The organism is Paractinoplanes ferrugineus (assembly GCF_016862195.1).
In the GTDB taxonomy this organism is placed as follows: Bacteria; Actinomycetota; Actinomycetes; order Mycobacteriales; family Micromonosporaceae; genus Actinoplanes; species Actinoplanes ferrugineus.
This window is the reverse complement of the sequence record NZ_BOMM01000023.1, coordinates 1-54,055: the sequence shown is the minus strand read 5'-3', so window position 1 is coordinate 54,055 and position 54,055 is coordinate 1. Positions and strand designations below refer to the sequence as shown.

Below are 54,055 nucleotides of genomic sequence, written 5' to 3'. Positions count from 1 at the left end.
GGGCGCGGCCAACCGGCCGCGCCCGCCTCGAGAAATCGCTGTGCGGTCAGGAACCGTCGCCGTTGACGCCGTCGGCTGGTTCGGCCGGGTCGTCGGCGGGCTTGGCGGCGGACTTGCCGGCTGGTTTGGCAGCGGGCTTGCCGGCGGTCTCGGCGTTCACCGGGGCGGCCGAGACGGTCGGCTTGTCCTCGGCCGGGTTGGGCGGGGCCGCGTCGGTCTCGCCCAACTGGTCCTCGGCCACCGCGCCGTGCCCGAGCAGGGTGGTCAGCGCGGCGCCGGCCATGCGGCGGAAGGTGCGGCCCTTGCGGCGGCGGTCGAGCACCGCCACTTCGAGCTGCTTGGCGTCGAGCTGGCGGGTCTGGCCGTTCTCACCGCCGACGCTGCCCAATGCCTTCGCGGCGAGGGCGAGCGCGGTCGGCAGGTCGGCCGCCATGTCGTGCTCCTCACGGAGGACGTTGGAGATCGCCTCGGCCTGGCCGCCCATCGCCATGAAACCGGGCTCGTCCATGACCGAGCCGTCGTAGGTGATGCGGTAGAGCTCGTCGGCCTCCGGGGTGGCACCGACCTGCGCGATGCAGATCTCCACCTCGTACGGCTTCTGCGTCTCCGAGAAGATCGCACCGAGGGTCTGGGTGAACGCGTTGGCGAGGCCGCGGCCGGTGACGTCGCGCCGGTCGTAGCTGTAGCCGTTGAGGTCGGCCATCCGTACGCCGGCTCGGCGCAGGTTCTCGAACTCGTTGTAGCGTCCGACCGCGGCGAAACCGATCTTGTCGTAGATCTCGCTGATCTTGCGCAGGGTGGTGATGTTCTCGGCGACCATCAGGATGCCGCCCTCGTAGGACAGCACCACGGCGGAGCGGCCGCGGGCGATGCCCTTGCGGGCGTATTCCGAGCGGTCGCGCTGGACCTGCTCGGGTGATGCGTAGAACTGCATGGCCACGGGTGGCTACTCCCTCTCTCCCCAGTTGAGCAAGCTTGGTGGAAGCGGGACTCAGCCGCCCGGGTTTTCCATCCGGCCCGCGACGACCGCCTCGGCCACCGCCGCGACCTCTTCCTCGCCGAGCCGGTGGGTGCCCTGCGCGGTGGCCGTCATGACCACCGGGTAGATCTTGCGGGTCACGTCGGGCCCGCCGGTCGCGGTGTCGTCGTCGGCCGCGTCGTAGAGCGCCTCGACAGCCAGCCGGATCGCGTCCTCGGTGCTGACCCCGGCCCGGTACTTCTTCTTCAGCGCGGACTTGGCGAACAGCGAGCCGGAGCCGATCGAGTCATATCCGGTCTCCTCGTAGAGGCCGCCGGCGACGTCGAAGCTGAAGATGCGACCGGCCTTGGCCGGGTCGGTCGGCGACAGGTCGTAACCGGCGAACAGCGGAACCACCGCGAGGCCCTGCATGGCCGCGCCGAGGTTGCCGCGCACCATGCCGGCCAGCCGGTTCGCCTTGCCGTCGAGGGACAGCATGATGCCCTCGATCTTCTCGTAGTGCTCCAGCTCGACCTGGAACAGCCGCATCAGCTCGATGCCGATGCCGGCCGTGCCGGCGATGCCGATGAGCGAGTAGGAGTCGGCCGGGTGCACCTTCTCGATGTCCCGGCTGGCGATGAGGTTGCCCATGGTGGCCCGGCGGTCGCCCGCCATGACCACGCCTTCCGCGGTCGCGATCGCCACGATCGTGGTGCCGTGCGGCGCCATGTCCCCCGCCAGTCCCGGCGGGAGCGGACGCCGCCCGGGCAGCATCTCGGGCGCCGCATAGGTCAGGAACTGCGTGAAGGAGGACGTCCCCGCGTTGGTGAAGACATCCGGCAGTCGACCGGACGGATCGAAGTCCTTTGCCACGTGGTTCCTTTCAGCTACGTGAACGGCGCCGCCGGCCCCGCCGACGCCGGTGCAGTTGAAGCACAATATCCCGCGCGTGGGCCCGGTGGGACGAGCTAGATCGACGTGTTGATGGTCTCTATCGACCATTCCATGCGGAAAAGGCCGCGCGGGCTCGGACGACCCGTTGAAGAGCCATCCGAGCCCGCCGAATTCGGCTAAGGGCGAAACCGATTCCCGATCTCAGAGATCGGACAAAAGGTCTTACTCGCCGCCCTTCTGGACGTAGCCTCGCACGAATTCCTCGGCGTTCTCCTCCAGGACGGAGTCGATCTCGTCCAGCAGGTCGTCGACGTCCTCGGTGATCTCCGCGTGCCGCTCCGCTACCTCGGGGTTGGCCTCGACGGTGACGTCCTCGATCTCCTCACCACTCCGGCCCTTGCCGGACTGGGACTGACCACCTGTGTCTCGGGTTGCCATGGGATGTCCCCCTTCTAAGCCACCCGAAGTCGCATAACCCCGGGCACCCGAAGTCGCACAACATCGGGTACGCCAAACTTACCGCGCGGCTGTGACAAAACGCCGCCCCGGAGTGAGCGATTCTCACCGCGAGGTGATGACCTCGAGCAGGTCCTTCGCGCTCTCGCACTTGTCGAACAGGGCCCCGACGTGCTTCTTCGTGCCTCGTTCAGGCTCCATCATCGGCACCCGCACGAGCGACTCCCGGCCCACGTCGAAGATGACCGAGTCCCAGCTGGCGGCGACCACTTCGGACGCGTACTGCGCCAGGCAGCGGCCCCGGAAGTAGGCCCGGGTGTCCTCGGGCGGCTCGTACATCGCCGTCCGGGTGGCCTCGTCGTCCAGGATCGTCTTCATCGAGCCACGGGCCACCAGGCGGTGGTAGAGGCCCTTCTCCGGGCGCACGTCGGCGTACTGCAGGTCGACCAGCTGGAGCTTCGGCGACGACCAGCCCAGGCTCTCCCGCTCCCGGTAGCCCTCGAGCAGCCGCAGCTTGGCCACCCAGTCGAGGGTGTCGGACAGGATCATCGGGTCACGGCCGAGCTTGTCGAGCACGTCCTCCCAGCGGGCGAGCACGTCTACGGTCTGCTCGTCGGCGTCGTCGCCCTGCCGCTCCTCGACGAACGCCCGGGCCCGCTCGTAGTAGGCCCACTGCAGGTCGAGGGCGGTGAGCCGGCGGCCGTCCCGCAGCCGGATCAGGTGCTTGAGGGTCGGGTCGTGGCTCACCGACTTGAGTTCGCTCACCGGGTCGGCGATGCCCAGGTCGCCGGTGAACACCTTCTCCTCGATCATGGCCAGGACCAGCGAGGTCGTGCCCATCTTGAGGTAGCTGGCGATCTCCGACAGGTTCGCGTCGCCGATGATGACGTGCAGCCGGCGGTATTTGTCGGCGTCGGCGTGCGGCTCGTCGCGGGTGTTGATGATCGGCCGCTTGAGGGTCGTCTCGAGACCGACCTCGACCTCGAAGAAGTCGGCACGCGACGAGATCTGGAAACCGGCTCCCGAGCCGTCCTGTCCGATGCCGACCCGGCCGACGCCGGTGAACACCTGCCGGGTCACGAAGAACGGCGTGAGATGGGCGACGATGTCGGCGAACGGGGTCTGCCGGCGCATCAGGTAGTTCTCGTGCGACCCGTACGACGCGCCCTTGTTGTCGGTGTTGTTCTTGTAGAGCTGGATACGGTGGGTGCCGGGGATCGTGGCGGCGCGGCGGGAGGCCTCGGCCATGACCCGTTCGCCGGCCTTGTCCCACTTGACGACGTCGAGCGGGTTGGTGCACTCCGGAGTGCTGTATTCCGGGTGTGCGTGGTCCACGTAGAGCCGGGCGCCGTTGGTCAGTATCACGTTGGCCAGGCCCAGGTCCTCGTCGGCGAGGGCGTCGGCCGGGTCGTAGGCGGCGCCGGAGTAGGTGAACCCCCGGGCGTCCCGCAGCGGCGACTCCTCCTCGTAGTCCCAGCGTGCGCGGCCCCCGCGGTTGAGCTCGGGCCGTGCCCCGTAGGCGTTCACCACCTGCGAGGACGTCACCATCGGATTGGCACCGGGCTGACCCGGAACCGAAATGCCGTACTCGACCTCGGTCCCCATAATCCTGCGAACACTCATGCGACCACCCCGCCCGCCACGCTGCTGCTCATGTATCGAGCCTAGACGCTCTGACGGCGGTTCTCGCCCTGCCCCGTCGCGGTAACGGCACGCTGCGTGGCGAGCAGGCTCGCCAGCGGCGGGCGCGGCGAGAGCCGGGCGGTCAGCTTCCGGCCGAGTGCCTGGCCCGGCCGTTCCACCATGCGGTACGCGAGATGGGCCACCCCAAGAGCGACGATCACGTACGTGAACCCGACCGCGACCCTGAACACGCCGGCCGCGTTCCCGATATCCGGGATGACACGCGGCACCATCGACAGCACGATCGCATGCAGCAGGTAGAGCGAGTAACTGATCCTTCCGAGCCAGGTCAACACGCCAGGAATGGTTCGGTTTCGTATCGTGTACGCAAAAAGGAACGTAACCGCGACCGCGCCGACGTTGGCCGACCAGAGCGCCAGGGCCGCGCCGGAGCGCAGGTTTGTCCAATGCGCACCGATTACGCCGAGCGTGACCGTGGTCAGGGCGAAGATCGCCCTGAGGCGCTCGAGCTCGCCGTGCTGCCACCGGTAGATCACCGTGCCGGCGAACATGACGGCCAGCAGCAGCAGACCCTGCCAGCTCGCGATCACGGTGCTGTTCCGGGTGGCGTGCCCGTTGAGCGCGGGCAGCAGCAGGAAGGCGATCCCGGCGAGGCCGGCGAGCAGAACGAACCGCTCCTTGAGGTACGCGACGACGCTGATCCCGATCACGACGACCAGGATCGCGGCCGTGCACCGGCGCTCGGCGAAGGTCGCCCCGAACAGGTCGTCGGGCAGTCGCCGGCCGGCCACGAAGGCCACCAGCGCGAGTCCGGCCGCCCACCGGTCGCTGTGCCGGTGCAGCCGCCAGGCGAACAGACCGGAGACGACCAGGTAGAACGTCATCTCGTAGGAGAGGGTCCAGAAGACCCGTACGGCGCCGCGCTCGCCCAGCAGGTCCGGCAGCATCGTGACGTGCCCGAGGACGGCGGTGACCGTCTCCTGCCGGATCGACGCCTGCCAGGACATCAAGCCCACCGTGCAGAGGATCGCGACGACGGCGATGGCGAACAGGTAGGCCGGGTAGATGCGGCACAGCCGGCCGATCCAGAAGCGGCGCAGGCTGCCGTGCTTCTCCAGCGACATCGGGATGACATAGCCGGAGACCAGGAAGAACAGCAGTACGCCGTATTTTCCCAGGTCGATGTGGCGCATGACCGCCAGGTGCCGCTCGCTGCCGAGCACGAGCGGGCTGAGGTGGAAGCACATGACGATCAGCGCGGCGAAGCCACGGAGCGCGTCCAGCCAGGCGAGGCGTACCGGATTAGGGGCGGTCATGCCCGGTGCAACGAGAACGCGGGCGGCGGGGTGCTCCCCGCCGCCCGCGATCTATGCGTGCCTAGAGGTACTGACCGGTGTTCGAAGCCGTCTCGATCGAGCGGCCGGCCTCGGCGCCCTTGCCCCCGGAGACGAGCGTGCGGATGTAGACGATCCGCTCGCCCTTCTTGCCGGAGATGCGGGCCCAGTCGTCCGGGTTGGTCGTGTTGGGCAGGTCCTCGTTCTCGCGGAACTCGTCGACGCAGGAGTCGAGCAGGTGCTGCAGGCGCAGCCCCTTCTTGCCGGAGGTGAGGAACTCCTTGATCGCCATCTTCTTGCCGCGGTCCACGATGTTCTGGATCATCGCGCCGGAGTTGAAGTCCTTGAAGTACAGGACCTCCTTGTCACCGTTGGCGTAGGTGACCTCCAGGAAGCGGTTCTCCTCGCTCTCGGTGTACATCCGGAGCACGACGGCCTCGATCATCGCCGCCACCGTGACATCGCGGTCGTTGCCGTGTTCGGCGAGGTCTTCCGAGCTGAGCGGCAGGCCGGCCAGGATGTACTTGGCGAAGATGTCCTTCGCCGCCTCGGCGTCCGGACGCTCGATCTTGATCTTCACGTCGAGACGACCGGGACGCAGGATCGCCGGGTCGATCATGTCTTCCCGGTTGGACGCGCCGATCACGATCACGTTTTCCAGGCCCTCGACGCCGTCGATCTCGCTGAGGAGCTGGGGAACGATCGTGTTCTCCACGTCGGAGGAGACGCCGGAGCCACGGGTGCGGAAGATCGAGTCCATCTCGTCGAAGAACACGATCACCGGGGTGCCCTCGCCGGCCTTCTCCCGGGCCCGCTGGAAGACCAGGCGGATGTGCCGCTCGGTCTCGCCCACGTACTTGTTCAGCAGCTCCGGGCCCTTGATGTTGAGGAAGTAGCTGGTGTGCTTCTCCTCGCCACGCCGCTCGGCGATCTTCTTGGCCAGTGAGTTGGCCACCGCCTTGGCGATCAGGGTCTTGCCACAGCCGGGCGGGCCGTAGAGCAGGATGCCCTTCGGCGGGCGCAGCTGGTGCTCCCGGAACAGGTCGGCGTGCAGGAACGGCAGCTCCACCGCGTCGCGGATCTGCTCGATCTGGGAGTGCAGGCCGCCGATGTCGGTGTAGTCGACGTCGGGGACCTCCTCCAGGACGAGCTCCTCGACCTCGCTCTTGGGAATCCGCTCGTAGGCGTACGCCGAGCGGGGCTCGATCATGAGCGAGTCACCCGCACGGAGCTTGGCGATGTCGAGCGAGTCGGCGAGGAACACGATGCGTTCCTCGTCGGAGTGCGACACCACCAGAGCCCGGTCGCCACGCTCGCCGTTCGGCCCGGCCAGGACCTCCCGGAGCAGGACGACCTCGCCGCTGCGCTCGAACCCGAACGCGTCGACGACGTTCAGCGCGTCGTTGAGCAGGACTTCCTGCCCACGCTGGAGCTCCTCGACCTCGAGCGACGGCGACACCGCCACCCGCAGCTTGCGGCCGCCGGTGAACACGTCGACCGTGCCGTCCTCGTGCGCCGTCAAGAAAACGCCGTAGCCGCTGGGCGGCTGGGCGAGCCGGTCGATCTCTTCCTTGAGAGTGACTATCTGGGTCCGGGCTTCCTTGAGGGTCGCCACGAGCCGGTCGTTGTTCTCGGTCAGTCGGGCCAGCTGCGCCTGCGTTGCCGCGAGCCGTTCCTCGAGCTGCCGGACGTGTCGTGGGCTTTCGGTCAACTTCCGCCGAACAAGGGCGAGTTCCTCTTGCAGGAACGCGACCTGGCTGGAGAGATCGTTGGCCTCTTTCTCCCAACGTGCGGCGCGTGAATCCGCCTCGTCGCTACGTGCCACGTCCCACCTCCCCGGGGGCTCGAACGTCTTGCGATAACACTAGCCGCTGTAGCCGGGATTTCGACCCATGCAACACCCTCGTCACCGAGTCTTGATCCATTCGGTCAGTGGTTGCCGGTTGGTTGTCGGACCCTTCCGGTACCGTCGGCCGGGATCATTTTCGGCGGGTTGCGGTTGCCGGCGCGGACCGGTAACCGGCCGGCGCCGGTCCCAGTCGATCAAGTGCGCGGCCCGGGCGACCGGCTCCGCACGCCCGGCGGCCCGGGGTCGCCCAGGTCCACATCGATGGCCGTCCCTGCGTCCGGCAACAGGCCGGTGAGCTGCGACGACTCCCCGGGCAGCCGGGCTGTCGCCCCGAGCGCCCCAGCCCGGCGGCGACCGACCCGGCGACCGCGGGCCCGGCCGACCGGGGCCACGTCGTCAAGTCGGTCACCGACATCCGAGCGGGCAGTGCCGAGGCCGGCTGGAACCGGCCGCGGGCCACGCCGTGGCGGTCTTCGATTCGTCGCCAGGCCCCCACCGGACGCGGAAAATGTCACATCCCCGAAACGTGTGTCACAGAGTCGGGCGTCCCACCAAGGAGGCCACCACGCGGGAGAACTCCTCGAGCCGGGCGATTTGCCCCGGGCCGCCGTCGTCGAGCGTCTTGCCGAAGCGCAGCGCGTCGTGCCGCAACGCCGAGCGACCCTCGCCGCCCTCATCCATGCCGGGGGGCGGAACGGCGTCGTCGATCGAGCTCAGCAGCAGGTAGACGTCGATGCTGTCGACCCGGGCCTGGCCCGTCGAGGTGCGGGTGAGCCGCCGCCGGCAGCCCACCTCGGTCACCGTCGAGAGCGGCACCACCCGCAGCGACGAGGTCATCGAGCCGACCGGGCCGTCGCCCGGCGCCACGTCCTCACCGTGCCACAGCACCAGGCGGCTGCCGTCACAGATGACGACCTCCTGCCAGACGCCGTTGACCTCGTTGACGAAGCGCTCGAGGGTGAAGCACAGCACCGAGGCACCGCGCAGCACCCCGAACAACGCGTCCAGAGCGACCTCGGGGTCCCGCAGATAGGCCCGGGCCGCCGAATCAAGATCTTGATAAGGCGACCAGTCCGGGAAGACCGCCGGCATCTCGTTACTGCCTCCGAACGGCGGAGAACTCATCGCTCCCACCCCATCCTCCCCCGAATGCGCAGCGCCCGTGGTCCAGGCCGACTTGGAAGCTACCCGACTTCGGCGGCCGGAGTCACATCGCTCGGGCGAGGAGCCTCGTCGATCGGCTCCGTCCCGGCCGCCGTCTCCGCGGCCAGGGCGGCCTGGGCCGCGCGGCGCAGCGCGTACGCCTCGGCGCCCTTGCTCGGTTTGCGCCGCCGCGGCGGGGCCGTGACACCGGGGGCGAGCTTGCGCGCCGAGACCAGGAAGGCCGTGTGCGCCACCATGCGGTGGTCGGGCCGCACCGCCAGGCCCTCGGCGTGCCAGTCGCGCACGAGCGACTCCCAGGCCCGCGGCTCGGTCCAGCCGCCCCGCTCGCGCAGCGCCTCCACCAGCTCGGACAGCTGCGGGGTGGTGGCCACGTAGCCGATGAACACGCCGCCCGGCACCAGGGCGCGCTCGACCATGTCGAGAGCCTCCCAGGGGGTCAGCATGTCGAGGATGATGCGGTCGAAGCCGGTGTCGGTGTTGTCGGCGACGTCGCCGTTGTGCAGGTGCCAGGCCGGGTGCGGGCCGCCGAAGAACGCCTCCACGTTCTTGCGGGCGATCGCCGCGAAGTCGTCGCGCAACTCGAACGAGTGCAACTCGCCGGTGCTGCCGACGGCCCGCAGCAGCGAGCAGCTCAGCGCGCCCGAGCCGGCGCCGGCCTCGAGGACCTTCGCGCCCGGGAAGATGTCGCCCATCGCGACGATCTGCGCGGCGTCCTTCGGGTAGATCACCTGCGCGCCGCGCGGCATGCTCAGCACGTAGTCGCTGAGCAGCGGGCGCAGGGCGAGGTACTGGGTGCCGTTGGCCGAGCTGAGCACGCTGCCCTCGGGCAGGCCGATGATGCCGTCGTGGTCGAGGGCGCCCCGGTGCGTATGGAACGACTTGCCCGGTTCGAGCACGATGGTGTGCATCCGCCCCTTGGGGTCGGTGAGCTGGACGCGATCACCCACTCGGAACGGCCCGGTGTGCGCGGGCAGCGAGTCGTCGACGACGGGGGCAGGCGAACTGGTCACAACGCTTCTTTCTGGTCATCGTGCGGGTTTTCGCGGGCGGCGCGGCTCCAGCACGTTGGCGACGTCACCGACGCGGAGCACACCGACCACTTCCTCGCCCGCGGTCACCACGTACTGCCCGGCCGGTCGGGCCTGAAGCGCACGCACCACCTGTTCGCCGCTGAGCCCGAGCGGCAGCGCGGGCACGGCGTCGCGGGAGCGGGACACGGAGTCCACGGCCACCCACGGGCGCCGGTCGACCGGAACCCGCTCGGCGGCGACCGGGTCGACCAGTGCGGTGAGATTACCGGCCGAGTCGGTGACGCCCAGCACCACGTTCGGTCTCAGGTCCTCGGAGCGGCGCCGCTGGGCCTCGCCGAGCGGGGTGCCGGCCGGGACGGTGAGCAGCGGGCGGGCCAGCGCGGCCAGGTCGACCAGGGGGAAACGGCGGGTCATCCGGGCCAGCCGGATCGACTGGCCGGCGCCCTGCCACAGGGTGAAGACCACCAGCAGCACGAAGGCCAGGCCGAACAGGGTGACGAGCTCGAGCCGGTAGAGCCAGATCACGATCACCACGCAGAGGAACGCGATGCCCCGGCCCGACCAGGCGGCCACCTCGGTGGCCCGGTTGCGGTCCTTGATCAGCGCCCACAGGCCGGCCCGCAGCGCCCGCCCACCGTCCAGCGGCAGCCCCGGCAACACGTTGAAGACGGCCACCAGCAGGTTACTGGCGGCCAGCTGGAACGCGACCTGGCCGGACAGCGTGCGGTCGGGCAGCGCCATCGAGACGGCGGTGGCGATGCCGCCGAGCAGCAGCGACACGGCCGGGCCGGCCAGGCTCACCAGGGCGTCGATCCTGGGGGTGGGCGCGTCGCGGTCCATCTCGGTCCAGCCGCCCAGAAGTTCGAGCGTGATGCCGCGTACCCCGATCTGGTATCTCCGCGCGGTCAGCGCGTGCCCCAGCTCGTGCAGCAGCACCGAGCCGAGCAGGCAGACCACGAAGCCGAGGCCGACCAGGTAGCCCAACGGAGCGGGCAGATCGAGCTCGGAGCGCACCCAGTTCCCGTAGACCACGGTGACCAGCGCGGCCAGCAGGAGCATCGACCCGTTCATGTAGACCGGGATGCGCAGCACATGGCCGACCGGCCGGCCCGGTCGCGTCCGCTGCGGCGTATTCGGCTGCTCCACGCGCTAGATGCTACGGAGGCGCCGCATTTTCGTCGTACCCCTGCCCTAGCCTCTCTGACATGACGGCACAGACGGTCTCCCCAGTCCCGCCCGGCGACTCCCCCGCGGGTCCCTCGCTGTCACCGTCGCGGGCGGCCGATTTCAAGACCTGCCCCCTGCTGTTCCGGTTCCGCACCATCGACAAACTGCCCGAGCGGCCATCGGCCGACCAGGCCCGCGGCACCCTGGTCCACGCGGTCCTGGAGCGCTTGTTCGACCTGCCGGCCTCGTCGCGTACGCCGTCGGCCGCCGCCGCCCTGGTCGAGCCGGCCTGGGCCGAACTGCTCGCCGCCGAGCCCGCCCTCAACGAGATCTTCACCGCCCCCGTTCCGCGCCGACCGGTCACCGATCAGGCCGCCCTGATCGCCGAGGCCGACGCGGTCGGCCCCGCCCCCGACGAGGCGTCCCGCCTGGCCGCGTTCCTGGCCGGCGCGACCGACCTGCTCCAGGGCTATTTCGCCGTGGAGGACCCGCAGCGCCTCGAGCCGGCCGAGCGCGAGGCGCTGGTGTCGACACTCGTCGACGACGAGTTGCTGATCCGCGGCTACATCGACCGCCTCGACGTGTCCCCCGCCGGCGACCTGCGCGTGGTGGATTACAAGACCGGCGGCGCCCCGCGTGAGGCGTTCGAGGGCCGGGCCCTCTTCCAGCTGAAGTTCTACGCCCTGGTCCTCTGGCGCACCCGCGGCGTGGTCCCCCGGGTCCTGCGCCTGCTCTACCTCAAGGACGCCGAGGTCTGCGACTACAGCCCCGACGCCGAGGAACTGGAGCGTTTCGAGCGCACCCTGGTCGCCCTCTCCCAGGCCATCGAACTGGCCAAACGCACCCAGGACTTCCGCCCCAAGCCGAGCCGCCTGTGCGGTTGGTGCAACCACCAGGCCCACTGCCCCGAGTTCGGCGGCACCCCACCACCCTTCCCCACCGGCGAGGTGGTCCGCGTCGACCTGACCCCGGCCGACGACGATCGCCTAGGGTGACGCCTGACCCGGGCCGGCGAGAGGCGAGCGGGCGCGAGCGGAGGGCGGTTCCAGCCGCGTGGACCAGAGCGGGCCCAGGCCCCTGCGGGTAGTGCTGGCCGACCCGGCCCCCATGCAGCGTTCGGGCCTGCGCCTGGTGTTGACCGCGGCCACCGCCGGCGGCGCCGGGGCCGACGGAGCCGGGGCCGATGCACCAGGGGCCGGCCGAGCGGGGGCCGGCGGGGCCGAGGTGGCGGAGATCTTGGTCGTGGGTGAGACCGGGGACGGCGCCGAGGCGGTCGAGCTGGCCCGGCGGCTGCTGCCCGACGTGCTGATCACCGAGATCGCGCTGCCGCGCCTCGACGGACACACGGTGGCGCGCGCGGTGGCCGACGCCGGGCTGCCGGTGCGGGTGCTGGTCCTCACCGCCCGCGACAGCGACGAGGAGGTCCTGGCCGCCATCGCCGCCGGCGCCGGTGGTTTCCTGCGCAAGGACGCCCCGGCCGCCGAGGTGATCGCCGCCGTGCGAGCCGTGGCGGCCGGTGGCGCGGTGATCACCCCGATGGTGCTCGCACGCATCCTGGCCCGGGTGGCCGAGGCCCTGCCCGCCCCCGAGACGACGGTGACGCCGAAGCTCGACGCGCTCACCGACCGTGAACGCGAGGTGCTGGTGCACCTCGCCCGCGGCCACTCGAACGCCGAGATCGCGCTGGCTTTCCAGGTGAGCGAGACGACGATCAAGACCCATGTCGGCCACGTACTCGGCAAGCTGCGCCTGCGCGACCGCACCCAGGCGGTCGTGCTCGCCTACGAGACCGGCCTCGTCAAGCCGGGCCGCTGAAGCGCACGCCGCGGCGCCCGGCGCCGCCGTCGTGGCGGCGATCGAGGCGGTCCCGCTCAGCGGGCCGGTCGCAACAGCCGCTGACTGATCAGCAGCTGGGTGAGATATGCGGGGTCCACCCCGACGAGCGAGCGGCGCAGGTGGACACCGTCGGTCGGGGGCAGCTCCAGCTCGGCCGGCACCGCCAGCACGACCGCCCCGGAGGCGAGCGCGCTGGCCACGCCGGTCGGCGAGTCCTCGATCGCGACGCAGTCCTCGATCGGCACGCCGATCAGTTTGGCCGCGGTGCGGTAGGGCTCCGGGTCGGGCTTGGGCATGGTGACCTCGTCGCCGCAGACCACGACGTCGAAGTTCTCCCGGCCGAGCGTGTCGAGGGCGGCCTCGACCAGGGTGCGGCCGGTCGAGGTGACCAGAGCGGTGGGCAGGCCCGCCAGCTTGACCGCGCGCAACAGCTCGGCCGCCCCCGGACGCCACACCAGGCCCTCACGGAACAGGTTGAACACCCGCGACGTGAGCCACTCGACGTCGGGTGCCTCGGGCCGGTCGGGCTGCCCCAGATCCTCCCGGAAGATCCGCATGCTCGACTTCATGCTGCCGCCGACCATCGCGGAGCGGGCCTTCGGCGAGAGCTCGCCACCGGCCCAGGCGGCCAGATCGTGGAGCGCGATCGTCCAGACTTTCTCGCTGTCGACCAGCGTGCCGTCCATGTCGAAGAGCACCGCGGCCGGTTGTTGTGAGTTCATCGCCGCCAATTGTTCCCGCCCGGACGGGTCCCCGGGCGGTCGTGTGACACAAGTGGCAGAGTTGACGATCGTGCACCCCCCGGAGACCGCTTTCGGCGAGGAGATCGAGATCCCCGCCGCCGTACGCACGATTGCCGCCGGCCGCCCGTTGACCCCGGTGTGGCGAAATGTCGTCGGTGGCCTGACCTACCGGATCGGCAGCGAGTACTTCGTGAAGTTCGCGCCCGCGTCGACCGATCTGCCGCTGGCGCAGGAGGCGGAACGGCTCCGGTGGGCGGCCCGCTATGTCCGAGTCCCCGAAGTGGTGGCGAGCGGCTCCGACGAAACCGGCGTCTGGCTGCAGACCAGGGCGATCAACGGGTGGTCGGCCGTCGACGGGCGCTGGCGCCCGGATCCCGCGACGGCGGTGACGGCCATCGCCGAAGGCCTCCGCGAGCTGCACACCCGCGTACCGGTCGAGGAATGCCCTTTTGATTGGAGCGTCGAACGCCGCTTGGCGAAGAGCCCGCGCGACCTCGGCGACGCCCACCCGCAGCACCGCGACCTGGACATCGACGTGGCGTGGGAGCGCGCCACCAGCCCGCCGCCGATCGACCGGCTGGTCGTCTGCCACGGCGACGCCTGCGCCCCGAACACGCTGCTCGGCGAGGACGGGCGCTACCTCGCCCACGTCGACCTGGCCGCCCTGGGGGTGGCCGACCGGTGGGCCGACCTGGCGATCGGATCATGGAGCCTGAGCTGGAACTTCGGTGCCGGGTGGGAGGACCTGTTCTTCCGCGCCTACGGCATCGACCCCGATCCGGAACGCATCGCCTACTACCGTCTGTTGTGGGACCTGGGCTCATGACCGTCGAAGACGTGACCCCCGAGACAACACGCCCCGTGACGAAGTCGCTTCTCGGGCAGCGCTGGGCGGACCTGGCCTTCCTGCACTGGGCGGCCGACCCGGCCCGCCTCGCGCCGCTGCTGCCGGCGGGCGTCGAACCCGACCTGTTCGAGGGCCGGGCGTACGTCGGCCTGATCGCGTTCCGGATGGTCGGCATCGGCTTCCTGAACGGGCCCGCGGTGCCCTATCTCGGCACGTTCTGCGAGACCAACGTGCGCCTCTACAGCGTCGACGCCAACGGCCACCGGGCTGTCGTCTTCCTCTCCCTGGAGGCCGAACGCCTGGTCCCGGTGCTGACCGCCAGGCTGGCCCTGGGCCTGCCCTACATGTGGGCGAAGATGCGCCTCCAACGCGGGGGGAACGAGCTGACCTACACCTCGAGGCGACGCTGGCCCGGCCCGCGCGGGGCGAGCAGCGAGCTCACCGTGCGTACCGGCGAAGCGATCACCGAACCCACCGCACTCGAACACTTCCTCACCGCCCGCTGGGGCCTGCACACCCGCGCCTGGGGCCGGACGATCCACCTGCCCAACGAGCACCCCCGCTGGCCCCTGCACCGTGCCGAACTGCTCCACCTCGACGACGAGCTGATCTCCGCCGGCGGGCTGCCGGCCCCCGAGGGGCCGCCGGCCAGCGTGCTCTACTCCCCCGGGGTGCCGGTCCGATTCGGAAAACCCCTGTAGCGGGCGGCGGCCACGACTCAGAGGATCAGCCCGCCGGTGGCCCGGATGTTCTGGCCGGTGATCCAGCCGCCGTCCGCGGAGACCAGGAACGCCACCACCGCCGCGATGTCGTCGGGTGTGCCCAGCCGCCGCAGGGCCGTCATCGCCACGCCCTGGGCCAGCCCGTCGGCCTCGTTGTGGGCACGCAGCATGTCGGTGTCGGTGGCCCCCGGGGAAACCGTGTTGACGGTGATCGCGCGCGGGCCGAGCTCCTTGGACGCCACCACGGTCACCTGCTCCAAGGCGGCCTTGGACGAACAGTAGAGGGACAATCCAGGCGCCCCGAGCACCGTGTTGAGCGTCGAGATGTTGATGATCCGGCCGCCGTCGCGCAGCAGCGGGACGGCCGCCTTGATGGCCAGCAGCGGGAACCGCAGATTGATCGTGAACACCCGGTCGATCTGGTCGGCGGTCAGCTCGGCGATCGGGATCCGGGGGCCGACCCCGACGTTGTTGACCAGGATGTCGAAGCCGTCCGCGACCTGCTCGAAGATCATCTCGAGGCTCGCCAGGTCGGCCTGGTCGGCTCGCACCGCCACCGTCCCGGGCGGCACCTCCGCCGGCTCCCGGTGCGCGTAGGTGAACACCACACGCGCCCCCGCCGCGACGAGCCGCCGCACGACGGCCCGCCCGATCCCCCGCGATCCGCCCGTGACGACGGCCGTCTTCCCGCTCAGCGTCATGCCGGGACACGCTAGGCGCCGGTCGTCCCCGGGTCTTGAACGATTGCGCGCAGCTCCCCCGGCGTGATCCCGGCCATCGCCCGCATCTCGCGGGTGAAATGGGCCTGATCGGCATAGCCACCCACGGCCGCGACCTCGGCGAACCCCAGGCCACGCTGCACCAGGGCGAGCGCCCGCTGGAACCGCGCGATCCGCCCCACCACCCCCGGCGACAGCCCGAACGCCGCCCGGAACTCCCGCTCCAGCCCCCGCCGCCCGACACCGAGCCGCGCCGCGAGATCCCCGACGCGGAGCCGCCCGCCCCCTCGTTGCAGGTAACCCCACGCCACCATGACAAGCTCGCCCTCCCGCCCACGCGGGACTCCGGCTGGGGCGTGCGGTTCTCCGGTCGGGGCGTGCGGGTCGCGGGCTGGGGCGTGCCGGCCTAGTCGATGGGTCAGCAGGGTGTCGAGCAGGCGGAACCGGGCCGGCCAGTCGGGTGCCTCGGCCAGGCGTTCCGGCAGTTCGGCCGCCGCTCGCCGGCCCACCAGGTCCTCGAGCAGCAGCGATCGGGCGGTCAGCTCGCGCATCGGGACGCCCAGCAACGCGGCCACGCCGGCCGGTGTCAGGCCGATCGACACGCCGCAGCCCCACGTCGTCTCGCCGTCGGTGCCGGACGACGCTCGCGGACCGGTGACCACCGCCTTCGCCGAGGCGAGGTCGACGACCAGGGCGGCCAGGCTGATAGGCAGCAGCCGGTGCGCGATCGCCCGGCCGTCCGCGGACCGGAAGCTGCCGTAGCCGATGGTGTGCCCGCGCAGCACGGGCGGCGCCATCCGCGCCACCGTCTCGCACCGGGCCGCCTGGGCGCGCGTCGGCATCGAATGAACCATCGCCGCCGATGAGTGGACCACGCCGCCAGCCTGATCGGCAGTCGACCATCGGGTCAACCGTCTAGACCTTGGTCGGTAGCCGCCGGTGGAGCTCAGCGAGTAGAACTGACGGACCGGGAGACATCAACCCCACGTCCACCAGATATGTCACCTCGCCCCCTCGCTTGCGCATCCGGGGCGGGCGGCCCGGGCCGTCACCCACCGTTGCGAAGTCCGGGGCGATGGGCGTGACCACCAGTTCGGTGAACGGGCCCCAGTGGCGCAGCGTCACCGAGCCGACGCCCGCCCACGGCAGGTGCACCGGCTTGCGGCCGGTCGCCGCGAAGTCCAGGCCATGCATCGAGCTGTGCAGCCAGCCCAGCCGTTTCCACGCCATCAGCAGGATGCCGGCCGCCAGCACGACCGGCACGATCAGCGCTATCTCCACGTAGACGACCAGGTCATCGCCGGAAAGGGAGTCGCCTACGGCCAGCCGCACGAGGACATGCAGACCGAGGCTCACCACCCAGACGGCCGCGATCACCCAGAGCATCGTCACGTAGACCATCGCTCTGGGCTGGAAGAACGTCACGGTGTCGTCGGCCGGTCCGAGGACTTGGTCGATGTGCGCCACGGTTGCATTATGCGGGTTTATAAGACACTTTGTCGGTCTCACCGGGATTATGGCGTCATGACCGCGACGGCGATCGCCACGGCGCGACGGCTCACCGGTGCGGACGACTTGCTGTTCCGGGAGACGTCCGAGCTGTTCGACGAGTACCGGCAGTACTACGGCGCCAACCCCGCCCCGGCGGCGGTCGCCGAGTGGATGCACGAGCAGATCATGTCCGAGCGCGCGCGGATCTACGTGGCGGGGACGGGAATCGAGGCTCAGGGCATCTGCTCGATCGCGGTGGTGCCGGCGGCGCTCACCCTGCGCACCGCCTGGCTGGTGCGCGACCTGTACGTCACGCCGGAGGCACGTGCTCAGGGCGTCGCGCGTGCCCTGCTCGAGCTGGTGGCCCACGATGCGCGTCGAAACGGCGCGCATCGCGTGTCACTGCAGACCGAGACCGCCAACACGCGGGCGATCGAGCTGTACGCGCGCAACGGTTACAGCGTGCTCACCGATGTGGCGCTCATGGAACACCCGCTGTGACCTCGTCGTCGACCATCGCGAGCTGGGCCGGGACGGTGGCCATCCGACGGGCGTAGGCGCGGGTGGCGGTCCACAGCTTGTAGATCAGCAGCAGCTCGAAAACGATCATCAGTGCGGCCGAGATGATTGTCATGCCGAGGATCCGGTCCAGCACCGGGCCGAGGATGAACACGAACATCATGAACTCGATGCCGCTGAACACGTGCGGCCGGATCCGCTGCCGGACAAGCGCGTTGCGGACCCGGACGAACAGCCCGAACTTGGCCCGGAATTCGACGTCCTCCGCCGGTGCGGCCTCGTCGACAAGACGCGGGGACGACGACGCCGGCAGGACCGGCGACACCGGCGGGGCGGGCTGCAGGGCCTCCAGATTCGCCCGCATGTCCGTCTTGATCTTGCCCATTTCCAGGGCGTTCAAGTAGCGGAACATGTCGAGGAAGAGCACCAGGCCGGCCAGCCACACGTACACGAAATCGTGTGTGCGCTCGTACTGGCCGCCGAACATGGCAACCGCGCAGGCCGCGACCCGCAGCCGGTCGAAGACGTAGTCGAGCCACACCCCGAACACCGAGCCGGTCCCGTTCAGGCGGGCGATCTTGCCGTCCATGCAGTCGAGCACGAAGCTCAGGTGGAACAGCAGGGCGCCGAGCAGCAGCCAGCCGTACCCGCCGTCGCGCGCCTGGAAGAACGCGGCGGCCGAACCGAGGCCGACCACGAACGCGGCGATCGTGAGCAGGTTCGGCGTGACCCAGCGCCACGGCGACACCAGCCAGACCAGCCGGGAGGCGAGCGGATCGACGAGCCAGACGGTCCACCAAGCATCCCGCTGCTTGTAGGTGCGGGAGCGAATCTCGCTCAGTGCGACTCGTGACGCCATGCAGCAACTCCACCAAGTGCCGAGAACATGAACTTTCGAACGCGCGGACCTTACCGGAACCCCAACGAGCGGCGGAAGTACAGCCCACCTCCGTGGGCGTGGCAAGATCTTGGAGGGAGCCCTGGGAGGCACATGTGGACGCCGGCCATGTAGCGAAGGATCTCGAAGCGGTGCTCCTGACCGAGGAGCAGATTTTGGCCAGGGTCGCGTCACTGGCCGCTGAGCTGCACGAACGCTATGGCGAGTCGGTTCCGGTGCTCGTCGGGGTGCTTGGTGGAGCCGCGACGTTCACGGTGGATCTCGCACGCGCCTACCCCGCGCCGGCCGAGGTCGCCTGGATGGCGATCAAGTCGTACAGCACCCGCAACCGCGCGTCCGGCTCGGTCCGTCTGCTCAAGGATCTCGACGTGGACGTCTCCGGACGCGATGTGATCATCGTCGACGGCGTCATCGACACCGGACTCACGATGAACTGGCTGATCAGCACCATCGCCCAGCGCGCGCCCCGATCGATCACGGTCTGCGCCCTGCTCCGCAAACCCGACGTCGCGCACTTCGCCGACACCCCCACCCACGTCGGGTTCGACGTCAGCGACGGCCTCATCGTCGGTTACGGCCTGGACTATCGCGGCAAATACCGCAATCTGCGCTGCGCCGCGTTGCTGTCAGAAGCCGGAAAAGCCGCAAAAGGATAGTACGTGCGATCGCGTCCCCAACCGCACTGGCGCTGCCCGCGCCGCACAGTTCGAGCCGGGTGCGGCGGACGGCCGTACACCAGCTGCGGCATGCGAAGCTGCCGCCGGCTCCCGCACCACGACCCCTGATGAATCGCCCTTTTCCTTAGTATTTATGGGCATTTCGGGGTTGTGACGCCGCTCTCTACCGGCCCGGCTGAGCGCCGTGCGCGGCGCGGCCGACGAGTACCGCACACGCAGCGCACGTAGGCTGTCACCTATGACTGAGTTCGACGGCCTCCCCGTGCTTCGTTCCCCTGTGGCCATCGCCGCCTTCGAGGGCTGGAACGACGCTGCGGACGCATCCACCGCGGCCGTGGAACACCTCGAGCAGGTGTGGCAGGCCCGGGAGATCTCGACCATCGACCCCGAGGACTTCTACGACTTCCAGGTGAGCCGCCCGACCATCACGATGGCCGAGGGCGAGACCCGGAAGATCGAGTGGCCGACCACCCGCTTCATGGTGGCCAGCCCCGAGGGCGCCGACCGGGACGTGGTGCTGATCCGCGGCATCGAGCCGAGCATGCGCTGGCGCACCTTCTGCGAGCAGGTGCTCGAGGTCTGCCACAGCCTCGAGGTCAACCGGATCGTGCTGCTGGGTGCCCTGCTGGCCGACGTGCCCTACACCCGCCCCCTGCCGATCAGCGGATCGGCCAGCGACAACGGCATAGCCGACAAGTACAAGGTCGTCCCGACCCGCTACGACGGCCCGACCGGCATCGTCGGCGTGCTGCACGAGGCGGCCGGGCGCGCCGACCTGGAAGCCCTGTCGTTCTGGGTGCACGTGCCGCATTACGCGAACAACCCGCCGTGCCCCAAGGCGACGCTCGCCCTGCTGTCGCGCCTGGAGGACGTCCTCGACCTGCCGGTCCCGATGGCCGACCTGGCCGAGGAGGCCGACGAGTGGGAGAAGCGGGTGCGGGTGGCCGCCGAGCAGGACGCCGAGCTCGGGGAATATGTCCGTGAGCTGGAGGAGCGCGTCGGCGACGAGGGCATCCAGCCGCTGACCGGGGACGAGATCGCGAGCGAGTTCGAGAAGTACCTCCGCCGTCGCGGCGGTTCGGCCGGCCCCACCGCCGGTTCCTGGTAGGCCGTTACCCGGCGTGTCGACGCGCCGGTCCCGGCCGTTCGGCGCATCCTAGGAACCTAGGGCTTGGAGGTCAGGGATGACGATCAACCCAGGGGCGGCGGAGTTCCCACACCGGCAGATCGCCTCGCAGCTGCGCGAGCGCATCCGCCGGGGCGACTGGCAGCCGGGCGAGCGCCTGCCGTCGATCCCGGCGATGGCCGAGATGTTCGGCGTGGCCAAGCAGACTGTCCAGCGCACCGTCGACCAGCTGCGCGTCGAAGGCATCTTGATCACCAAGCCGGGCTCCGGCACGTACGTCCGGGGCACCCGCCGCCGGCTCAACCGCCTGTCCCGCGGCCGCTACGGCGCCCACCGCGGTTATCACGCCGATCTGGCCGCCCGCTATCGGCAGCAGCTCGTCTCGGTGGGCCGCGAGCCCGCTCCCCCGGAGGTCGCCGACGCGTTCGGCGTGCGCGACGGCACCGAGATGCTGGTGCGCCGGCACATCGTGCGCACCGACGACGCGACCGTCGAACTCGGCGCGTCATGGTTCCGGGTCGCGGAGACGTCGGGCACGTCGCTGGAACGCGTCGAGGCGTTCGGCCGCCCGCTCTACCAGGAGGCCGAGGAAGCCCTGGGCAAGCGCTACGCGTCGGCGACCGACACGATCAGCGCCCGCCAGCCGAGCCGCGACGAGGCCGAGACCCTGCAGATCCGCCCCGACACCCCGGTGCTGCATCTGCTGCACGTGGCCTTCGACGAGACCCGCAAGCCGATCGAGGTGGCCCAGGCGACCTGGCCGGGCCCGATGACCACGCTCACCGAGGAATACAAGATCCCGGCCCCGATGCCGGAGCCCGACCCGGATCCCGGCCTGGCCCTCGCCTGAGGGTCAGGGCAGCCCGATCACCGGCGGAGTTTCCGGACGAACCGGGGGAAGTGCGGGTCGCAGAGCGCCACGTCGACCTCGTCCGGCGACCACCAGCGCACCCGACGGAACTCGCCGATGTCCGGGGTGAGCGGCTGATCGCGGTCACAGCGAAGCACGAACCACAGGCTCACGTCGGTGTGCCCGCTGTCGATTCCCACCGTGCGGGTGACGGTCAGAAACAGTGGACTCTCGTCCGGGACAGCGGTCAGGCCCAGCTCCTCGGCCACCTCGCGGACCGCGGTGTCGTGCGGGTGCTCGCCCGGCTCGACGTGCCCGCCCGGCGGCAGCCACAGACCCGCGTTGATGTGATCGACCAGCAGCACGTCGCCGTCGCCGTCGACCGGCACCACATAGGAGACCAGGTGCTTGTCGGGCTCGGCCGGCTTGACCCGGCGGAACACGTCGTCGGTGCTCTCCAGCCAGTCGAACACATGCCGCCGGTGATCGGCCTCGAGCTCGTCGACCGGTTCGATCCCCGCCACCAGATCCTGGACTGTCCTGACCGCCGCGAGCATCAGGCCATGATGCCAGTGACCCGAGGGTCGCGGGCATCCTCGGGTCACCGGTCGGGTCAGCGGATCAATTCAGGAGTCGACGCCGGTGGCCAGGGCGAAGCCGGCGAGGTCCATGACCGGGCGACGCATGGTACTTCCCTTCGCACGAGATCAGGCTGAATACGCCCTTCCGGGGCAGCTTTCCGCTGTCCAGTTCTTAATACAGCGGATGCTGTACTGTCACTCGATATGGAGACGGTCAGCCACGGCCAAGCCCTCGCCCGCTTCGGTCACGCCCTGTCCGACTCGACCCGCGCGCGGCTGCTGCTGGCCCTGCGTGACTCCCCCGGCTACCCCGCCGAGCTGGCCGACCTCCTCGGTGCGACCAGGCAGAACCTGTCCAACCACCTGGCCTGTCTGCGCGGCTGCGGCTTGGTGGTGGCCGTCCCCGAGGGCCGGCGCACCCGTTACGAACTCGCCGACCGCCGCATCGGGCACGCCCTCGACGACCTGCTCGGCCTGGTGCTTGCGGTGAACCCGGCAGCCTGCCCCGACTCGGCCACCAAAGGCTGCTGCTGATGCTGCTCACCATCGGCCCGTCCCCGATCCGCCGGGCCGTGCTGACCCGCCGCGTACGCCTGCTGGTGGCCGCCACGATCACCTACAACCTGGTCGAGGCCGTGCTCGCCGTCGGCGCCGGCACCCGGGCCGACTCGACCGCCCTGATCGGCTTCGGCCTCGACTCCGTCCTCGAAGTCGCCTCGGCAGCCGCCGTGGCCTGGCAGTTCGCCGCCCCTGACCCGTCGAAGCGGGAGAAGACAGCACTGCGGATCATCGCGTTGTCGTTCTTCGCCCTGGCCGCCTATGTGACCGTCGAATCGACCCGCACCCTGGTGACCGGGACCGAGGCGAAACACTCCACGACCGGGATCGCGCTGGCCGCCGTTTCGCTGGCAGTGATGCCGGCCCTGTCCTGGGCGCAGCGCCGCACCGGCCGGGAGCTCGGCTCGCGCACGGCGGTGGCCGACTCCAGGCAGACCCTGTTGTGCACCTGTCTATCGGCGATCCTGCTGGCCGGCCTGGCCGTGAACACCCTGTTCGGCTGGACCTGGGCCGACCCCGCCGCCGCCCTGCTGATCGCCGCCGTGGCCGTCAAAGAGGGCCGAAGCGCCTGGCTGGGCGACGTGTGCTGCACCCCGACGCCGCTGCCCCGACCCGACCATGACCCCGGGTGCTGCTCCGCGACGGTAACCCAGCGAGGGTGAGTTCCGCCGCCCTCGGCTACGCGAGCGGCTTCACTACCGGTAACGACCCCAGCCCGCCGAGCCCGGAGCCCGGGAAGCCGCTCGCCTCGTGGAGGCGCGCGCCCTGACGCACCCGCACGCGGCCGGCCGTATGCACACCGCGCGGGCGACCCGGCCCCAGGCACGCACGGCGGAGTGACCTGGCCCCGGGCACGGACGACCCGGCTCAAGCACACCGCGCAGGCGGCCCGACCCCCAGACGCACCGCGCGCAGGCAACCCGACCAGCAGACGGCACCGCGCAGGCCCGATCCTCGGATGCACCGCACCGGCCGCCCCGTCCGCAGGCGCACTCCGCCGGGCGGCCCCGCATATGCGGGCGCACCACAGACGACGGGCCCAGGCACGCAGGCGGACGACGCGGCCCGAGACCGCGCGGACGACCCGGCCCAAGCGTGCGCGGACGACCCGGCCCAAGCTCGCGCGGGCGACGCGGCCCAAGCACGCACATGGCCAGTCCCGCCCCAAGCGCACAAATGCCGGCGACCCGGCCCCGGATGGACGCGCGGGTGGGCCGGCCGCGAGCGCGCCCTGTCGGCGGCCGAACACGCAGGCCTGGACGCACGGGCGACCGGGTCCGCGAGTGCCCGGGTGGAGCGGCTGCGGAGAAGTCAGAGGCGGATGCCCAGCAGGGCGTCGGCGGTGCGGGACATCAGGGCCGGGGAGGATTCGTCGTCGCCGGTGGCGGTCAGGGCGGCTTCGCACCAGGCATCGATGACGGCCAGGGCGGCGGGGGTGTCGAGGTCGTCGGCTATGGCCTCGCGGACGGCGGCCACCAGGCCGGCGCCGGAGGGGCCGGTGGGGGACGCGGCGGCGGCGCGCCAGCGGGCCAGGCGTTCCTGACCGGTCTTCAGGACGTCGTCGGTCCACTCGCGGTCGGCGCGGTAGTGGCCGGACAGCAGGCCCAGGCGGACGGCCATCGGGTCGACGCCGTCGCCGCGCAGGCGGGAGACGAACACCAGGTTGCCCTTGGACTTGGACATTTTCTCGCCGTCCAGGCCGATCATGCCGGCGTGGACGTAGTGGGCGGCGAAGGGGGCGGCGCCGGTCAGGGTCTCGGCGTGGGCGGCCGAGCACTCGTGGTGGGGGTAGAGCAGGTCGTTGCCGCCGCCCTGGACGTCGATGGTGCTGCCGAGCAGGCCGAGGGCGATGGTGGCGCACTCGATGTGCCAACCGGGGCGGCCGGGGCCGAGGTCGCCGCCGTCCCAGGCGGGCTCGCCGTCGCGGGCGCCGCGCCAGAGCAGCGGGTCGAGGGGGTCACGCTTGCCGGCGCGGTCGGGGTCGCCGCCTCGTTCGGCCGACAGCTTCGTCATCTCGGCGCGGTCGAGGTTCGACTCGTAGCCGAAGCGTGGGGCGGCGGCGATCGAGAAGTAGACGTCGCCGGTGCCGTCGTCGAGGGTGTAGGCGGCGCCGGCGCTCACCAGCTCGCGGACGTGCTCGGCGATGGCCGGGATCGACTCGACGGCGCCCACGTAGTGCTCCGGCGGGATGATCCGCAAGGCTTCCATGTCCTCGCGGAAGAGGGCCGTCTCGCGCATGGCGAGGACCACCCAGTCCTCGCCGTCGCGCTGGGCGCGCTCGAGCAGCGGGTCGTCGATGTCGGTGACGTTCTGCACGTAGGTCACCGCGCGGCCGGAATCTCGCCAGGCGCGGTTGACCAGGTCGAACGTGATCATGGTGGCGGCATGACCGAGGTGGGTCGCGTCGTAGGGCGTGATGCCGCAGACGTACATCGTCGCGGTCTTGCCCGGCGAGGTCGGCGCCACCGCCCGGCGCGCGGTGTCAAACAGCCGCGGCGTGACCGCGTCGCCCGGCAGAGTCGGCACGTCGTGCCCGGTCCATGCGTCCATGGTCACGAGCCTATCGAGCGGATGTGACAGAAGCCGAAGCCGTGAGGTCTACCTCACCGAATGTCCCCCGGGAGCGACTTGAGGATTGTCGGGGCCCGAACCTAACCGCAACCGGCAACGGGCCGAACAGGGATGTATGACCGACACGATGATTGTTGAGCTGGGTCTGCAGGCCATGACCATCGCCGCCAAGATGGCCGCACCGGTGCTGCTCACCGCCCTCGGCGTCGGCTTCGCCATCTCGCTGTTCCAGTCGGTGACCCAGATCCAGGAGGCCACCCTGGCATTCGTGCCCAAGGCTGCCGCGTGCGGGGCCGCGCTGCTGTTCTCGGGAAACTGGATGTTGCACGAGATGATCAGCTATACCGAGCAGCTGTTCGCGAAGCTTCCACAACTATTGAGCTGAGTTCCGTGCCGGTTGCGCGGCGCGGGGCAGGCCGAAGTGGGTGATCACCAGCTCGGCCACCTCGGCGGGGGTCCGGGTGGTGTTGTCGACGCGCAGGTGATCCGGGTTGCCGGCGAACTCGTCGGTCGAGTTGAACCGGTGCTCGGCGTCGTGGCGCAGCAGCAGTTCCCGGGAACGCGTCAGGTCTCGTTTCGACGGCTTCTGGGACAGGCGCCACTCGTGCTCGTTGCGGCGTAGCCGCTCCGGCTGGGTTGCCTCCAGCTCGACGTAGTGGACGCGGCTGCCCCGGGCGCGGAACACCGTCGCATAGCGGTCCGCCGACTCGGTGCTGGGTGGCAGGTCGAACGCCCACACGTAGGTGAAGATCATGCCGGCCAGGTCGCTGTTCGCCACCTCCTCGAACAGGGCCTGCCGGAAACCTTCGACGAGGCGTCGGAACGGCGGCGTGCCGAACTCGAAGAAGCGCAGCACCGGCTCGATCGCCATGTGGTTGTGAAAGAGCGGGAAGCCGGTGCGCTCGGCGATCTCGTGGCCCACGGCCATCTTGCCGACCGCCGGCGGGCCGATGACGAAGAGCAGTGTCGGTTCAGGCACGTACGGAGGCTACCGAGGCGACCCCGGGGTTGGGGACCGGGTTTTGCGGGGCCGGGTCTTGCGGGGCCGGGTCTTGCGGGGCCGGGCCCGCCCGCAGCGGGCGCGCGGAGGGTGACCGGACGCCGAGCGGGACCGCGAACAGCGGGACTCGGCCACGCCGTATCGAAAGAAGTCAGACCGGAGGCCAGGGAATGGCCGGCCAATCCTGCGGAGGCTTGGGGAAACGGCCTGATCTTTGCAGCCTTCGCACGCGCAGGCGGATGTGTTGCACCTCGGACACCGTCAGGTGTTCCTCGAGGGCTTCGCCCAATGTGCCGTCGAGACCCGCCGACAGCGCGGCCAGAACCTCGGCGGCCTCGCTGATCAGGGACTTTCCGGTCCAGCCCCAGAGAACCGTGCGCAGTTTGTTCTCGACGTGGAAGCTCACGCCGTGGTCGACGCCGTGAATCGCGCCCGTCGCCGGGTAGAGGACGTGGCCGCCTTTGCGATCGGCGTTGTTGATCACCGCGTCGAAAACGGCGAGGCGGGCCAGGCGCTGGTCGTCGGCGTGCGCCAGGGCGTAGGCATCACCGTCGTCGTCGCGCGCGTTGGCCACCGCCAGCCAGCCCGGCGGGACGTCATAGGCCGGGACGAAACCGATGAGCGCCTCGGCCTCGTCGGGCTGGTCGATCCAGAGCTGGAGCGCACCCGGCCCGAGCGGGCCGTCGCGCAGGATGGTCGGCGGGACCAGGTCCCAGCCGATGGCCTGGGAGACGAGGTAGGCCGAGACCTCACGGCCGGCGAGGGTGCCGTCGGGGAAATCCCACAGCGGGCGTTCGCCGCGGACCGGTTTGTAGACGCAACGCCGGGTCAGGCCGTCGAGGGTGATCTCGGCACGCAGCGTGGTGTTGGAGGCGTCGACCAGCCGGCCTTCGATCTCCATCTGCCCGCGCGACAGCAGTTCCAGGGCGTCGCTCTCGGCCAGGGCGGCCGCGGGCTCGGCGGTCACCGGTGGTAACCGTTGTGCCGGGGGCAGAGGTGGCCGGCCGGGTCGAGGGGCTGGCCGCAGAGCGGGCACGGCGGCCGCCCGGCGGCCACCACACGCCGGGCGCGGTCGATGAACGCCCTGGTCGCCTCGGGGGTCAGGCGGACCCGCAGGCGGTCGAGGTCGTCGTCGGGCTCCTCGTCCTCGTCATCGTCGTCGTCCTCGACCGGCGGCTCGTCGGTGTCCTCGTCGAGCTCGATCTCGACCTCGGCCTCGCCGGCCTCGATCGCCTCGATGACCACCGTGCCGCTGTCGACGTCGAAGGCCAGCCCGAGCGTGCCGACGCGGAACTCCTCGTCGACCGGGGTGTCGAGCGGCTCGTTGTCGTGCACGGCCAGGACCGGCAGCTCGGGCATGTCGACACCGAAGCGCTTGTTGGCCTCGAGCAGCAGCTCCTCGAGCTTCTCGGCGAGGAGCTGCACCTGCACCTTCTCGAGGGCGACGCTGATCACCCGCCCGCCACCGCGGGCCTGGAGGAAGAACGTCCGGTCGCCCGGCTCGCCCACCGTCCCGGCCACGAACCGCTCGGGCGGCTCGAACGAGTGCACCTGGTGGCTCATGGGACCAACCCTATCGACCCTCGCTCCGGATCGCCCTCCTCGCGGGTCCCGGTTCGCCGAGGGCGCAACCGAGCCCACCTGGGGTAACACGCCGGTCACACAGCGCCGCTTGCGGCTCCCCCACCGACCGCGGCATCGGAGTCGGTGGTCGCGCTCTTGGCGGGTACGAGCGTGCCCAGGTCGCCGCCCTCGTTGACCCGGACGACGAACGGCCTGGTCGGGGTGTACCGGATGACGCTTATCGAGGCCGGGTCGGCGACGATGCGCTGGAACTGGTCGAGATGCAGGCCCAGCGCGTCGGCGATGATGGCCTTGATCACATCGCCGTGGGAGCAGGCCAACCAGAGTGCTTCGGGGCCGTGCTCGGCGGTGATCTTCGCGTCCCAGTCGCGGACGGCCCGCACCGCGCGGGCCGACATCTCCGCCATGCCCTCGCCGTTGGGGAAGTTCGCCGCGCTCGGGTGCTGCTGGACGACCGGCCAGAGCGGGTCCTTGGCGAGCTCCTTGAGCTGCTTGCCCTCCCAGTCGCCGTAGCCGCACTCGATGAGTCCGTCCTCCTCGACGACGTCGGCGTCGGGCAGGGCGAGTTCGACGGTGTTGCGGCAACGCTTCAACGGGCTGGACACCACCGCGGCGAGGGGCAGGGCACGCAGCCGGGCACCGGCCTTGACGGCCTGACCCCGGCCGGTCTCGTCGAGGTCGACGGGCAGCCGGCCGGCCAGTTCACCGGACGCGTTGGCGGTCGTGCGCCCGTGGCGCAGCAGCAGGACGGTGGCCACTACTCGGCCACGCCGGACTCTTCGTAGGCCTCGGCCACGATCCGCAACGTGTCGATGCCGCTCTTCAGATCACCGACGTAGGGGCTGATCGAAAGCGTGCCGACGCCGGCCGCCGCGTACTGCTTCAACCGTTCCTTGACCTGGATCTTGTTTCCGACGATCGAGGTGCGCTCGATGAACTCCTGCGGGATCGCCTCGCCCGCCTCCGCCTTCTTGCCGCTCAGGTAGAGCTCCTGCACCTTGGCGGCGGCGTCGGCGTAACCCATCCGCACGGCGAGTTGGTTGTAGAAGTTCTGCTCCCGGCTGCCCATGCCGCCCACGTAGAGAGCCGCGTAGGGCCGGATCACGTCGGCGCACCAGGCCGCGTTGTCGCCGAGCACGACGGGCACGGTGGGGGCCACGTCGAAGCCGGTCAGCCCGAGGCCGCGCTTGGCCCGGCCCCGCTCGATGTGCTGCAGATATTCGCCCGCGGCGTCCGGGGCGAAGAAGATCGCCAGCCAGCCGTCGGCGATCTCACCGGCGAGCTCCAGGTTCTTCGGGCCGACGGCGGCGAGATAGATCGGGATTTGCGTACGCGGTGGGCGGAACCCCAGCTTGAGCGCCTTCCCGGGCCCGTCGGGCAGCGGCAGCGTGTGGAATTCGCCCTGATACGAGACCGGTTCCCGGGCGATCGCCATCTTGACCACGTCGACGTATTCGCGGGTGCGTTGCAACGGCTTCGCGAACCGGACGCCGTGCCAGCCCTCGGAGACCTGCGGGCCGGACACGCCCAGCCCGAGCCGGAACCGGCCGCCGGAGAGCGCGTCGATGGTGGCCGCGGTCATCGCGGTCATCGCCGGGGTGCGCGCCGGGATCTGCATCACGGCCGCGCCCAGGTCGATCTGCCGGGTCTGGCCGGCCATCCAGGCGAGCATGCTCACCGCGTCCGACCCGTAGGCCTCGGCGGACCAGGCCACCGCGAAGCCGAGCCGATCCGCCTCCTGCGCCATGGCCAGGTGATCGGCGGGTGTGGTCCACGCCGCCTGATAACCGAGGCTGATTCCGAGCCGCACGTGACCTCCACGGTTTGCCGATCCTCCGGTGAGCCTATCCACCCACGCTCAGTAGTTTCCGTCCGGTAACCGACCCGGTTGACCTGCGCCTGAGCATTTCGCTGAGGACACACTGCGAATAAGGTTCACTCGTGCAGCAGCGACCGCTCGGCCGAAGCGGGCTGGCGGTCTCCCGACTGGCCCTCGGCACCATGACCTGGGGACGGGACACCGATCCCGATGACGCGGCGGCCCAGCTCAAGGTCTACCTCGAGGCCGGCGGCACGACGATCGACACGGCCGACGTCTATGGCGACGGCGACGCCGAGTCGGTGATCGGCTCACTGCTCGACCATCTGGTGCCGCGCGACGACGTGACGATCGCCACCAAAGCCGGTCTCACCCCGTACGGTTACCGGCGCCGGGACGGCTCACGGGGCAACCTGCTGCGTTCCCTGGACGCGTCGTTACGCCGGCTCGGCACGGATTACGTCGACCTGTGGCAGATCCACGGCTACGACACGCAGACGCCGCTGGAGGAGACCCTGGCGGCCCTCGACCACGCCGTGTCCTCCGGCCGGGTGCGCTACATCGGCATCTCCAACTTCGCCGCCTGGCAGTCGGTGCGCGCCGCCACCTGGCAGTCCGCCTATCCGGGACGGGCCCCGATCGTCGCCGCCCAGATGGAATACTCGCTGCTCGAGCGCGGCATCGAACGGGAGCTGCTGCCCGCCTCGGCGGCTCTCGGCTTCGGCGTCCTGGCCTGGTCGCCGCTGGGCCGGGGGGTGCTCACCGGCAAATACCGCAACGGCCGGCCGCTCGACTCGCGCGCCGCCACCGAGCATCTGGCCGCGTTCGTCCGGACCTACCTGGAGCCGCGCAGCTCCAGCATCGTGCAGGCGGTGGTGACCGCGGCCGCGGGCCTCGGCGTGTCTCCGCTGGAGGTGGCGATCGCGTGGGTGCGCGACCGGCCCGGCATCGCGGCCCCGATCCTGGGCGCCCGCACCGCCGGGCAGTTGCAGGGCGCGCTGCTCAGCGAGGAGCTGGTCCTGCCGGCCGAGATCGCGCGGGCACTCGACGACGTGTCCGCCGTCGACCTCGGATATCCGGAGCGTGAGGGTGTGGGTTACCCCAGCCCGGCGGGCTAGCAACGGAACGATCAGCGGCGCATATTAGGTTCCATGGACTACGAATACGCGCCGCTGCGGTTGCCCTCGAATGTCGATCGGCTGACCGCCGCGGCGCAGCTGGCCATTCAGGCCGAGTTCTCCGGCTGGGAGCTGGCCCGGGTGCAGCTCTTCCGGGACGGTTCCCGGAAGGTGGTGCTGCGGCGGCGCATCCAGACCAACCCCCAGCCGGGACTGTCCTACTGAACCGTCAGTGGTTGTGCCCGGCGTGGTCCTCTTCCTCATCGGGCAGGAACGGGTGCTCGTCGAGGCGGCCGACCAGCAGGTCACCCTCCCGGGGGGCGAACGGGCCGTCGCCGTCGGAGTCCGCGTAGGCCTCGAGGTCGAGCGGCTCGGCGATCTCGCTCACCGTCAGCAGGCCGTCGAGCGGCTCCAGCTCCGGCACGTCGAGCGACGACAGCGAACCGTCGCCCGCCTGCAGCAGCTCCAGCACCGCCTCGCCGACCGACTCGACCGCGCCGGCGTCCTCGTCCTCCGGCACCGAGTTGCGCCGGGCCGCGTCGGCCACCCGCAGCAGGGCCGCGACGCTGGGCACGCGGTAGTCGCGCCGCTGCCGCACCGAGATCACCTGCGGGTAGGGGTCCGTCGACTCGGCCGCGTCGTAACCGTCGACGCCCAGGCCGAAGCGCTGGTCGGCCTCATCCGGGTCGATCGACTCGACGTCCCACGGCGTCACCTCGCCGAACGCCTCGAGCAACTTCTCGTCGTAGGCGAACGAGGCGTTGTTGAGGTTGACGTACGCCTGCCAGACGTCGTCGTCGTCGATGCGGCCGGCCGCCGCCTTGACCGCCGTGAGATGCGCCTTCGCGGCCTCCACGACCGCTTCGAGGGCGGCGTCGAGTTCCGCGTTCTGGTCGGTCATTATCGGGTCCTTCCCGGAAAAACGGAGAAATCAACTGTTTCGGAGCAAGTGGTCCAGCACACGCACGCCGAACTCTAGTCCCTCCACCGGAACCCGCTCGTCGATGCCATGGAACAGCGCGCTGAAGTTCAGGTCCGGAGGCAGGCGCAACGGCGCGAACCCGAAACAGTCGATCCCCAGTGTGGCGAACGCCTTCGCGTCGGTGCCACCGGACATCAGGTACGGCACCGTACGCGCACCCGGGTCCTCGGCGCGAAGCGCCGCGCCCATCGCGTCGACCAGCGCGCCGCCGAACTCGGTCTCGACCGCCGGCTGCCGGTGCTTGTGCTCGATCTCGACATCCGGCCCGATGATCTCGCGCAACTCGGCCAGGAACGAGTCGGCATGCCCCGGCAGGGTGCGGCAGTCGATGGTGGCGGACGCCCGTCCCGGGATCACGTTGTCCTTGTAACCGGCTTCGAGCCGGGTGGGGTTGGCGGTGTTCCGGATGGTGGCGCCGATCAGGTTGGCGATCGGGCCCAACTTGGAGATCGCCAGCTCGGGGTCGTTCGGGTCGAGCTCGATGCCGAGCGCGTCGGAGACCTCCTCGAGGAATCGGCGCACCGTCGGGGTGACCACGATCGGGAAACGGTGCCGGCCGACGGCGGCGACGGCCTCGGCGAGCGCGGTGACCGCGTTGTCGTCGTGGATGAACGAGCCGTGCCCGGGCCGGCCGGTGGCGTGCAGCTTCAGCCAGTCGAGACCCTTCTCGGCGGTCTGCACCAGGTAGAGGCGCATGTTCTCGTTCACCGTGTAGGAATAGCCGCCGACCTCGCCGATCGCCTCGGTGCACCCCTCGAACAGGTCGCGGTGCTTCTCGACGAGGAACTGCGAGCCGTACTGCATGCCGGCCTCCTCGTCGGCCGTGTACGCGATCACGATGTCGCGGGGCGGCACGTAGCCGGTGCGCTGCCAGTCCCGGAAGACCGTCAGCATCATCGCGTCGAAGTCCTTCATGTCGATCGCGCCCCGGCCCCAGAGGAAGCCGTCCTTCTCCTCGCCGGCGAACGGCGGGACCGTCCATTCGGCCGCGTCGGCCGGCACGACGTCGAGGTGGCCGTGCACGAGCAGGGCGCCCCGCTCGCGGTCCGCGCCGGGGATGCGGGCGACCAGGTTGGCCCGCTTCGGCGCGGACTCGTGCAACTCGTAGCCGATGCCGACCTCGTCGAGCTTCGCCGCCACGTATTCGGCGGCGACGCGTTCACCGACGGTGGTGTCGGGGTCGCCGGTGTTGGTGGTGTCGATGCGCAGCAGGTCGCGGCAGATGCCGACGACCTCCGAAGCGGCGGTGGTCTCCATCCGCCCTTCTTAGCAGAAGATTGCGCACCGCATCCAAGGGTGGCGGCCGGGGCCGGGACGGGTTTGTCACAGCGCCGGTTCGGGTACCGGCGAGCCCGTGTCCGCTCTGAATCTTCCCCCGCTTCCGCCCGTCGGCGGCGAGACCACCGGCCGCAACGTGATCGACGTGCTGAACGAACAGCACCGCGACCTGATCGAGCTCGGCGAGCGGTTCGCCGCCGAGCCGGCCTCGCCGAAACTGAGGAGCGTGATGATCGCCGAGCTCTCCCGCCATCTCTCGGCCGAGGAGCAGTACCTCTACCCGGCGATCAAGAAGGCCGTGCCGGGCGGGGAGGATCTGGCGGCCCGCGAGCTTGCCGAGGATCACGCGCTGCTGGTTCTGCTCAAGCGGCTCGACAAGGGCGACGAAGGCGCCGCCGCGGAGGTCGTCGAGGCGTTGCGCCGCCACGTCGCCGCCGACGAGGAGGAGTTGCTCCCGGTGCTCGCGCAGATGGTGCCGATCGAGGATCTGATCCGGGTCGGCAACCGCGTCGAGTTGGCCGAGGAGGCCGCACCGACGCGTCCGCACCCCGGTACGCCGTCGTCGCCGCCCTGGAACAAGATCCTCGATCCGGCCGTGGCGGTGGCCGACAAGGTGCGCGATGTGATGACCGGGCGAACGACGTACCGGAAGGATTTGTGAAGTTACCTCCTGGTTCCGTAACCGTTTTGTCACATGTGCTCGATCTTTCGGCAGGCTCCAGGTCTAGCCTTCGATGCATTTAACGAAATAACGTCACGCTATGAACCTGGAGCTGCGGCATCTCAAGGTGGTCTGTGCCATCGCGGAAACCGGCAGCGTGACCAAGGCGGCGTCCCAGCTCGGGCTCGCCCAGCCGGCCTTGACCGCGCAACTTCAGCGCATCGAGCGCACTCTTGGTGGTCCACTCTTCGAGCGGGACCGCCGGGGAGCCCGGCCCACGGCTCTCGGTGAGCTCGTGCTGTCCCGCGCTCGCGTCCTGTTGCCGGCCATGAAGGGCCTGCAGGACGAGGCGGCCCGGATGGCCGGTGCCGCCGGCACCGAGACGATGAGCCGCTACCGCATCGGGGCGCTGGGCGGCCCGATCCTCGGCGGCATGGTCTACCGGCTCTCCACCTCCCAGCCGGATGCCCAGATCAGCACCCACGCGTCGTACTACGTGGAGGAGCTCGCCACCATGCTCCAGTCCGGCAAGCTCGACTACGCGCAGGTGGGCGTGTGCGGCGACGCGATGCCGGCGGCCGATTACGGCCTCGTCTGGCAGACCGTCGCGGTCGACGCGGTGTGCGTGCTCATGCCCGACGACCACCCGGCCACCAAGCAGGTCGATGTGGACCTGGCCGAGCTGGCGCACGAGCAGTGGGTCGGCAGCACCGGCGACGGATGTTTCGCCGATTGCTTCGCGGCGGCCTGCGCCCGGTCCGGCTTCACCCCGCGCCGGGTGCTCGAGACCGACGTGCGCGGCTGCGTCGACATGGTCGAGTCCGGTCTCGCCCTCGGCCTGTGCCAGCCGACGTTCCGCCCGCCCGCCGGCCTGACCTCACGGCCGCTGCGCGGGGCGCCGCTGCGCTGGCGGCAGGTGCTCGGCTGGCACCCGGAGTCACAGGCCGCCCACGGCTCGGCCAAGCTGATCGAGATGGCCGAAGCCGCCTACCAGGAGGTCGTTTCCCGCAATCCGCTCTATGTCGAGTGGACCAAGGAATATCCCCACCTGGGAGGCGGCTCCGTGGAGACCGCGTCGGCGGTCAGTGCGTGAAGCTGAGCTCGCCGTCGACCACGTCCACCTTGACCGTCTGACCGGCCGTCAGGTCCGAGCCGAGCAGCAGCTTCGACAGCCGGTTGTCGAGCTCACGCTGGATGGTGCGGCGTAGCGGCCGGGCGCCGAACTCCGGCTGGAAACCCTTCGCCGCGAGCCAGTCGACGGCGTCGGCGGAGATCTCCAGGCCGATGTCCTGCGCGTGCAGGCGGCGCCGCGTCTCGGCCAGCATCAGCTCGGTGATCTGGTGCAGCTGCTCCGTCTCCAGCTGCCGGAAGACGATGATCTCGTCGATCCGGTTGATGAACTCGGGCCGCAACTGCTCCTTGAGCCGACGGTCCAGCCGGTCGTTGAGGGAATCGTCGGTGCCGGCGCCGAAGCCGACACTCCGCTTGGTGCCGGAGATCAGATCCGAGCCGATGTTGCTCGTCATGATCAGCACGGTGTTCTTGAACGACACCGTCCGGCCCTGGCTGTCGGTCAGCCGCCCGTCGTCCAGCACCTGAAGCAGGATGTTGAACACGTCCGGGTGCGCCTTCTCGATCTCGTCGAGCAGCACCACACTGTACGGCCGGCGGCGGACCGCCTCGGTGAGCTGACCGGCCTCGTCGTAGCCGACGTATCCGGGCGGCGCCCCGACCAGCCGCGACACGGTGTGCCGCTCCTGGAACTCGCTCATGTCGAGCCGGACCATCCGGTCGGAGTCCCCGAACAGGGCACCCGCCAGGGACCGCGCCAGCTCGGTCTTGCCGACTCCGGTCGGGCCGAGGAACAGGAAGCTGCCCACCGGCCGGTCCGGGTCGCCCAGTCCGGCCCGCGAGCGCCGCACCGCCTCGGCGACCGCCTCGACGGCGTCGTCCTGGCCGACCACCCGGTCGTGCAGGTGCCCCTCGAGGCGAAGCAGGCGCTCCTTCTCCTCCTCGGTCAGCTGCGACACCGGGATGCCGGTGGCGCGGGACACGACCTCGGCGATGTCCGCCTCGGTGACCTGCGGAATGCCCGTCTTGTCAGCCGACGCCGAGGCCAGCTTCTCCTTTATGGAGTTGATCTCGTCCCGCAGCGACGACGCCTTCTCGTAGTTCTCCGCCGCCACCGCCTGGTCCCGGTCGCGGGAAAGCTGCTCGAGGCGCCGCTCGTCCTCCCGCGTGTCCGCCGACGGGGTTTTGACCCGCAGGCGCACCCGGGCACCGGCCTGGTCGATCAGGTCGATCGCCTTGTCCGGCAGGAACCGGTCGGTGATGTAGCGGTCGGACAGCTCCGCCGCGGCGTCCAGCGCCCCGTCGGTGATCCGCACCTGGTGGTGCGCCTCGTAGTTGTCCCGCAACCCGCGCAGGATCGCCACCGTGTCCTCGACGCTCGGCTCACCGATCAGCACCGGCTGGAACCGGCGGGCGAGAGCCGCGTCCTTCTCGATGTACTTGCGGTATTCGTCGAGCGTGGTCGCACCGACCACCCGCAGCTGACCCCGGGCGAGCGCGGGCTTGAGCATGTTGGAGGCGTCCATCCCGCCCCCGTCGCCGCCACCGCCCGCACCCACCAGGGTGTGGATCTCGTCGAGGAACACGATCAGGCCGTCGCCCTCGTTCTGGATCTCGTCGATGACCTTGCGCAGCCGCTCCTCGAAGTCACCCCGGTAACGGGTGCCCGCGACGAGGCCGGCCAGGTCGAGCTGCATGACGCGCTTGCCCTCCAGGGTCAGCGGTACGTCACCGTCCACGATGCGCTGGGCCAGGCCCTCGACGACGGCGGTCTTGCCGACGCCGGCCTCGCCGATCAGCACCGGGTTGTTCTTGGTGCGCCGGGACAGGATCTCCACGGCCTGCTCGATCTCGTCGGCCCGGCCGATCACCGGGTCGATCTCGCCGCGGCGGGCGAGCTCGGTGAGGTCCACCCCGTACTGTTCGAGCGTCGGGGTCTTGCCGCTGCTCACCGGTGCGGTGCGAGCCGCCGGCTGGGGCTCCCCGCCCTGCAGCGCCTGCGGGTCGAGCTTGCCCTGCAGCAGCCGACCGGCCGCCGAATCGGGGTTGAGGCCGAGCGCCATCAGGACGTGCTCCGGCCCGATGTACGACGAGCCGAGCGCCCGCGAGATCTGCAGACTGTCGAGCAGGGCCCGCTTCGCCTGCGGGGTCAGCTGCACCTGCTCCGGCGGATTCTCCCGGACACCGGCCGGGCGCCCCAGCGCCGCGAGCAACGACTCGGGGTCGGCTCCGGCCCGGCGCACGGTCTGCTTCATCGCGTCCTGCTGCAGAGCACCCCACAGCAGGTGGTCGGTGTCGAGATCAGCGATATGACGCTCCGCGTCGGCGAGCTCGGCGGCCCGGCGGGCGGCGGCGGAGAGCACCTGACGGGCGTCACCGCTCATGTACTTCGTGATGTCTATGCGCTGCTGCCGGCGCGGCTCGGCCGCCCCGAAGAAGCGTGCGAACAGGTCGTCCCAGTTGCCGGGTCCGCCCGGTCCGATCGGTCCGATGCTCATGAGTCTTCTTCTTTCTCGGTACGTCCGTTGCCCCCGACTCAGCGCCGGAGCCGTCGGGTTAATTCCCAAGACTTGACACAGGTAGGCTCAACTTCATGACCGTACCTCTGGTGATCGTCGACGGGGCCAACGTCGTCGGATCCGTCCCCGACGGATGGTGGCGGGACCGCGCCGCGGCCGCCATCCGCCTGCGTGATGCCCTGGCATCGGTCATTTCCGGCGGCCTTCCGGACATTCCGGGCCCCGTCGAGGTCACCCTCGTGGTCGAGGGCAAGGCCCGCGAAATTCCGCCCGCCGACAACGGCGTCACCCTGGCCAGGGCGCCGCACTCGGGCGACGACAAGATCATCGATTTGGTACGGGATGAGCCCCGCGACCGCCGAATCGTGGTCGTCACCGCCGACCGGGAACTCCGCGAGCGCGCCTCGGCCCTGGGCGCCGAGGTGCGCGGCCCCTCCGGCGTCCCCCGGCGCTGAGCCGCCCTGCCCCGCTGCCCGCCCTGCCCCGCTGCCCGCCCTGCCCCGCTGCCCGCCCGGCCGCGGGCGGAACTCCGGTGGAGCGGACGCTAGTCTGTGCCGGTGACCCCGCCGCCCGGCATCGTCTGCCACCAGCCGCCCTGGTGCGGTCACGCCTCGGCGGCGGCAATGCTGGCGCTCGCCCGATGGGTCACGCCTGATCTCCCGCTTTACGGCAACGACCACGATCGCGCCGACTTCGCTCCCTGACCGCTGACGGTTCAGCGTGTCCCCCGTTCGTCCCCTCATCGCCCGGGAGCGATGCCATGCCCGCTGCCTCGAAAGTTCTGCGCGCCCCGCAGGTCCCGCTCGTCCTGATCGCCAGCCAGGTCGGCCGGCTGCCCACCGCCGCCGCCCCACTGGCCCTGCTGCTCTCCGCCAGGCAATCGGTGAGCCTCGCCGTCGCCGCCGCCGTCGTCGCGGTCTTCACCGCCGGCATGGCGGTGACCGCCCCGCTGCTGGCCCGAGCCGTGGACCGCCGGCGCCAGCCACCCGTCCTGTACGGATCGGCGCTGCTGTCGGCGGCCGGCTACGTCGTCGCCGCCCTGAACGACGGCCGCCCGGCGATGCTGCTGGCCGGCGCCTTACTGGCCGGCCTGGGAACCCCACCACTCGAAGCCTGCCTGCGAGCACTCTGGCCGAACCTGGTGCCACCGGCGGACGTGACCGCCGCGTACGCGCTCGACATCGCCCTTCAAGAAGTGATCTTCGTGGTCGGTCCGCTGGTGACCCTGGCCGCCGTCGGGCTCGGCGGCCCGGCCACCGGACTGATCACCGCCGCCGTCCTGCAGCTCGCCGGGGTGGCGGCGTTCGTGGCCGCCCCCGCCGTGCGCCACTGGCGCGGCGACGCCACCGTCCACCGCCACTGGGCCGGCCCGCTCCGCTCCCGCCGCCTGGTCACGATGGTGCTCGGCATAGCCTGCGTCGGCGCCGCCGTCGGAAGCATCCCGGTCGTCCTGACCGGTTACGCCGAAGCGACCGGCAACCGCGGCCTGACCGGCTGGTTGCTGGCGTTCCAGGCGGTCGGCGCCCTGATCAGCGGCCTGCTCTACACCCGGGCCAGCCCCGGCACCCTCCGCCGCCTGCCGGTGCTGGCGGCATGCTTCACCGCGCTCTACCTTCCCCTGCTGCTGGCGCCTTCCCCGGGCCCGATGTTCGCCCTGCAGCTGATCAGCGGCTTCGGCCTGCCCCCGCTGCTCACCGCCGCCTTCCTGGCCGCCGACCGGCTGGCCCCACCCGGCACCGCCGTGGAGGCCTTCGCCTGGATCTTCACCGCCTTCACCGTCGGCAGCGCCACCGGAGCCGCCCTGGCCGGCCCCCTCACCGCCGCCGGCATCCGCACCGGTTTCGCCCTGGCCCCCGTCGCCGGCCTGCTGGCGATCGGCGCCATGACAGCAACCGCAGCCCGCCCGCCGGCCACCGACGACCCGCGTTCTCGAGTGTCGCCGTAGCCGCCGACAGCTTCGCCACACCCCGCACACCCGGCCTGTCCAGCGCGCGATTTGTCCGGCCGCCATGCCCCCGGCGTGTCCAGTGGGCGAATTGGCCAGCCCGCCATGCTCCCGGCGTGTTCGGTGGGCGAATTGTCCGTCTTGAATGGCTCGTCGTGGCAGCGGGCGGACACTCAGACCCGACGACACCGCCGAGGTCGGCTACTCCACCCCAGTTGTCACCGAGCCGGTCGGCGGACAGGGCGGGCGAATGGGGCAGACGGACGGGACGGAGCGAGGGGCGGGGGTCCGTCGTCAGGATGACTAGGTGGCGTGGGTGGGGTATTTGCGTAGATTGGAGTCCGCGGGCAGGGTTCATTCCTGTTTGCGGCGGGTCAGATCTAGGACAGGGTGCGAGGTGGGTCGCGGTACAGGGCCGAGGCTGTGGGCAAGCGCTCTCCCTCTGGACAGAAAACGGGCGTGCGCGGACAGCGGGGCAGGAAGGGGGCAGTAGGCTGAGGGGCAGAGTCGGGTTCCGCACAGTTGGAGGCTGCACGGGTGGCCAGTGTCGCCGAGGTCAAAGCGGCCGTGGATGCCGCGCTCCAGCAAGTGAGCGAGGGGCAGGCGGCGATTCAGGCGGCCCGGGAGAAGATCGGCGAGGCCCAGCAGAGCCTGGCGGCGGCGCTCGACGGCAGCGGGAGCGACGCCGTGGGGTCCGCGCATTCGAGTTTGTCCCAGGCCGACCAGTCGCTCGAGGAGTGTCTGGGTGCCACTGCCATGGCGGTGGAGCAGGCGCAGAACTACACGGCGATGCTCTGACGCGATGTCACTGATCCAAGAGCTCGGCGCCCAGCTTCGCGCCACCTCCGACGAACTGCCGACGGGGCTCGTGTCGGCGGCGCTGGAGAAGCTGCGCAGTGCCACCGAGATCCTGATGTGGGTTCGCGAGACCTCCGTCGATCCGGTCGGGGTGCCGCAGCTCGGCAACGCCACCGAGCACGCCGAGAAGGCGGCGGCGGCGCTGCGGATCGCGCAGGACGCCATCGCGACCTATCTGGCGAGCATCGGCATGACGGCCGACGCGTCCGCCCCGCCGGACTCCGATTGGAAGGCCGGACTGGAGCGGCCCGAGGTCAAGCAGGAGAAGCCCGACGAGGAGAAGCCGGAGGGGGAGAAACTGGGACCCTGGTGGCACGAGCGGGTCAAGAAGCTGACCGGGGAGGACGCCCCCGCCGAGGAGAGCAAGGAGCAGCAGGCCGACACCGCCGAGCTGTTGCGCCGGGTGGCCAACGGCGTGCGTTCCGGCGACAAGGCCCGCCTCGGGCGGGAGTTGCACTCGGCGAACGCCGCGACCGGGCTGGCCCTGTCCGCGGCGAGCGCGCCGGTTTTGCATCGGCTGGCCGGGGACCTGCTCGGGCACGAGCCGGGGCCGGGTGACGTCGAGCGGCTCCGGACGGCCAGTGCGGGGCGGGTGCGGTCACTGCTTCCCGGCACTCCCCCGGCCGTACTCGACACTTTGATCGCCCGCATCTGCCGGGTGCCGGTCGCCCAGCAGGGCCAGTCCGGACATCCGGCCGACAACGCCGTCACCGCGGGCGTGCTCACCGGGGTGCTCCTCGCCCGGCTAGGCCGCGATGCCAACACGCTCGACCCGAACGCCCCCGAACCGTTGCGCCGCCCCGAGGCCGCCGACGCCCGATGAGAACGCTGATTGCCCATGTCTGAGTCGAACACGCAGCACGTCATGGACATCCGGGCCGGACTCTCGCACGCCCTCGGCGTGGCCGAGGACGCGCTCGCCTCGGCGCGGGCCGCCTACGAGGCGGCGGTCGCCCGCCGGGAACGGGTGGTGCAGGCCGCCGTCGAGCGCCGGCAGAACGTGGCCGAGGCGCGCGATCAACGCCTCCTGGAGATCGACGAGCAGAGCAAAGCCGACCTTGCCGCGTACGCCGAGGCGACCGCGCGGGCCGCCGATCGGGCCGCGCCCGGTGCCGCCGGCGACTCGTGGGCCGTCTGGGAGCTCTCGCCCCAGGAAACGGCCACCGAGCTGCGGGTCGGGCGGCTGCTGCTGCCTCATCCCGAGGAGGTACCGGCCCTGGTGCCGCTGCTCGACCACGGACATGTGGTGGTGCGCGGCGATCAGGCCTTCGGCGACGAGGTGGTCGCGGGGTTGCTGCTGCGGGCGCTGGGCACGGCGCCGCCGGGCTCGCTCCACCTGATCGGGTACGACCCGGAGCACCTGGGTGGTGGCCTGGCGCGGTTCGCCACGCTGGCCCCGGCCGGGGTGCTGAAGTTCGCCGGCCCGGGTGAGCTGCCGGCGCTGCTCGACGACCTGGTCGACCACGTGCGCCGGATCAACGAGACGGTGCTGGCCGGGGAGTACACGTCGGTGCGGGAGCTGGCGGCGGCGACGCACCGGCGGCCGGAGCCGTGGCGGGTGGCGGTGCTGCTCGGCGCGGGTGAGCTGAGCCGGGCCGAGCAGACCCAGTTGCAGCGGCTGCTGCGCACCGGGGCGGCGGCCGGGGTGCATCTGCTGGTCCAGGGCATGCGTGTCGAACCGGCGCCGGGCATCGAGTTCATCACCGCTCAGCGGGGCGACCACGGCCACATCAGCAGTGCGGGGGCGTTGCCCGTACGGCTGGATGGGGGTCCGCCGCAGGCGGTCGTCGCGGCGGCCTGCCGCCGGATCGCCGAAGCGGTGGCCGCGGGGCCCGCGCCGGTCGCGTTGGACAGCCTGCTGCCGCAGGAGTTGTGGACGGAAAGCTCGGCCGCCGGGTTGTCGGCTCCGCTGGGTGACGGGCCGCAGGGCACGCCGGTGAAGGTGACGCTCAGCGACTACCCGCCGCATGCCTTGATCGCCGGGCCGTCAGGCACCGGCAAGACCAACCTGATCTATGCCTGGATGGGCGCGCTCGCCGCTCGCTACTCCCCCGCCGAGCTGGCCTTCTACCTGCTCGACTTCAAGGAGGGGGTGTCGTTCGCGAGGTTCGCGCCGGGCCGGCGGGACCCCAGCTGGCTGCCGCACGTGAAACTGGTCGGCGTCAACGTCAACACGGACCGTGAGTTCGGTTTGGCGTTGCTGCGATTCCTCGGTGCCGAGCTGCGGCGCCGGGCGGACGCGGCGAAGCGGCACGAGGTGACCAACCTGGCCGAGCTGCGCGCCGAGGATCCGCAGGGGTCGTGGCCGCGGGTGGTGGCCGTGGTCGACGAGTTCCAGGTGCTGCTCAGCGGCCGTGACGCGGTCGCGACCGAGGCCGTCGACCTGCTCGAGGACCTCGCCCGCCGGGGCCGTTCGCAGGGCATCCACCTGATCCTGGCGTCGCAGGACGTCTCGGGGATCGAGGCCCTGTGGGGGCGCCCGGCGCTGGTCGCCCAGTTCTCGCTGCGGATCGCCCTGCCGCGGGCCCGGCGCATCCTGGCCGAGACCAACGGGGCCGCCGATTCGCTGCCCCGCTACCACGCGGTCGTCAACGCCGACTCGGGCGCCGTCGAGGCCAACCGGGTCGTGCGGGTGCCGTCGGCCGGTGACCGCGACCGGTGGAACGCCCTGCAGCACCAGCTGTGGCGGATGCGCCCCGACGACCACGGCCCGCGCCTGTTCGACGGTGACGTGATCCCCAGCCTGTCCGACAGCCCCGATTTCGAGCGTCTCGTCCCCGGCGACGCGGCGTCCGCGCCGATGGTGCTGCTCGGCGAGACGATCGACGTGACTGCGCGGTCGGCGCGTACGGTGCTGCGCCGCGCCCCCGGCCGCAACCTGGCCGTCCTCGGCACCCGCACCGAGGAGGCGTGCGCCATCCTGGCGACCGCCGGGGTGTCGCTGGCCCGGCAGTTCCCGCCGGAGGGTGCCCGCTTCTCGATCCTCTGCCTCGACCAGGACGCCCGGCCGGCCGCCGAGGCGTTGCGCGCCGAGCTGCCGGACTGCGGGCTGTTCTCGGCGGAGAACGCGGACTGGCTCCTCGAGGACGCGGCCAGTGAGGCGTCGGCGTCGTGGCCCGCCGACCGGCCGCACTTCCTGCTGATCTACGCGGCCGACGCGCTGCCCGGCGGCAAGGGCGCGGCCGACCAGCTGCGCACCATCCTGCGGCAGGGCCCGGAGCGGCGCATCCACGTGCTGGGCTGGTGGCGCGGCGCCGGGCTGCTGCGCGACGCGCTCGGCGGGCACGCCTCCCGCACCGACCCGATCGGCGCCTGGGTGGCCCTGGACGTGCACGGCAGCGAGCTGGCCCCCTACTATCCGGGCGCCGGTGCGCCCGTGTGGTACCCGCGGGCCTGGCGAGCGCTGCACTTCGACCGCTCGGTGCATCGGGGTGCCGAAGTGATCATCCCTTACGGACAACTATGAGCGACGTACAGCCCGCCGATTTCGACACCGCCGACTACCGCAGCGTGCTGCGCCGGCTGACCACTTTGGAGGAGGAGGCGGCGGTCATGCGCGCCGAGGCGGTGCGCTGGCACGACGGCCGGGTGCAGGCCGCCGACGAGGCGGTGCGCAAGGCCGACGAGGCGCTGAAGGCGGCCCGGCTCGACGCCGCCGAGGCGCAGCGCACGCTCGAGTCGGTGGATGCCCGGGCGGCCGGACTGTGGGCGGAGTACGTGCACAAGGTCGGCCCGGTCGCCGAACGGTACGGCCGCACCAAGCCACCGGCCGTCATCCCGCGACAGCGTGGTGAGAAGGACGCGATCGACTACCTGGAGGAGGTCGCGACCAAGGTCAAATACACCGCTCCGGCACGGCCGCTGACCGTCGGGGTGAAGGCGATGTTCGCGATCTTCGGCCTGGTCGGCGGGATCGTCGGGGCGGTGCTGTTCCGGGTGCTGCGCAACAACGCGCACGTGCCCGGGGTGCCGGCCGGCACGTGGCGCGACGCGCTGCCGGTGGTCGCGCTCGTGGTCCTGCTGGCCTGCCCGGTTCTCGCCGTGGTCGGCGCCAAGAAGGTGGCCGACCGGCGCGGCGTCGGCCTGGACCTCTCTACGGTGGTGACCGTGCTGGTCACCGGCCTGGCGACGGCCGGGTTGATCGTGGCCGCCGCCGGGCTCGGTAGTTGAGACGCGTCCGGACCGGACCGCTCAGGCCGGCACCACGAGGGCTTCCCGGAGCAACCGGCGGGCCAGCACCAGGCGGTCCTCGTCGGTGTCCAGGAGCAGGTCGCCGACCCGGGCCGGCTCGCCGCCGAGGGCTTGGCGCAGGGCGGCCGCGCAGTACGCCGGGAAACGCAGCGTGCGGCCAGTCAGGCGGAGCACGACGTGGTCCGTACCGTCCTCGATCAGCCGCCAGCGCAGGCCGCCGCGGGTCTTGACGGTGTCCTGCGGGCTCAGCGCGGCGGCGAAGTCGAGCTGGGCGAGCGGGGCCACCGGCTCGGGGCGGGCCGACGGCCAGTCCCGAGCGGTCAGCCGGTCGGCGACGGCGGCCGGCGACGTGCCGGCGAGCCAGTCGCGCAGTGCCTCGACGGTCTCGGTCAGCTCCGGCTCGATCGCGTCGGGGTCGGACACGTCCACCCCGAACGGCAGGGTGGCCCGCAGCCGGGCGTCCTGCGCGGCCATGGCCAGCAGCTCCTCGACGAGGGCGTAGCGGGTCAGCGCCCGTACGCCGATGGTGAGGTGCAGTGCGCGGGTCCCCTGCGCCTGGGCCGAGTGCAGCCAGCCGCGCGGCAGGTAGAGCGCGTCCCCGGGTTCGAGCACCACGTCCAGCGCGGGTTCGCCCTCGGCGGTCGCGGCCACCTCGTCGGCCCGGCCGCCCCACGGCTGGTTCTCGATGGGGTCGGCGAGGACCGGTTCGTGGATGCGCCAGCGTTTGGTGCCGTCGACCTGGAGCACGAACACGTCGTGGGTGTCGTAGTGGGTGCTGAAGCCCTGGCTGGCCGGCGGCGTCAGGTAGGCGTTCACCTGCAACGGGCGGCGCAGCTCGGCGCCGAGCACCCGAGTGTAGTCAATCAGGGCCGGCCAGATGCGGTGCAGACCCTGCAGGACCAGTGTCGCGCCACCGGCGTAGAGGCGCATCACGTCCTCGTCGACGACCTGGTCGCTGATCTCGGCGCCGGCTCCGCCGGAACCGGTGAACCTCGCCGCCGGCAGGACCTTGCCCTGCTGGGCGACGCGGAGGAAGGGGGTGCGCAGGCCGCGGCGGCTGAGGAGCTCGTCGACAGCGGCCGGGGAGAGCAGATCGGTGAAGCCGGCCGGGTCCGCGGATCGCGTCAGCAGCGGGGCCCTGCCCCAGTGCGCGGCGGCGAACTTGGCCGGCTCGACGCCGGTGAGGCGGGCGAGCGCCGGGCGGTGACCAGCACCGCCCGGCTCCCCAAGAGTCATACCGCCGAGCCGTCGGCGCCACCGTCGTGGCCGCCCGGGTTGGCGCCGCCGTCGGCCGGGCCCTCGCCCGCGGAACCGTCCGCGCCGCCGTCGTGGCCGCCCGGGTTCGCGCCGCCGTCGGCCGGGCCCTCGCCCGCCGAGCCGTCCGCGCCGCCGTCGTGGCCGTTCGGGTTGGCGCCGCCGTCCGCGGGGCCTTCGCCGCCGGTCTCGGTGCCGGTGGTGATGTCGTCGTCGCTGAGTGACATCGGTATCTCCTAGCGCTTGTCGTTGCGGTGGAGACTTCGGGTTACCCCTGGTTGATCACGTCTAATCGCGGGTATGCGCGCCATTGTGCTGAAGGTGGGGACGTCCGGGTGGCAGTACCGCGACTGGAAGGACCGCTTCTACGCCGGGGTGCCGCAGAAGCTCTGGCTGGAGCATTACGCGAAGCACTACTCCACGGTCGAGGTGAACAACGCGTTCTACCGGCTGCCCGAGCGGAGCACGTTCGAGCAGTGGCGGCAGCGCACCCCGGACGGCTTCGAGGTGGGCGTGAAGATCAGCCGCTACCTCACCCACATCAAGCGGCTCCGGGAGCCGGCCGAGCCGGTCGCCCGCTTCCTGTCCCGCGCCGAGGCGCTCGAGGACAAGCTGGGCCCGGTGCTGCTCCAGCTCCCACCGACCCTGCGGGCCGAGCCGGAGGCGCTCGAGCAGACCCTCAAGCAATTTCCCCGAACCGTACGGCTGGTCGTCGAGCCTCGGCACGAGTCCTGGTTCACCGGCGAAACCCGCAAGATCCTCGAGAGGTACGGGGCGGCGCTGTGCTGGGCCGACCGCAACAGCCGCCCGCTCGGTCCGCTGTGGACCACCGCGGACTTCGGTTACCTGCGCATGCACGAGGGGCGGGCCAAGCCGTGGCCGCGTTACGGCCGGACCGCCCTGGCCGGCTGGCTCGACCGGTTGGCGCCGCTGACCGAGGCGTACGTCTTCTTCAACAACGACCCCGGCGGTGCGGCGATCGTCGACGCCGACGCGTTCATCGCTCTGCGAGAAGCTCGACGAGCGTAGCGGCGTTGCGCTGGGCGTAATCCGAGTAGCAGTTGTTCATGAAAACCTGCGTCCTGTCGGCCTGGCCGAACAACGCGGCGAGCTTCGGGGCCCACTCCGCCAGCTCGGCCGGAGCGTAGTCGTAACCGGATTTCTCGTAGATGTCTTTGCTCGTCCACTTCGGGCTGTGGCCGTGGAAGCGCACCACCGCCAGGTCGGCGGTGGCCTCGACGATCGGCGGAACCGACGACTTGTGGCCCTGCGGCCCGCAGCGGCTTGCACCGCGCCGCCACCTCGAGCAGGTATTCCCGGTTGGACTTGCGGATGCCGAACCACGGCGGGAACTGGAAGAGCACCGCGCCGAGCTTGCCCGCCTCGACGAGCGGGTCCAGCGCCGCGAGGAACCGGCTCCAGACCTCCTCGTACGCCTGCGGCGGGAGATCGTCGGGGTAGACGTTCTTCTTGTCGGTCTCCGGCCGCAGGTCCTGGTAGATCGCCGAGACCTTTGTCGGGTGGCCGGTCAGCAGGCTGAAAGCCTTGATGTTGAAGGTGAAGTCGGCGGGCGTGCGCTGCGCCCACAACCTCGTGGTCCGCTCGGCCGGCGGACCGTAGTAGGTCGAGTCGACCTCCACCACCCGGAACTGTTCGGCATAGAAGGCGAGCCGTTTCGCCGGGGTGTCCGCATCCGCGGGGTACCAGCCCGACGCCAGTAGCGTCCGGTCGGTCCAGGAGGCCGTGCCGACCTCGATCACGCCCACGTCTGCCCTACCACTGAGAGACGGCGGGCCCGCCGCAACCGCGGCGGACCTCCGACGTCGGATGAACTCAGCTGGCCCGGCGCTCGCGGTTCTGCTTGCAGTGCACGCAGGTGGTGGCCGAGGGGAAAACCTCCAGCCGCTCCCACGGGATCGCGTTGGAGCAACCCTCGCAGTTGCCGTAGGTGCCGTCGTCAAGGCGCTGCATGGCGTGTTCCGCCTGCGTGCGCCGGTCCAGAAGGGTGCGCAGCAGCGACGTCGCCGCGTCGCGCTCGGCCGTCTTGGACCCGCTGTCGGCCTGGTCGTCACCGGCGGCGTCGCCGATCTCGACCAGCCGGAGCTTCTGGTTCTCCGCGACCGCCAGTTCGTACTCGGCGTTGAGGCTGTCGAACCGGCCCCGGAGGATCGTCCGGATCTGCTCGACCTCCTCGGCCGACCGGCCCTTGGTGGCGCCCTTACCCGTGATCACCGCTCCATTGACGAGCATGCCGCTCCCCCTGCCCTTCCTCTGCCCCTGCCGACGGAATCCCCCGGCGGGCGCCCCCATCGCACCGTGGGGCCTCCCGGTACCCGTCGCCGAAGATCCCAAACGGGGTCTCCGCCGAAAAAGTAACCGGAGCATAACTGTCAGTGGTCAGCTCCGCCACAAACTCGCGACACCAACTCTGCTCACTCACGTGAGACGACCAGTGCCGGCCGCTTCGGGTCGTCGAGGCGCACGACCACGTCGGCGAAGAGGGCCGGGTTGACCTCCTCGGCGTACCGGTCCAGGGCGGGCAGGGTCCAGGCCTGGTCGGGCGGGGTGCGGCGGCGCAGCGCGGCCCGGGACAGCTCCAGGTGCACGGCCAGGTCGAAGTCGAGCCCGCTGCCCAGCAACAGGGGTCCGCTGACCAGGACGACGGCCCCGGGCGGGAGTTGGTGATACGGCTCACGAGCGGCCCGGTCGATCTCGGCGTTCCAGAACCTGGTGAGGATCTTCCCGGTGCCGCCGGGACCGGCCGGCCCGAGGACCTCGCGGATCAGGGCGGACTCGTCGAACCAGCCGGCATAGAACGAGTCGGGGTTGGTGCGGCCTCGCTCCAGGCGCAACGACGCGGGCCGGAGGAAGTCAGCGGTGTCGATGCGGACGGCCGGCCGGCCGCCGAGCCGCAGCGGGGCGACCAGGGCGTCGGCGAGCCCGCCCGGATCCCCCGCCGCCGGTCCGTCGATCGCGACTCGCAGGAAACTGCCAGCTTCCCGGCTCAGCATGTGGGACGCGAGTTCCTCGACGAGAGCCTCGACAGTCAACGGACGCACGCGCACGTCCGGCAACGCTACTCGTGGGGCTGGACCACGACGCGGGCCTCGTCGGACAGGCGGTAGCCGACGCCGTAGACGGTGGTGATCACCGGCAGGCCGCCGCCGAGCTTGAGCCGCAGCCGCCGCACGTGCACGTCGACCGTGCGCTCCCCGGTGTGCTCGTAACCCCAGACGCCGGCGAGCAGCTGACCCCGGGTGAAGACCCGGCGGGGCCGCTCGGCCAGGAACAGCAGCAGGTCGAACTCGAGGCGGGTCAGCGGCAGCGCCTCACCGTCGAGCAGCACCTGCCGGGACGCGGTGAGCATGCGCACCTCGGGACCGTTCGGCCCCGGATCGGCGAACACCGGCGCGGCCGGCTCGACGGTGATGGTGCCCTGGCTGATCTCGACGAGCTCGCGCACGGCCTCGATGAGGCGGTGCGCCTGCGGGGTGAACGCGTCGGTGGTGAGCGGGATGGCCACCGTCACGGTCAAGGCGGGGTCGGCGGGCCGGCGTGGTCCGGAGCCGCGTCCGGGACCTGTGACATGGCGGTTGACACGAGGCGACAGCGCGCTTGCCGGCATTGAGAAAAGCCCCCTGAAATTGCATGGTCGGTAACCGTACATAACCGATCACGCTCCGTAAATACGCGGTGAATAATTCCGCGCCAGGAGATGAGCGGTCAAGACGGCAACCACGATGTGGGAAAATCGTTCCACATCATGCTAGGCGACAGAAATGCATTCTAGGAACCGTGGTCTGTCAGGCGGTTTAAACATTACCTAACTTAGTAGTTGCGCCGTTCGACAAGCATCCCGTGACGAGGAACACCTAAGACTGTCACCACATCCACCCGTGCGCGAATCAACATCCGCGAATGTAAAAACAGATCCCCCGTACCGCAAGATTCGCGGAACGGGGGATCTGGAATGGCGCGGTATCAGTTTCCGGCAGACAACCGACGACCCACCGCCGCGATCAGGCGGTCGAGTTCCGAACCGAACGGGTTGTCGTGCACCAGGTAGGTCCAGGTGGCACTGGGGCGCACGATCTCGGCCCGATCCGGCTGCCAGCCGTCCGACAGATCGGTTTCCTCGAACGTCTCGATAGTGCGGGACTCGATCTCGGTGAACACCTTCTGGAAGGCCGGCACCGCCGCCCGGTGGAACTCGTCGAGCGGGTCGAGCTTGCCCAGGGCACGCAGGTGCACGCCCTCCCGGACCTCGTTCAGCTCGGCCAGATGCTCGGCCCACAGCCGGTCGAGGTGGTAGAGCGCGATGGCCCGTCCGGCATCGGAGAGGACGTCCTCGTCGATCTCCTTGGCCTTCTCCGGCGACCGCTCGAGCAGCATGATCGCGGCGACCTCGGAGGTGAGCAGGCGCTCCCGGCGCTCGGCCAGAGCCACCCGCTGCTGCTCGATCACGACGCTGTAGCGCCAGGTGTTGCGGTGGATCTCGTGGTTGACGCCCTCGGCCACCCGCTGGGCGTGCTCGACCGCGTATTCCACCTGGTCGTCGTGCACCACGCCGTCGATGTCCATCCGCGGCGAACGCGGCAGCGCGTCGCCGGCGTGCCGGGTGACCAGCTCGTCCTCCAGGCTGACGAAGAACACCGAGCGACCCGGGTCGCCCTGCCGACCGGCGCGGCCACGCAGCTGGTCGTCGACCCGGCGGCTGTCGTGCCGGCCGGCGCCGATCACATAGAGGCCGCCGAGCTCGACGACCTTCTCCCGGTCCTTCTCGTCGGAGCCGCCGAGCCGGATGTCGACACCCCGGCCGGCCATCTGGGTGGAGACGGTGACCGCGCCGAGCGCGCCCGCCTCGGCGATGATGGACGCCTCCTCGGCGTCGTTCTTCGCGTTCAGCACGTTGGCCGGGACACCCGCCGCGGCCAGCTGTTTGGCCAGCAACTCGGACGCCTTCACGTCGAGGGTGCCGACGAGCACCGGCCGGCCCTTCTCGTGGGCGATCTTGATCTCCTCGACGAGCGCCTCGTCGCGGGTGTCATGGGCCGAGTAGATGCGGTCGTCGTCGTCCTCGCGGATGTTCTCGGTGTTCGACGGGATCACCGCGACCTCGAGCTTGAAGTACTCCCGGAGCTGCTCACCGACGTGCACCGCGGTCGCGGTCATGCCGCACACCGTCCGGTAGAGCGCGATGAACGCCTGCACCGTGATCGTGTCGAGGACCTCGCCCTCGGCGGTCGCGCTCAGGCCCTCCTTGGCCTCCACGGCCGCCTGCAGGCCGTCGGGCCAGCGGCGGCGCTGGGCGACCCGGCCACGCATCTCGTCGATCAGTTCGACGCCGCCGTTGCGGACGATGTAGTCGACGTCGCGGCGCAGCAGGGCGCGAGCGTGCAGGGCCACGTTGACCGCCGACAGCTGCTCGACCTGGTCGTCGGCGTAGAGATCGATGCCGCCGAGCTTCTCCTCGATGCGCTTGAGGCCGGTCTCGGTGAAGGCCACGCTGCGGCCGTCCTCGGCGACCTCGTAGTCCTTGCCGTTGCGCAGGTCGCGCACCAGTTCGGCGGACTCGTGCACGGGGTCGCTCTCGTCCGCGGTCGAGCCGGCGAGCACCATCGGCACCCGGGCCTCGTCGATCAGGATCGAGTCGGCCTCGTCGACGATCGCGGTGGCCAGGTCGCGCTGCACCCGGTCGGCGATGTCGGTGACCAGCTGATCGCGCAGATAGTCGAAGCCGGCCTCGGAGACCGACACGTAGGTGATGTCGGCGAGGTAGGCCTCGCGGCGCTCCGCGGGCGTGGACGCCTCGGTGACCCAGGCGACGGTGAGGCCGAGGAGCTTGTAGACCGGCTCCATCCACTCGGCGTCGCGGCGGGCCAGATAGTCGTTGACGGTGAGCACGTGCACCGGGCCGTTGCCGAGCCGGACATGCCCGTACGCCGCGATGGCGGCGGTCAGCGTCTTGCCCTCGCCGGTGGCCATCTCGGCGACCTTGCCGGAGAGCAGCGCCATCGCACCGAGCAGCTGGACGTCGTAAGGTCGCTGCTCGAGAGCTCGCCAGGCAGCCTCGCGGCCAACCGCGCAGAGCTCGGTGTAATCGCTCGCCTCCGCGGCGGCCACGGTCAGCGCCTCGTCGTCGAGCTCGCGGAGAGCATCCTCACGAGCTTCGATCGCACCGAGCCGCTTGCGGAACGGCGCCAGGTCGACCGTCGTGCCCGGACGCTGCAGAAACTTGCGGAACCGGCTCTTCAGCCGCTGCGACACACCCATGGCGCGCTACGGTACTCGATTTCCCTGAGAGCGGGGTCACGACACCGGCGGTTGACGTTTCGTCTACTCCTGGTAAAGCGGCCCCGCGGGTAGCGGACCGGCAGGGCCGACGTTTGCCCGAGGGCCGCGCCGGGCACCTGAGACCGACACCTGAGTGGTGTCCGCTGTTCAATCCGCCGGTCCAGCGGCGGGAAGGATACGAATTGCCCAGTCAACTCGTCTGCCGCCCGGTTCAGGACCGGCCGGTTGCGGTGCTGCGACTCAGCGGCACCCTCGACCCGCTGACGGGTGACGCCCTCCACCTGGCCGTGCTGGGCAGCCTGGCCACCGACCCCGATCGCCTCCTGCTCGACGTCACCGACCTGCGCATCGGCGACCCGCTCGGACTCGCCGCCCTGAGCGCCGTGGTGGACCAGACCGCCGACTGGCCGGACGTGCCGATCGTGCTCTGCGGCGCCACCCCCGAGACCGAGGCCGCGATCCAGGCCACCCCCGCCTGTGACGGCCTCGACTATGCCCCGACCTGCGAGGCCGCGCTCGCCGAAGCAGCCGCCGAACCCGTGCCACCCCGCCTGCGCCTGCGGCTGCGCCCGGTCCCCGACGCCTGCCGCCAGGTCCGCCAGCTCGTCACCCAGACCTGCGACGCCTGGCAACGCTCCGACCTGGCCGGCACCGCCGCCCTGATCGCCACCGAACTGGTCGCGAACGTGGTCCGGCACGCCCACACCACCATGGAGTTCACCTTCGGCCTGCACAACGGCGAACTGCGGATGAGCGTACGAGACGGAAGCCGCCGCATGCCCGAGCCCGCCAACCCGGCCGTCACCTCACCCGGCGGTCGCGGCCTCTGGCTGGTCCGAGATCTGACCGACGCCTGGGGAGTCCTCCCGGTCAGCGACGGCAAGGTGGTCTGGACCCGCTTGAGCACAGCCGCTTAGCTCCAGCCCCTTGCTTGGCTTTCGCCGCGGTGCCCCTTTGGCCGCCGTGCCCCTGCTCCCGCCGCAGTGCCCCTGCTCCCGCCGCTGGGCCGGGAGACCCCTTTCTCAATTGAAGAGGGTCGGTCCCTGCCGCGTTGCGGCGGCCGGCCGGCTCCGGCCTCAGTTCGGTCCGCCGTTGCGCGGCGGGAGGCCACTCTGCGGCTGGTCGGCGCCCCTGTCGCCACCCATCGGCCGGTTCAACTGCCCCATCTGCGGCGGCTCCAGCGGTGGCCGGTTGCGGCGAGTGGTCTTGGCCTCGGCCTGCGGCGCCTGGTTCGGCGGCTGTTCCTGGCCGACCGGACGATTCGACTGACCCGAAAGTGACTGTTCCAGCGGCGGCCCGTCGAGGCGGACGCCGCTACCCAGACCGCTGGGCTCGCCCGCACCACTGCCACCGAAGCGGTTCTCGTCCGACACCTCGAACTCGCCGGGCATCTGATCGGCCGCCGGCGTCGACCCGACACCGCCGGCCTGCTGACCGAGACCGCCGGCCTGCTGACCGACGCCACCGGCCTGCTGGCCGAGGCCACTGGGCGTGTGCGACCCGAGGCCCCCGGACTGCGAGCCGAGGCCGCTCGGCGACTGCGGCCCGTGGCCCTCCCCCTGCGAACCGAGGCCGTTCGGCGACTGCGACCCGAGGCCGCCGGACTGCGAGTCGAAGCCGCCGGACTGCGAGTCAAGAATCGCGGACTGTGGGCTCAGGCCACTCGGCGACTGCGCAGCGGTGGGCTGCTGCGCGGGGTCGCCCAGGCCGTTCGGCCGGCCGGCCGGGGCGCCCGAGTGCGGGCCGGCCATCGGCTGTTGCGGGGAGCCGGGCGGTGTCACCGAGTACTGCGGTTCCGGCGCCGGCCGGCCGAGTGTCGCGGCCAGACCCGAGCCGCTGGAGAGGCCCGGGATAGCCGGCGCCGGGCCGGTCAGGGGCGGGCTGGTCAAGGGCACACCGGCCAGGGCCGGGCTGGTCATCGCCGGGTTGGCCGGGGTCGGGCTGGACAGGGTCGGGCCGGCCGGGGGCGGGCCGGGCGGGGGCGGGCTGGTCGGACGAGTCGTGAACGCCGGTGGCGAGATCGGGCGGGCCGCTACCGGCGGCTGGTTCACCGGCGGCGGGGCCATGGGTGGGGTGTTCAACGCGGTCGGCGCCGGGCGGGCCGAGGGCGGGAAGTGGGGAGCGTCCAACGGACGGTTCTGCTGGTGGTAGGTCTGCGGACCGGCGAGCAGCGAGTCGATGTCCGAGGGGTACTGACCGGCCGGCGGGCGGGCCGGGCTGACCTGACCGGAGGGGGCCGGGTGGGACTGCGGGACCTGGGGCTGAGTGCTGCCGGCCAGGGAATGGGCCGCCTGCGGCGGGCCGGGGTAGGACTGCGTTCCAGGGGACTGTGCGCCGTAGGACTGTTGGCCGGCCTGATGTCCGGCCGGGGGCGGAGCTACGTAGGACTGCGGAGGCCCGAGGTGGGACTCGGCGGCGTAGGTCTGGGTGAGGCCGGACTGAGCCAGCCCGAACTGGGGGCCGGACTGAGCCAAGCCGGCCTGGGGGCCGGAGTGAGTGGGGCCGGGCTGGGCGGGTTCGGCCTGGGTGGAGTAGGTCGGGCCGGCGGGGGACGGAGCTACGTAGGACTGCGCGACCCCGGGCTGTCCGGCGTAGGACGGGCGGGCGTGGGGTGGACCGGCGTGAGACGGGCCGGCGTGAGACGGACCAGCAGGGGGCGGGGCGGCGTGAGACGGGCCGGCAGGGGGCGGGGCGGCGTGGGACGGGGCGTCATAGGACTGGCCGGGATAGGACGGGGCCGGGCCGGGGTGGGTGGTCGAGAGCGGGGTGGTCGAGGGCGGGGCGACTGAGGGCGGGGCGACTGAGGGCGGGGCGACTGAGGGCGGGGCGACTGAGGGCGGGGCGAC

54 protein-coding genes and 2 pseudogenes are annotated in these 54,055 nt (G+C 70.9%); 24 read left to right on the top strand and 32 right to left on the bottom strand.

Going from position 1 to position 54,055, the window contains the following annotated elements; translation table 11 throughout:
- Positions 1 to 46 precede the first annotated feature (46 nt).
- The 9 genes from prcA to Afe05nite_RS15170 form a co-directional block, all read right to left on the bottom strand.
- Positions 47 to 940 (bottom strand): proteasome subunit alpha, encoded by an 894-nt coding sequence (prcA, locus tag Afe05nite_RS15210; protein ID WP_203817742.1) that lies wholly within the window; start codon positions 938 to 940, stop codon positions 47 to 49.
- Between the two features lie 51 nt (positions 941 to 991).
- The gene (gene prcB / locus Afe05nite_RS15205) at positions 992 to 1,831 is read right to left on the bottom strand and encodes a proteasome subunit beta (RefSeq protein ID WP_203817741.1); all 840 of its coding nucleotides are present in this window, start codon (positions 1,829 to 1,831) and stop codon (positions 992 to 994) included.
- 243 nt (positions 1,832 to 2,074) lie between these two features.
- Positions 2,075 to 2,290, bottom strand: coding sequence for a ubiquitin-like protein Pup (locus tag Afe05nite_RS15200; protein ID WP_203817740.1), 216 nt, complete (start codon positions 2,288 to 2,290; stop codon positions 2,075 to 2,077).
- A 123-nt stretch (positions 2,291 to 2,413) separates the two neighbouring features.
- Positions 2,414 to 3,931, bottom strand: coding sequence for a depupylase/deamidase Dop (dop, locus tag Afe05nite_RS15195; RefSeq protein ID WP_344223468.1), 1,518 nt, complete (start codon positions 3,929 to 3,931; stop codon positions 2,414 to 2,416).
- A 41-nt stretch (positions 3,932 to 3,972) separates the two neighbouring features.
- A complete protein-coding gene (locus Afe05nite_RS15190; protein WP_203817739.1) occupies positions 3,973 to 5,268 on the bottom strand; it encodes an acyltransferase family protein in 1,296 nt (431 codons plus the stop codon).
- 61 nt (positions 5,269 to 5,329) lie between these two features.
- Entirely contained in the window at positions 5,330 to 7,111 is a 1,782-nt protein-coding gene (gene arc, locus Afe05nite_RS15185; protein WP_203817738.1) for a proteasome ATPase, read from the bottom strand.
- 555 nt (positions 7,112 to 7,666) lie between these two features.
- On the bottom strand, positions 7,667 to 8,260 hold the full coding sequence (locus Afe05nite_RS15180) for a hypothetical protein (RefSeq protein ID WP_203817737.1): 594 nt from the start codon (positions 8,258 to 8,260) through the stop codon (positions 7,667 to 7,669).
- A 59-nt stretch (positions 8,261 to 8,319) separates the two neighbouring features.
- Complete coding sequence (locus tag Afe05nite_RS15175) at positions 8,320 to 9,309, bottom strand: tRNA (adenine-N1)-methyltransferase (RefSeq protein ID WP_203817736.1); 990 nt, start codon at positions 9,307 to 9,309, stop codon at positions 8,320 to 8,322.
- 15 nt (positions 9,310 to 9,324) lie between these two features.
- Positions 9,325 to 10,401 (bottom strand): site-2 protease family protein, encoded by a 1,077-nt coding sequence (locus tag Afe05nite_RS15170; RefSeq protein ID WP_239117831.1) that lies wholly within the window; start codon positions 10,399 to 10,401, stop codon positions 9,325 to 9,327.
- Between the two features lie 134 nt (positions 10,402 to 10,535).
- On the opposite strand from Afe05nite_RS15170, the gene Afe05nite_RS15165 reads away from it, so the two are divergent.
- A complete protein-coding gene (locus tag Afe05nite_RS15165) occupies positions 10,536 to 11,492 on the top strand; it encodes a RecB family exonuclease (RefSeq protein WP_203817734.1) in 957 nt (318 codons plus the stop codon).
- A 112-nt stretch (positions 11,493 to 11,604) separates the two neighbouring features.
- Positions 11,605 to 12,312, top strand: a complete 708-nt coding sequence (locus Afe05nite_RS15160; RefSeq protein ID WP_203817747.1) for a LuxR C-terminal-related transcriptional regulator — start codon at positions 11,605 to 11,607, stop codon at positions 12,310 to 12,312.
- A gap of 56 nt (positions 12,313 to 12,368) precedes the next feature.
- Here Afe05nite_RS15160 and Afe05nite_RS15155 read toward each other — a convergent pair whose 3' ends face one another.
- Positions 12,369 to 13,055, bottom strand: a complete 687-nt coding sequence (locus tag Afe05nite_RS15155) for an HAD family hydrolase (RefSeq protein ID WP_203817733.1) — start codon at positions 13,053 to 13,055, stop codon at positions 12,369 to 12,371.
- 52 nt (positions 13,056 to 13,107) lie between these two features.
- Here Afe05nite_RS15155 and Afe05nite_RS15150 point away from each other — a divergent pair, with 52 nt between their 5' ends.
- Complete coding sequence (locus Afe05nite_RS15150; protein ID WP_239117829.1) at positions 13,108 to 13,902, top strand: aminoglycoside 3'-phosphotransferase; 795 nt, start codon at positions 13,108 to 13,110, stop codon at positions 13,900 to 13,902.
- The gene (locus Afe05nite_RS15145) at positions 13,899 to 14,624 is read left to right on the top strand and encodes a YqjF family protein (RefSeq protein WP_203817732.1); all 726 of its coding nucleotides are present in this window, start codon (positions 13,899 to 13,901) and stop codon (positions 14,622 to 14,624) included. The genes Afe05nite_RS15150 and Afe05nite_RS15145 overlap by 4 nt, the downstream gene beginning before the upstream one ends.
- Before the next feature lie 17 nt (positions 14,625 to 14,641).
- Here the strand turns inward: Afe05nite_RS15145 and Afe05nite_RS15140 are convergent, their stop codons facing one another.
- The 3 genes from Afe05nite_RS15140 to Afe05nite_RS15130 form a co-directional block, all read right to left on the bottom strand.
- On the bottom strand, positions 14,642 to 15,346 hold the full coding sequence (locus Afe05nite_RS15140; protein WP_203817731.1) for an SDR family NAD(P)-dependent oxidoreductase: 705 nt from the start codon (positions 15,344 to 15,346) through the stop codon (positions 14,642 to 14,644).
- Positions 15,347 to 15,357: 11 nt separating this feature from the next.
- On the bottom strand, positions 15,358 to 16,206 hold the full coding sequence (locus Afe05nite_RS15135; RefSeq protein WP_203817730.1) for an AraC family transcriptional regulator: 849 nt from the start codon (positions 16,204 to 16,206) through the stop codon (positions 15,358 to 15,360).
- A 73-nt stretch (positions 16,207 to 16,279) separates the two neighbouring features.
- On the bottom strand, positions 16,280 to 16,831 hold the full coding sequence (locus Afe05nite_RS15130; RefSeq protein WP_203817729.1) for a hypothetical protein: 552 nt from the start codon (positions 16,829 to 16,831) through the stop codon (positions 16,280 to 16,282).
- Positions 16,832 to 16,888: 57 nt separating this feature from the next.
- Between Afe05nite_RS15130 and Afe05nite_RS15125 the strand changes: the two genes are divergently transcribed.
- Positions 16,889 to 17,356, top strand: coding sequence for a GNAT family N-acetyltransferase (locus Afe05nite_RS15125; RefSeq protein ID WP_203817728.1), 468 nt, complete (start codon positions 16,889 to 16,891; stop codon positions 17,354 to 17,356).
- Here the strand turns inward: Afe05nite_RS15125 and Afe05nite_RS15120 are convergent.
- A complete protein-coding gene (locus tag Afe05nite_RS15120) occupies positions 17,337 to 18,233 on the bottom strand; it encodes a CDP-alcohol phosphatidyltransferase family protein (protein ID WP_203817727.1) in 897 nt (298 codons plus the stop codon). The two genes, Afe05nite_RS15125 and Afe05nite_RS15120, sit on opposite strands and share 20 nt — an antisense overlap.
- A gap of 134 nt (positions 18,234 to 18,367) precedes the next feature.
- Here Afe05nite_RS15120 and hpt point away from each other — a divergent pair, with 134 nt between their 5' ends.
- From hpt to Afe05nite_RS15105, 3 genes are all read left to right on the top strand, one after another.
- A complete protein-coding gene (gene hpt / locus Afe05nite_RS15115) occupies positions 18,368 to 18,928 on the top strand; it encodes a hypoxanthine phosphoribosyltransferase (RefSeq protein ID WP_203817726.1) in 561 nt (186 codons plus the stop codon).
- 259 nt (positions 18,929 to 19,187) lie between these two features.
- The gene (locus tag Afe05nite_RS15110) at positions 19,188 to 20,057 is read left to right on the top strand and encodes a PAC2 family protein (RefSeq protein ID WP_203817725.1); all 870 of its coding nucleotides are present in this window, start codon (positions 19,188 to 19,190) and stop codon (positions 20,055 to 20,057) included.
- 76 nt (positions 20,058 to 20,133) lie between these two features.
- Entirely contained in the window at positions 20,134 to 20,925 is a 792-nt protein-coding gene (locus Afe05nite_RS15105) for a GntR family transcriptional regulator (protein WP_203817724.1), read from the top strand.
- 17 nt (positions 20,926 to 20,942) lie between these two features.
- On the opposite strand, the gene Afe05nite_RS15100 is transcribed toward Afe05nite_RS15105, so the two are convergent.
- Positions 20,943 to 21,482 carry an NUDIX domain-containing protein gene (locus tag Afe05nite_RS15100; protein ID WP_203817723.1) on the bottom strand — a complete coding sequence of 180 codons (540 nt, stop codon included), beginning with the start codon at positions 21,480 to 21,482 and terminating at the stop codon, positions 20,943 to 20,945.
- A 228-nt stretch (positions 21,483 to 21,710) separates the two neighbouring features.
- Between Afe05nite_RS15100 and Afe05nite_RS15095 the strand changes: the two genes are divergently transcribed.
- Positions 21,711 to 22,040, top strand: coding sequence for an ArsR/SmtB family transcription factor (locus tag Afe05nite_RS15095; RefSeq protein WP_203817722.1), 330 nt, complete (start codon positions 21,711 to 21,713; stop codon positions 22,038 to 22,040).
- Positions 22,040 to 22,726, top strand: a complete 687-nt coding sequence (locus Afe05nite_RS15090) for a cation efflux transmembrane domain-containing protein (RefSeq protein WP_203817721.1) — start codon at positions 22,040 to 22,042, stop codon at positions 22,724 to 22,726. The genes Afe05nite_RS15095 and Afe05nite_RS15090 overlap by 1 nt, the downstream gene beginning before the upstream one ends.
- A gap of 649 nt (positions 22,727 to 23,375) precedes the next feature.
- Here Afe05nite_RS15090 and mshC read toward each other — a convergent pair.
- Positions 23,376 to 24,614: a cysteine--1-D-myo-inosityl 2-amino-2-deoxy-alpha-D-glucopyranoside ligase gene (gene mshC, locus Afe05nite_RS15085; protein WP_203817720.1), complete on the bottom strand. Its 1,239-nt coding sequence runs from the start codon at positions 24,612 to 24,614 to the stop codon at positions 23,376 to 23,378.
- A gap of 136 nt (positions 24,615 to 24,750) precedes the next feature.
- Between mshC and Afe05nite_RS15080 the strand changes: the two genes are divergently transcribed.
- Positions 24,751 to 25,020: a flagellar biosynthetic protein FliQ gene (locus Afe05nite_RS15080; protein WP_203817719.1), complete on the top strand. Its 270-nt coding sequence runs from the start codon at positions 24,751 to 24,753 to the stop codon at positions 25,018 to 25,020.
- Here Afe05nite_RS15080 and Afe05nite_RS15075 read toward each other — a convergent pair.
- The 5 genes from Afe05nite_RS15075 to Afe05nite_RS15055 all read right to left on the bottom strand — a co-directional run bounded on the left by Afe05nite_RS15075 (position 25,009) and on the right by Afe05nite_RS15055 (position 29,029).
- Positions 25,009 to 25,614, bottom strand: a complete 606-nt coding sequence (locus Afe05nite_RS15075; RefSeq protein ID WP_203817718.1) for an AAA family ATPase — start codon at positions 25,612 to 25,614, stop codon at positions 25,009 to 25,011. The genes Afe05nite_RS15080 and Afe05nite_RS15075 overlap by 12 nt on opposite strands.
- A 172-nt stretch (positions 25,615 to 25,786) precedes the next feature.
- Positions 25,787 to 26,602, bottom strand: a complete 816-nt coding sequence (locus Afe05nite_RS15070) for an SCO1664 family protein (protein ID WP_203817717.1) — start codon at positions 26,600 to 26,602, stop codon at positions 25,787 to 25,789.
- The gene (locus tag Afe05nite_RS15065; RefSeq protein WP_203817716.1) at positions 26,599 to 27,198 is read right to left on the bottom strand and encodes a DUF3090 domain-containing protein; all 600 of its coding nucleotides are present in this window, start codon (positions 27,196 to 27,198) and stop codon (positions 26,599 to 26,601) included. The genes Afe05nite_RS15070 and Afe05nite_RS15065 overlap by 4 nt, the downstream gene beginning before the upstream one ends.
- 95 nt (positions 27,199 to 27,293) lie before the next feature.
- Positions 27,294 to 27,977, bottom strand: coding sequence for a histidine phosphatase family protein (locus tag Afe05nite_RS15060; RefSeq protein ID WP_203817715.1), 684 nt, complete (start codon positions 27,975 to 27,977; stop codon positions 27,294 to 27,296).
- A complete protein-coding gene (locus Afe05nite_RS15055) occupies positions 27,977 to 29,029 on the bottom strand; it encodes an LLM class F420-dependent oxidoreductase (protein ID WP_203817714.1) in 1,053 nt (350 codons plus the stop codon). The genes Afe05nite_RS15060 and Afe05nite_RS15055 overlap by 1 nt, the downstream gene beginning before the upstream one ends.
- 131 nt (positions 29,030 to 29,160) lie before the next feature.
- Here Afe05nite_RS15055 and Afe05nite_RS15050 point away from each other — a divergent pair, with 131 nt between their 5' ends.
- Both Afe05nite_RS15050 and Afe05nite_RS15045 read left to right on the top strand, forming a co-directional pair.
- On the top strand, positions 29,161 to 30,156 hold the full coding sequence (locus Afe05nite_RS15050) for an aldo/keto reductase (protein ID WP_203817713.1): 996 nt from the start codon (positions 29,161 to 29,163) through the stop codon (positions 30,154 to 30,156).
- A 33-nt stretch (positions 30,157 to 30,189) separates the two neighbouring features.
- Positions 30,190 to 30,381: a DUF5703 family protein gene (locus tag Afe05nite_RS15045; protein ID WP_203817712.1), complete on the top strand. Its 192-nt coding sequence runs from the start codon at positions 30,190 to 30,192 to the stop codon at positions 30,379 to 30,381.
- 4 nt (positions 30,382 to 30,385) lie between these two features.
- Here the strand turns inward: Afe05nite_RS15045 and Afe05nite_RS15040 are convergent, their stop codons facing one another.
- Both Afe05nite_RS15040 and Afe05nite_RS15035 read right to left on the bottom strand, forming a co-directional pair.
- Complete coding sequence (locus Afe05nite_RS15040) at positions 30,386 to 31,057, bottom strand: hypothetical protein (RefSeq protein ID WP_203817711.1); 672 nt, start codon at positions 31,055 to 31,057, stop codon at positions 30,386 to 30,388.
- 30 nt (positions 31,058 to 31,087) lie between these two features.
- The gene (locus Afe05nite_RS15035) at positions 31,088 to 32,395 is read right to left on the bottom strand and encodes a M20/M25/M40 family metallo-hydrolase (RefSeq protein ID WP_203817710.1); all 1,308 of its coding nucleotides are present in this window, start codon (positions 32,393 to 32,395) and stop codon (positions 31,088 to 31,090) included.
- Positions 32,396 to 32,492: 97 nt separating this feature from the next.
- Here Afe05nite_RS15035 and Afe05nite_RS15030 point away from each other — a divergent pair, with 97 nt between their 5' ends.
- Entirely contained in the window at positions 32,493 to 33,077 is a 585-nt protein-coding gene (locus Afe05nite_RS15030; RefSeq protein WP_307835638.1) for a hemerythrin domain-containing protein, read from the top strand.
- Positions 33,078 to 33,177: 100 nt separating this feature from the next.
- Positions 33,178 to 34,170: a LysR family transcriptional regulator gene (locus Afe05nite_RS15025; RefSeq protein WP_203817709.1), complete on the top strand. Its 993-nt coding sequence runs from the start codon at positions 33,178 to 33,180 to the stop codon at positions 34,168 to 34,170.
- On the opposite strand, the gene Afe05nite_RS15020 is transcribed toward Afe05nite_RS15025, so the two are convergent.
- Positions 34,160 to 36,646, bottom strand: coding sequence for an ATP-dependent Clp protease ATP-binding subunit (locus tag Afe05nite_RS15020; protein ID WP_203817708.1), 2,487 nt, complete (start codon positions 36,644 to 36,646; stop codon positions 34,160 to 34,162). The two genes, Afe05nite_RS15025 and Afe05nite_RS15020, sit on opposite strands and share 11 nt — an antisense overlap.
- A 95-nt stretch (positions 36,647 to 36,741) precedes the next feature.
- Between Afe05nite_RS15020 and Afe05nite_RS15015 the strand changes: the two genes are divergently transcribed.
- The 7 genes from Afe05nite_RS15015 to Afe05nite_RS14985 all read left to right on the top strand — a co-directional run bounded on the left by Afe05nite_RS15015 (position 36,742) and on the right by Afe05nite_RS14985 (position 43,640).
- Complete coding sequence (locus tag Afe05nite_RS15015) at positions 36,742 to 37,122, top strand: NYN domain-containing protein (protein ID WP_203817707.1); 381 nt, start codon at positions 36,742 to 36,744, stop codon at positions 37,120 to 37,122.
- A gap of 102 nt (positions 37,123 to 37,224) precedes the next feature.
- The gene (locus tag Afe05nite_RS15010) at positions 37,225 to 37,371 is read left to right on the top strand and encodes a hypothetical protein (protein ID WP_203817706.1); all 147 of its coding nucleotides are present in this window, start codon (positions 37,225 to 37,227) and stop codon (positions 37,369 to 37,371) included.
- A gap of 56 nt (positions 37,372 to 37,427) precedes the next feature.
- Complete coding sequence (locus Afe05nite_RS15005) at positions 37,428 to 38,612, top strand: MFS transporter (protein WP_203817705.1); 1,185 nt, start codon at positions 37,428 to 37,430, stop codon at positions 38,610 to 38,612.
- Between the two features lie 537 nt (positions 38,613 to 39,149).
- A complete protein-coding gene (locus Afe05nite_RS15000) occupies positions 39,150 to 39,410 on the top strand; it encodes a hypothetical protein (RefSeq protein WP_203817704.1) in 261 nt (86 codons plus the stop codon).
- Positions 39,411 to 39,414: 4 nt separating this feature from the next.
- On the top strand, positions 39,415 to 40,293 hold the full coding sequence (locus Afe05nite_RS14995; RefSeq protein ID WP_203817703.1) for a hypothetical protein: 879 nt from the start codon (positions 39,415 to 39,417) through the stop codon (positions 40,291 to 40,293).
- Positions 40,294 to 40,308: 15 nt separating this feature from the next.
- The gene (locus Afe05nite_RS14990; protein WP_203817702.1) at positions 40,309 to 42,936 is read left to right on the top strand and encodes an FtsK/SpoIIIE domain-containing protein; all 2,628 of its coding nucleotides are present in this window, start codon (positions 40,309 to 40,311) and stop codon (positions 42,934 to 42,936) included.
- The gene (locus tag Afe05nite_RS14985) at positions 42,933 to 43,640 is read left to right on the top strand and encodes a uroporphyrinogen decarboxylase/cobalamine-independent methonine synthase family protein (protein WP_203817701.1); all 708 of its coding nucleotides are present in this window, start codon (positions 42,933 to 42,935) and stop codon (positions 43,638 to 43,640) included. The genes Afe05nite_RS14990 and Afe05nite_RS14985 overlap by 4 nt, the downstream gene beginning before the upstream one ends.
- Positions 43,641 to 43,661: 21 nt before the next feature.
- Here the strand turns inward: Afe05nite_RS14985 and Afe05nite_RS14980 are convergent, their stop codons facing one another.
- Positions 43,662 to 44,897 carry a cupin domain-containing protein gene (locus Afe05nite_RS14980; RefSeq protein ID WP_203817700.1) on the bottom strand — a complete coding sequence of 412 codons (1,236 nt, stop codon included), beginning with the start codon at positions 44,895 to 44,897 and terminating at the stop codon, positions 43,662 to 43,664.
- Positions 44,894 to 45,142: a hypothetical protein gene (locus tag Afe05nite_RS14975; RefSeq protein WP_203817699.1), complete on the bottom strand. Its 249-nt coding sequence runs from the start codon at positions 45,140 to 45,142 to the stop codon at positions 44,894 to 44,896. Before Afe05nite_RS14975 ends, Afe05nite_RS14980 begins: the two co-directional genes overlap by 4 nt.
- A 73-nt stretch (positions 45,143 to 45,215) precedes the next feature.
- On the opposite strand from Afe05nite_RS14975, the gene Afe05nite_RS14970 reads away from it, so the two are divergent.
- Positions 45,216 to 45,944 carry a DUF72 domain-containing protein gene (locus tag Afe05nite_RS14970; RefSeq protein ID WP_239117828.1) on the top strand — a complete coding sequence of 243 codons (729 nt, stop codon included), beginning with the start codon at positions 45,216 to 45,218 and terminating at the stop codon, positions 45,942 to 45,944.
- Here the strand turns inward: Afe05nite_RS14970 and Afe05nite_RS14965 are convergent.
- From Afe05nite_RS14965 to secA2, 5 genes and pseudogenes are all read right to left on the bottom strand, one after another.
- Positions 45,913 to 46,681 (bottom strand): annotated as a pseudogene (locus tag Afe05nite_RS14965) (DUF72 domain-containing protein). The gene Afe05nite_RS14970 and the pseudogene Afe05nite_RS14965 sit on opposite strands and share 32 nt — an antisense overlap.
- A gap of 67 nt (positions 46,682 to 46,748) precedes the next feature.
- Positions 46,749 to 47,165 carry a TraR/DksA family transcriptional regulator gene (locus Afe05nite_RS14960; protein WP_203817698.1) on the bottom strand — a complete coding sequence of 139 codons (417 nt, stop codon included), beginning with the start codon at positions 47,163 to 47,165 and terminating at the stop codon, positions 46,749 to 46,751.
- A 182-nt stretch (positions 47,166 to 47,347) separates the two neighbouring features.
- Entirely contained in the window at positions 47,348 to 47,980 is a 633-nt protein-coding gene (locus tag Afe05nite_RS14955; RefSeq protein WP_203817697.1) for a nucleoside/nucleotide kinase family protein, read from the bottom strand.
- 11 nt (positions 47,981 to 47,991) lie between these two features.
- Positions 47,992 to 48,444 carry a winged helix-turn-helix domain-containing protein gene (locus Afe05nite_RS14950; protein ID WP_203817743.1) on the bottom strand — a complete coding sequence of 151 codons (453 nt, stop codon included), beginning with the start codon at positions 48,442 to 48,444 and terminating at the stop codon, positions 47,992 to 47,994.
- A gap of 452 nt (positions 48,445 to 48,896) precedes the next feature.
- A complete protein-coding gene (secA2, locus tag Afe05nite_RS14945) occupies positions 48,897 to 51,188 on the bottom strand; it encodes an accessory Sec system translocase SecA2 (protein ID WP_203817696.1) in 2,292 nt (763 codons plus the stop codon).
- A gap of 203 nt (positions 51,189 to 51,391) precedes the next feature.
- On the opposite strand from secA2, the gene Afe05nite_RS14940 reads away from it, so the two are divergent.
- Positions 51,392 to 52,126 carry an ATP-binding protein gene (locus tag Afe05nite_RS14940; protein WP_203817695.1) on the top strand — a complete coding sequence of 245 codons (735 nt, stop codon included), beginning with the start codon at positions 51,392 to 51,394 and terminating at the stop codon, positions 52,124 to 52,126.
- A gap of 159 nt (positions 52,127 to 52,285) precedes the next feature.
- Here the strand turns inward: Afe05nite_RS14940 and Afe05nite_RS14935 are convergent.
- A pseudogene (locus Afe05nite_RS14935) lies at positions 52,286 to 54,055 on the bottom strand (hypothetical protein); the annotation flags it as partial.

Bases quoted from the DNA above. Each gene is read 5' to 3' on its own strand.
- Afe05nite_RS15200 (WP_203817740.1), bottom strand. From the start codon at position 2,290: ATGGCAACCCGAGACACAGGTGGTCAGTCCCAGTCCGGCAAGGGCCGG.
- dop (WP_344223468.1), bottom strand. From the start codon at position 3,931: ATGAGTGTTCGCAGGATTATGGGGACCGAGGTCGAGTACGGCATTTCG.
- Afe05nite_RS15190 (WP_203817739.1), bottom strand. From the start codon at position 5,268: ATGACCGCCCCTAATCCGGTACGCCTCGCCTGGCTGGACGCGCTCCGT.
- Afe05nite_RS15180 (WP_203817737.1), bottom strand. From the start codon at position 8,260: ATGAGTTCTCCGCCGTTCGGAGGCAGTAACGAGATGCCGGCGGTCTTC.
- Afe05nite_RS15170 (WP_239117831.1), bottom strand. From the start codon at position 10,401: ATGAACGGGTCGATGCTCCTGCTGGCCGCGCTGGTCACCGTGGTCTAC.
- Afe05nite_RS15165 (WP_203817734.1), top strand. From the start codon at position 10,536: ATGACGGCACAGACGGTCTCCCCAGTCCCGCCCGGCGACTCCCCCGCG.
- Afe05nite_RS15160 (WP_203817747.1), top strand. From the start codon at position 11,605: ATGCAGCGTTCGGGCCTGCGCCTGGTGTTGACCGCGGCCACCGCCGGC.
- Afe05nite_RS15155 (WP_203817733.1), bottom strand. From the start codon at position 13,055: ATGAACTCACAACAACCGGCCGCGGTGCTCTTCGACATGGACGGCACG.
- Afe05nite_RS15145 (WP_203817732.1), top strand. From the start codon at position 13,899: ATGACCGTCGAAGACGTGACCCCCGAGACAACACGCCCCGTGACGAAG.
- Afe05nite_RS15140 (WP_203817731.1), bottom strand. From the start codon at position 15,346: ATGACGCTGAGCGGGAAGACGGCCGTCGTCACGGGCGGATCGCGGGGG.
- Afe05nite_RS15135 (WP_203817730.1), bottom strand. From the start codon at position 16,206: ATGCCGACGCGCGCCCAGGCGGCCCGGTGCGAGACGGTGGCGCGGATG.
- Afe05nite_RS15125 (WP_203817728.1), top strand. From the start codon at position 16,889: ATGACCGCGACGGCGATCGCCACGGCGCGACGGCTCACCGGTGCGGAC.
- Afe05nite_RS15120 (WP_203817727.1), bottom strand. From the start codon at position 18,233: ATGGCGTCACGAGTCGCACTGAGCGAGATTCGCTCCCGCACCTACAAG.
- Afe05nite_RS15110 (WP_203817725.1), top strand. From the start codon at position 19,188: ATGACTGAGTTCGACGGCCTCCCCGTGCTTCGTTCCCCTGTGGCCATC.
- Afe05nite_RS15105 (WP_203817724.1), top strand. From the start codon at position 20,134: ATGACGATCAACCCAGGGGCGGCGGAGTTCCCACACCGGCAGATCGCC.
- Afe05nite_RS15100 (WP_203817723.1), bottom strand. From the start codon at position 21,482: ATGCTCGCGGCGGTCAGGACAGTCCAGGATCTGGTGGCGGGGATCGAA.
- Afe05nite_RS15095 (WP_203817722.1), top strand. From the start codon at position 21,711: ATGGAGACGGTCAGCCACGGCCAAGCCCTCGCCCGCTTCGGTCACGCC.
- Afe05nite_RS15090 (WP_203817721.1), top strand. From the start codon at position 22,040: ATGCTGCTCACCATCGGCCCGTCCCCGATCCGCCGGGCCGTGCTGACC.
- mshC (WP_203817720.1), bottom strand. From the start codon at position 24,614: ATGGACGCATGGACCGGGCACGACGTGCCGACTCTGCCGGGCGACGCG.
- Afe05nite_RS15080 (WP_203817719.1), top strand. From the start codon at position 24,751: ATGACCGACACGATGATTGTTGAGCTGGGTCTGCAGGCCATGACCATC.
- Afe05nite_RS15065 (WP_203817716.1), bottom strand. From the start codon at position 27,198: ATGAGCCACCAGGTGCACTCGTTCGAGCCGCCCGAGCGGTTCGTGGCC.
- Afe05nite_RS15045 (WP_203817712.1), top strand. From the start codon at position 30,190: ATGGACTACGAATACGCGCCGCTGCGGTTGCCCTCGAATGTCGATCGG.
- Afe05nite_RS15040 (WP_203817711.1), bottom strand. From the start codon at position 31,057: ATGACCGACCAGAACGCGGAACTCGACGCCGCCCTCGAAGCGGTCGTG.
- Afe05nite_RS15035 (WP_203817710.1), bottom strand. From the start codon at position 32,395: ATGGAGACCACCGCCGCTTCGGAGGTCGTCGGCATCTGCCGCGACCTG.
- Afe05nite_RS15025 (WP_203817709.1), top strand. From the start codon at position 33,178: ATGAACCTGGAGCTGCGGCATCTCAAGGTGGTCTGTGCCATCGCGGAA.
- Afe05nite_RS15020 (WP_203817708.1), bottom strand. From the start codon at position 36,646: ATGAGCATCGGACCGATCGGACCGGGCGGACCCGGCAACTGGGACGAC.
- Afe05nite_RS15015 (WP_203817707.1), top strand. From the start codon at position 36,742: ATGACCGTACCTCTGGTGATCGTCGACGGGGCCAACGTCGTCGGATCC.
- Afe05nite_RS15005 (WP_203817705.1), top strand. From the start codon at position 37,428: ATGCCCGCTGCCTCGAAAGTTCTGCGCGCCCCGCAGGTCCCGCTCGTC.
- Afe05nite_RS14995 (WP_203817703.1), top strand. From the start codon at position 39,415: ATGTCACTGATCCAAGAGCTCGGCGCCCAGCTTCGCGCCACCTCCGAC.
- Afe05nite_RS14990 (WP_203817702.1), top strand. From the start codon at position 40,309: ATGTCTGAGTCGAACACGCAGCACGTCATGGACATCCGGGCCGGACTC.
- Afe05nite_RS14985 (WP_203817701.1), top strand. From the start codon at position 42,933: ATGAGCGACGTACAGCCCGCCGATTTCGACACCGCCGACTACCGCAGC.
- Afe05nite_RS14980 (WP_203817700.1), bottom strand. From the start codon at position 44,897: ATGACTCTTGGGGAGCCGGGCGGTGCTGGTCACCGCCCGGCGCTCGCC.
- Afe05nite_RS14975 (WP_203817699.1), bottom strand. From the start codon at position 45,142: ATGTCACTCAGCGACGACGACATCACCACCGGCACCGAGACCGGCGGC.
- Afe05nite_RS14970 (WP_239117828.1), top strand. From the start codon at position 45,216: ATGCGCGCCATTGTGCTGAAGGTGGGGACGTCCGGGTGGCAGTACCGC.
- Afe05nite_RS14960 (WP_203817698.1), bottom strand. From the start codon at position 47,165: ATGCTCGTCAATGGAGCGGTGATCACGGGTAAGGGCGCCACCAAGGGC.
- secA2 (WP_203817696.1), bottom strand. From the start codon at position 51,188: ATGGGTGTGTCGCAGCGGCTGAAGAGCCGGTTCCGCAAGTTTCTGCAG.